Below are 57,671 nucleotides of genomic sequence, written 5' to 3'. Positions count from 1 at the left end.
GGCGCGTCCAGTGCCGGGCCATGCGCGCGATGGTATCGGCCTCGAACAGGTCGCTGGCGTAGGTCAGCGCGGCGTGCAGCTTGCCGCCCTTCTCCCAGGTGTCGAGGGTCAGGTCGAACTGGGTGGTACGGCTTTGCCAGTCGATGCTGCCCAGCACCAGGCCGGACGCGGTGCTGACCGAGGCCATGTCGGCCACATGCGGCTGGTGGTTGTACATCACCTGGAACAGCGGCGTGTGGCTGAGGCTGCGCTCCAGTTTCAGCGCTTCGACCAAGCGCTCGAACGGCAGGTCCTGATGGGCCTGGGCGCCAAGGGCGGTTTCCTTGATGGCGCGCAGCAGGTCGTCGACCCGGGTCTGGCCGTCCAGTTGGGTACGCAGCACCTGGGTGTTGACGAAGAAGCCGATCAAGCCTTCGATTTCCGCGCGGTTGCGGTTGGCGATGGGCACGCCGACGCGGATGTCGGTTTGCCCGGTGTAGCGATGCAGTAAAGTGTTGAAAGCGCCGAGCAACAGCATGAACAGGGTGATGTTGTGCTTCTGTGCGGTGCTGCGCAGTTGCTCGGCCAGTTGCGCCTGGACCGCGAATTCGTAGCGGGTACCGCGATAGCTCGGCATCGCCGGGCGCGAATGATCCAGCGGCAGTTCCAGCACAGGATGTTCATCGCCCAATTGCGTCTGCCAGTACGCCAGTTGCCGCGCCTGCTCGCCCGCCTCCAGCCAGCGGCGCTGCCACAGGGCGTAGTCGCTGTACTGGATAGGCAGCGGCGTCAGCTGCGGTTGCGTGCCGGCATCGAAGGCGTCGTAGCAGCGGATGAATTCGTCGATCAGCACGTTCATCGACCAGCCGTCGGAGACGATGTGGTGCAGGGTCAGCAACAGCACGTGCTCAAGCCCTGCGAGCTTGAGCAAGGTGACCCGCAGCAGCGGACCGGTCGACAGATCGAACGGCAGTACCGATTGCTGTTCGGCGGTTTCAGCCACGGCACGCTCGCGCTCCTCGGCGGGCAGTGCGCTGAAATCCACCTGCTCGATGACCAGCGGCGCGGTGGCCGGGACTTGCAACAGGCTGTCATCGGCCTGACGAGCGAACACCGTGCGCAGGGTTTCATGCCGCGCCACCAGGCTGGCGAACGCCTGCTCCAGCGCCGACAGGTTCAGGCAACCGGTCAGCCGCACCGCGCCCGGCAGGTTGTAGGCACCGCTGAGGGGATCCAGTTGCCAGAGAAACCACATGCGTTGCTGGGCGTACGACAGCGCGTGGCGATCCTCAGCCTCGATGCTGGCCGGAATCGGAAAACGGGCGAAATCCACGCCCTCCTTGTGCAAGGCCGCAAGGAACATTTGACGCTTTTCCAGGGGCAACCCGATAAACCGGCGAGCGAGTTTCAAGGAGTCTTCAGCATTCATCTATCGGCATCCGCATCAGTAGGCAGCAGGCGCAAGGGCGCGTCGTCCCTATAAAACGAATGCAGGCGGGAAAAATTAGCGGATGGGAACAAGTATCAGGAGGGAGTGAAACGCGAAATTCTGGGCCGCTGAAAATCAAAAATGTGGGAGCGAGCTTGCTCGCGATAGCTGTGTGTCAGGCACCATTATTGCCGGCTGACACGACGCCATCGCGAGCAAGCTTGCTCCCACAGGGATCGGGTAGAATTTTGGAGTGGTGTTAACCCACGGCAGCCATGGAAAGCCGCCGATGATGCACCTCAAGCTGATCCTTGATCACCCGCAGCACCTTCGCTTCCTGCTCATGGATGAAGAAGTGCCCGCCAGCCAGCATGTCCACCGAAAAACTGCCACGGGTTTCCTGGCTCCAGCCGATCAACTGTTCGGTGGTGGCGCGGTCGGCCTTGCCGCCGAGCACGTGCACCGGGCACCTGAGCAACGGGCGCTGCACCGGCTCGAAACGCCCGCACAGCAGGAAGTCCGCGCGCAACACCGGCAGGGTCAGGCTCATCAACTCTTCATTGGCCAGGATCTCTTCGCTGGTGCCGTTGAGGGTGCGCAATTGCTCGATCAGTTCGGCGTCGGTTTTCGGCTCGGCATACTGACGGTCGTAATCGGCGCGCAGCGTCGGTGCGGCGGTGCCCGAGGCGAACAGCGCCACCGGTTCCGGGCAACCCAGCGAGCGAAACGCATGGGCCATCTCGCAGGCCAGCAGCGCCCCCATGCTGTGGCCGAACAACGCGTACGGCGCCTTGAGCGTGGCTTTTTGTTCCTGGGCCAATTGCAGCGCCAGGCGGCGCATGTCGGTGTGCAAGGGCTCACCGTAGCGCGCGCCCCGCCCCGGAAGCTCCACCGGTTGCAGCTTGAGCCACTCCGGCAGTTTTCGCCGCCAACGGCTATAGACCATGGCACTCGCGCCCGAATAGGGCAGGCACAGCAATGTCAGCGGGGTCACCGGGCTTTCCTCGAAAGTTATCTGTAAAGAGAACGGATGAGGTGCCCAAAGAATTAGCCATGTGAGTAACCCTGTGGGAGCGAGCTTGCTCGCGATAGCGGAGTGTCAGTCGACATCATGAGTGCCTGACACACCGTCATCGCGAGCAAGCTCGCTCCCACAGGAGGCTGTTTCCAGCATTGAATCTTTATTTCAGATGGCGATAGCTCGGGATTGCCGAACCGAGCACCACTGCCCCCGCCGCAATCGCCAGCCAGAACCCGCTGCGCGCGCCGAAGGCGTCCACCAGCCAGCCGGAGCCGGCGGCGCCGATCGCCACGCCGATGCTCAAGCCGGTGACCAGCCAGGTCAGGCCTTCGGTGAGTTTGGCCGGCGGTACGATCTGCTCCACCAGAGCCATGGCGACAATCAGCGTCGGCGCGAAAAACAGGCCGGCGACAAACACCGCCAGTGACAAACCGAAAATGTTCGTCGCCAGCAGCAACGGCAAGGTGGTCACCGCCGTCGCCACCCCGCCGTACAGGAACAGGCGCGCCAGCGGCACTTTCGAGCGCAGTGCGCCGAACGCCAACCCGGCCAGGCACGAGCCGATGGCGTACACCGACAGCACGATGCTCGCCGCCGCCGGTTGGCCCTGATGCTGGGCGAAGGCGACGCTGACCACATCCACCACGCCGACAATGGTGCCCATGGCGACCATCAACAGCATCAGCAACTGAATGTCGCGGGAACGGATGATTGAACCCTGGTGATGCTCTTCATGGGGATGCACCGGCGGCTCCGTGCTGCGCTGCAGGACGAACGCGGTGACACCGATGGCCAGCGCCAGCAAGGCCGCCAGCGGCCCGGCCTCGGGGAATGCCACCACGCACAACCCCACCGACAGTGGTGGCCCGACAATGAAGCAGACTTCGTCCAGCACCGACTCCAGGGCGTAGGCGGTTTGCAACTCGGGGCGGCCGCGATACACCTCAGTCCAGCGTGCCCGCACCATCGCCGACATGCTCGGCATGCAACCGGCCAGCGCGGCGAAGAAAAACAGCGTCCAGTGCGGCGCCTGCAACCGCGTGCACAGCAACAACAGCAACAGTGCCCCACCGCCCAGCAACGCCGATACCGGCAGAATCCGCCCCTGGCCAAATCGATCCACCAGCCGCGACACCTGCGGCGCACAAAACGCCGTGGCCAGGGCGAACGTCGCCGCCACCGCGCCGGCCATTGCATAGCCACCCTGCAACTGCGAGAGCATGGTGATCAGGCCGATGCCGGTCATGGAAATCGGCATGCGCGCGATCATTCCGGCCAGCACGAATGCGCGGCTGCCGGGGGCTTTGAATAACTCTCGATAGGGGTTTGCCATGGGACGGGTCTCATCAGGGGACTGCACGTTGCCATAAGGGCTGATTGCGGGGGAAGCGTGGAATTGTTGGTTGAATGTGAAGGCCCCATCGCGAGCAAGCTCGCTCCCACAATGGCCGGCGTACACCAATCAACTGTGGGAGCGAGCTTGCTCGCGATGGGGCCAGAACAGACAACTCACCTCCCTTCGCCAAATGAACTCTCACCGACCCCGACCAGTCAGTTGAATAGGCCCCAGGTTCCCGGAGTTTCGCGACAATGGCTGATCACCCCGAACGCCAAAGCCCCATCGACGCCCACGGCATCATCGGCGATATGCGCAGCGCGGCGCTGGTCAATGACAAGGGCAGCGTGGACTTTTTCTGCTGGCCGGAATTCGACAGTCCGTCGATCTTCTGCTCGCTGCTGGACACCCCCGAGGCGGGGATTTTCCAGTTGTCGCCGGATTTGCCCGACGCCCGTCGCGAACAAATCTACCTGCCCGACACCAATGTGCTACTGACCCGCTGGCTCAGTGATCGCGCCGTGGTCGAGGTCACCGACCTGCTGCCCGTCGGTGACACCGAGGATGACCTGCCGCTGCTGATACGGCGGATCCGTGTGGTCAGCGGCCGCGCCACCTTCCAGATGCGCTGCGCCGTGCGTCATGACTACGCTCGCGCCAAAACCCGCGCCCGCATGGATGAAAAAGACGTCACCTTCGACGCGGTCGATCAGCCGTCCCTGCGCCTGTCTTCGGATCAGGTTTTGCATATCGACGGCAATGCGGCGATGGCCGAATTCACCCTCGAACAAGACCAGACCAGTCAATTCCTGCTCGGTGCCCTCGACGATCCGCGCTTAAAGGAAGGCGCTGCGCAACTGTGCCTGGAGCGCACCCTGAAATTCTGGCGCGACTGGATCGGCCAGTCCAACTACCGCGGCCGCTGGCGCGAAATGGTCAACCGCTCGGCCCTGGCGATGAAGCTGCTGACCTCGCGCAAGCACGGCGCCATTCTCGCCGCCGCCACCTTCGGCCTGCCGGAAAGCCCTGGTGGCTCGCGCAACTGGGACTATCGCTTCACCTGGATCCGCGACGCCTCGTTCACCGTCTATGCATTCATGCGCCTGGGCTTCGTCGAAGAGGCCAACGCCTACATGCGCTGGTTACGGGGGCGGGTCAGCGACTGTCAGGGCAAGCCGATGAAACTCAACATCCTGTATGCCATCGACGGTCGCCAGGAATTACCGTAGATCGAGCTGACGCACCTGTCCGGCCATGGTGGCGCACAACCGGTGCGCATCGGCAATCAGGCCTATGAACAGGTCCAGCTCGATATCTTCGGCGAGCTGATGGACGCGATTTACCTGGTCAACAAATACGGCGAAGCCATCTCCCATGAAGGCTGGAAACACACGGTGGAGGTGGTCGATCAGGTCTGTGAAACCTGGGAACAGAAAGATGTCGGCATCTGGGAAATGCGCGGCGAGCAATACCATTTCCTGCATTCACGGCTGATGTGCTGGGTCGCCCTGGACCGCGCCATCCGCCTCGCTTCAAAGCGCTCGCTGCCGGCACCTTTCGCGCGCTGGGACCAGACCCGCCAGGCGATCTACACCGACATCTGGGAGAACTTCTGGTGCGAGGAACGCGGGCACTTCGTCCAGCACATCGGCGGCACCGGCCTGGACGGTTCGATGCTGCTGATGCCGCTGGTGCGTTTCGTCAGCGCCCGCGACCCGCGCTGGCTGGCGACCCTGCAAGCCATCGAAAGAAGCCTGGTACGCGACGGCATGATCTACCGCTACCGCAACGACGACAGCCAGATCGACGGCCTGCCCGGCAGCGAAGGCGCCTTTGCCGCGTGCTCGTTCTGGTACGTCGAATGCCTGGCCCGCGCCGGCCAGCTCGACAAGGCCCACCTGGAGTTCGAACAACTGCTCAGGTACGCCAACCCGCTGGGGTTGTATGCCGAAGAGTTCGACAGCCATGGGCGGCACATGGGCAACACGCCGCAGGCATTGACGCATCTGGCATTGATCAGTGCGGCTTGCTTTCTGGATCGGAGGTTGAGTGGGGAGAAGAGGTTTTGGCAGCCGTGAATACGGGTTAAACAATGTTCGAACTCAGGCAAAAGGTGGCTCAGGACACCAGTGGATCTGCGCCGGCACTGACCGAAAACCGCTCCCGATAAGCCTGTGGCGTCACGCCCATGGCCCGCAGGAAACTGCGGCGCAGGGTTTCTTCGCTGCCGAAGCCGCATTGCACCGCTACTCGTTTGATCGGCACGCCGGTATCGCTGAGCAAACGCCGTGCGGTTTCGACGCGGATCAGTTCGATGGCCCGGGCCGGGGTCTGGCCGGTGTCGGCGCGGTAGTGGCGCACGAAGCTGCGTTCGCTCATGCCGGCCTGCAAAGCCAGAGTCGGGATGCCAAGGTCGTGGGCCAGGTTTTCGCTGATCCAGGCGTGAAGTTCGTCGAATCGGTTGCCTTCGTGTTGCAGTGACAGGGTCACGCTGAATTGCGACTGACCACCCGGACGTTTGAGAAACACCACCAGTTGCCTCGCGACTTCGAGGGCCATGGTGCGCCCCAGGTCTTCTTCGACCATGGCCAACGCCAGGTCGATGCCGGCGGTCACCCCGGCCGAGGTCCAGACCGGGCCGTCGTTGATGAAGATCGGGTTGGGCTCGACGTGCAGTTGCGGATGCTGCTGCGCCAGTTGCTCGCAACGGGTCCAGTGGGTGACCACGCGCCGGCCGTCGAGCCAGCCGCTGGCCGCCAGCAGGAACGCACCGGTGCATACCGAGGAAACCCGCCGGCAGCCACGAGCATGTTCGCGCACCCAGGCAACCAACGGCGCATCTTGCGCCGCTGCGTAAACACCCCAGCCACCGGCGATGATCAGGGTATCAGTGCCCTCATCCGGCAACGGTTCGGCCAACAGCGCCAACCCCGCCGACGACATCACCGCCCCGCCGCCACTGGTAATCACCGTCGGCGCATAGGGTGGCGGCAGGCCTTGCTGGCGGGCTATGTCGTTGGCCGAAGCGAAAACCTGCAACGGCCCGGTGACGTCGAGCAATTGCACGTTGGCGAAAGCGAGTACATGGATGGTTTTCGACATTTGGCGTAATTCGTGGGGATATTGGCGTATGCGCCAAAGCCTACGAGCCTAGAGTCAAACCGTCCACCCACTTCACGAGAAAAAACACCATGACGTTGCAGATCGGTTTTCTGTTGTTTCCGCAGGTTCAGCAACTGGACCTGACCGGCCCATACGACGTGCTGGCCTCGCTGCCGGATGTGAAAGTGCATCTGATCTGGAAAGACCTGATGCCGGTCACCGCCAGCACCGGCCTGCTGTTGAAACCGACCACCACCTTCGATGATTGCCCGGCACTGGACGTGATCTGCGTGCCCGGTGGCAGTGGTGTCGGACCCTTGATGGAAGATGACCAGATTCTGGACTTTCTCAAGGCCCAGGCCGCCAACGCGCGGTACATCACGTCGGTGTGCACCGGCTCGCTGGTGCTGGGTGCGGCGGGATTGCTCAAGGGCAAACGCGCCACCACTCACTGGGCATATCACGAATTACTCAAGCCGCTGGGCGCAATCGCGGTGCAAGACCGGGTGGTTCGTGACGGTAATCTGTTGACCGGTGGTGGCATCACCGCCGGTATCGACTTCGCTCTGACCCTGGCCGCCGAACTGTTCGACCAGGCCACCGCCGAGTTGGTGCAATTGCAACTGGAATACGCCCCGGCCCCGCCGTTTACCGCGGGCAGCCCCGAGACGGCCCCGGCCAGCGTGTTGGGAGAGGCACGCCAGCGGGCTGCCGGCTCGTTGAAACTGCGGGCGCAGATCACCGAGCGCGCGGCGGCGAAACTCGATCGACAGTGAAAAAATGGCGGCGGGAACCCGGTTCCTGCCGCCACGACTTTTCATGCGCGCAAAAAAAAACCCGCCGAAGCGGGTTTTTCCAAGACCATGACGACTCCTTGTCGTAGCGTTCCTTGCATATGGTCGATCATCCATGATCCTGAGCACATCCTGTGCTTCAGTGGGTGAGACCAGATTACGCTTCGGATCCAATTTGTAACAGGCGATATCGCTACCATCGCGTGTAAGACATTCGCTATAAACCACCCTCCGAAAACCCTTAGACGCCTCAGGTTTCGAGCCGACTTCAGCCACTCTGTTGCTCGTGGGCCTTGGCATTGTCGATCAAAAACTGCTCGATATTGTTCATTTGCTCTTCCCAGCCACGACTGTCCATGCGGAAAGCCCTTTCGCGACGGGCCTGGGGAATGTGATCGAAACCGGACTCGGAGACCTTGAGCAACGTGCCGTTGTCCATGTCTTCGAGCTCGAATTTCACCAGGGTGGTGGGTTCCTGGGAGTAATCGACTTCAGGGTTCACGGCATACGGGTGCCAGCGAAACGAAAGCAGCCGCTCCGGCTCGACCCGCTCTACCAGTACATTCCAGCGCAAATGTTCATAACCGGGATAGGTAACCTGCCCCTGGGTCCATTCGCCTGCCACAAAACGCTTGCCTTCCAGCGCCACGCCAAACCACTGTCCGAACACTTCGGCATTGGCCAGCACACGCCAGACCTGTGAACGCTTGGCCTTGAGCAGGATTTTCCTTTCGATGCGATCAGATGCTGGGTTCATAAGTCACCTCCTGTACTTGAACAGTAGGCCAGTAAGACCACAAGACCAACCCTAAAGTTGTACCAATCGGGATGTGCAATCAACCATACCTGAGATATTCGGTTGCATTTGCGTGGATAAGTTCTGGGCAATCGCAAAGTCAGTGGGTCGAAACGGCTAACGTTCTCCCTCGAAACAGCATGGAAAAGTATAGCGACATGAAAAATCTGCGCGGCAGTTGCCTGTGCCCCTCGGCGCTACACTGCACCTCTCTTTCGGTCACAGCGAGCACTCCAGCATGAACCCACGCTTACTCTTGGCGCTGACACCCCTGTTGTTCACCTCCATGGCGTTCGCCGTGGACTGCGACAACGCCAGCGATCAGGCGACGATGAACCAGTGCGCGGCGCAGCAGAACGCGGCCGCCGACAAGGAATTGAATGCGCTGTACCAGCAGATCACTTCGCGACTCAAGAGCAACCCGGACAGCAAGAAGCAGTTGGTGGGTGCGCAGCGGGCGTGGGTTGCGTTCCGCGATGCCGAGTGCAAGTTTTCGGCATCCGGGGTGGAAGGCGGGAGTGTGTATCCGCTGATTTACAGCAACTGCACCACGGAACTGACCAAGGCACGGGTTCAGACGTTCAAGAACTACCTGAAGTGCCAGGAGGGGGATATGAGTTGCCCGGTGCCGGGGGTTTGATTTTTGCTGTTTTTGCGGTGTTTTTGAGGGCCCCATCGCGAGCAAGCTCGCTCCCACAGGGGATTAGGATGTACTCGCAATGCCGGCGTCACCACAAAAACTGTGGGAGCGAGCTTGCTCGCGATGAGGTCGGCACATTCAACATTGATGTTGCCTGACATGCCGCTATTGCGAGCAGGCTCGCTCCCACAGGGTTCAGTGGTGTTCACACAATAGTGATCACACTGCGAGTCCACTGTGGGAGCGGGCTTGCCCGCGAAGGCGTCAGTTCAGGCTCCGCAATTACCGGACAAAAATCTGCGCCGTGGTAATCGCCATGTCTCCGCCCGGCAACTTGATGCTGCCCGTCTGCTTCAGGCTGTCGGCATCAAAGATCGCCACGTCGTTGAACGTCCCCGCCAGGTAGATCTTGCTGCCGTCCTTGTTGAAGGAAATGCAGTAGTACGAGTGATCGAGCGCGGCGGACTGGAGCATTTTCTTCTGCTTGATGTCGTACTTGGCCAGGCGGTTGAGTACGCCAAACATCAGGTTCGGGTCCTTGGGCGAGCGCATACCGCTGAAGTAGATCTCCGTCAAAGGGCCGAAGTCGGTGGTTTCGGTATTGCCGGTCTTCAGGTCGACGCTGAACAGGCCGTACAGGTATTCGGCGGTGGCCGGGTCCTGTTTCTTGTCCTTGAATTTCGCCGCGGTGTACAGCAGCGAGAAGTCATGCCGGTAGGTCTGCTGGTTCCACACGTAGAGCACGTCCGGTGCGCTGTAGTTCGGGCGTTTCCAGTGACGGCTGGGGATCAGTACGTCGAACTTGCCGGTTTGCACATTGACCTTGTAAACGTCCGCCCCGGCCACGTACAGCGTGCCGTCGTCACCGCTCTGCATGATGGTCAGTTGGCGCGGCGCCGGGAAACTGCGCAGCGGCTTGGCGTCCATGCCGGCATCGGTCGAATACACGTCGAGCCGTGGCTGCTGCACTTCGTAGCGATCGTTCATCATCAGCGTCGGGTTGGCGACGGTGTACAGTTCCTTGCCGTCGTGGCTGACCGTGAAGGCGAACATGGACCTGGCCTTCTCACCCGGCTTCTGGGTGATGCTGGCGTGGAACACCTGCTTGCAGTTGTCCAGTTCGACACCGTAGACATCCGCATAGTGATTGTTCAGCACGTAGGCGGTCTTGCGGTCCGGCGACAACTGCACGGAGCCGGGACCGAAGGCATCGGGCATCTTGCAGGTCTTGAACAGCGTATCGGTGGCCAGGTCGATCACGTGCAGGTTGTTCGGGTAGTTGGTGGTCACCATGTATTCGTGACCGACTTGCAGCGCGGTATTTTCATCGGCCAGAACACTGACAGAACAGCTGCTCAGGACGGCGAACGCGGCCAGGCCGCAGGCTTTGATGTTACGCATGCTGGAATCCTTCTTCTGTGATCACTTGTCTTTGGGGAAGACAGTGCCGAGGTTGCGCCAGTTGTCGTTGGACGCCTGGGCATCCTTGTTCCAGTCCGGGTAGGTGCTCATCATGTCGGGCACCTGGGCCGGCCACCAGCAAGGGTCGGAGCACCCGTAGAGGTCGGCCTCCATCGGCTGGCACAACGACGACACACCGCCAAACGCATCGATTTCCCAGCCCGGGTCGGTGGTCGAGGCACAGCCCGCCACGGAACTCATGGCCACCACTTCTTCTATGCGGTTTTCATCCGCGGCCTGATCCAGCTTCAACGCTTTGTTATTGATTGCCTTGAGATGTTTCATATCAGTGAGCCTTGCGCGGAGTGATGTAACTGCTGATGAACGCAGGGTTATTGGCCATGATCCGGGTGTAGACCTCGATGCCGAAGTCGACCCAGTCACGCATCAGTTCGCAGTAGTGATAGGTTGGGTGGGTCGGATCGCCATAGCGGGCGTAGCTCTCGTGGTAGCAGCCGCCGGAACACAGGTTGCGGATCTGACAGTCTTCGCAGCCAGTGTTGGTACGGTCCAGGCGCTGGGACAGGAAGTCGTTCAACTCCACCTGTTTCACGCCGCTATGGACGTTGCCGAAGGTCGGCAGGCTCGAACCGGTAAAACGGTGGCACAGGTTCAGCTCGCCCTTGTGATCCACCGCCAGCATCTTCAGGCCCGCGCCGCACGGCAGGGCTTTCTTGTGGCCTTCGTGGATGTCGGTGATGAGCTGGTGCAGGTTGGAGAAACCGATGTTGCGGTGCTCCAGCGCCGCTTCCAGGTATCGACGACCCAGCGCCTTCATGTTGGCGAACACCTGCACCAGTTCATCGCTGGTGAGATTGAAGCTGCTGATGTCGCCGGAGGTCACCGGGGCAAAGCCGACTTCGGCAAAACCCAGTTCGTTGAACAGGTGATCCCAGATGGTTTCGACGTCGGTCACGCCGGTGGTGAGCGTTACGCGAGCTCCGACCGGACGGCTGTTGTAGCGCGACAACAGCATCTCGGCCTTGCGCCGCACCACGTCATAGGTGCCCTGCCCGCCCACGGTGATGCGGTTGCGGTCGTGCACGGTCTTCGGCCCGTCGATGCTCACCGACAGCCCGAAACGATGGGCATTGAGGTAATCCACCGTTTCTTCGGTGAGCAACGTGGCGTTGGTGGTCATGACGAATTCGACGAACTTGCCCGCCTCGTGAAAACGCTTCTCACAATAGTCGACCATGTACTCGATCAGCTTGCGGTTGCTCAGCGGTTCGCCGCCGAAGAACACCACGGTGAAACGCTCTTCGTCCGGGGATTCGCGCAGCAGCATTTCCACCGAGGCGATCGCCGTTTCGACGTCCATTTTCTTGCCCGCCGACGGCTTGTCGAGGTCTTCCTTGTAGCAATACGTGCAGCTCAGGTTGCAGCCGGTGTTGACGTTGAGCACCACGGTATTGATCGCCGTGCGCTCGACCCGCTTGGTCGCGATGTCGGGGGTCAGCGGCGAGCCGTCGCTGACCAGTTCCAGGGCCATCAGCTCGCGCAGGGTCTCGGTGATTTCCTCGCCGTTGAAACGCGCGGCCAGGCGCTGGATCAGGTCGTCCGAGGAACAACCTGGCCCGCGCAAGGTGTCGATGATGGTGCCCGTCAGTTCATCGCTGGCGAACAGCGAACTGCTGGGGATGTGAAACAGCATGCGGTCAGCATCGACCTGCACTTCGTGCAGGTTGCGTTCGACCAGATTCAAGATAGCGCCCATGGCAAACCTCCTGTGCAGGCCCCGCTTGGCGGGGCTTGCGGTCATTCCGAAAAGTGTCTGAAGCCTGTGCCGTCAGCCAACTCACGGAATGGGTGGATTGTTCCAGCGTTGCACGGTCACGATCAGGTGGCCTTCGCCGGTCAGGGATTTCCCTGCGTCGTCGACGGCGGCGATCACCTTGAGGTTGCCGGCATTGTTGGTGGACATCTTGCGTGCCGGGTTCGGCCCGGCATCGCCCGGAGTGAACACGCCGGTGTCGGCCTGCATGGTGCCGGCGAACTTGACGTCTTCGTCTTCCCTGGCGCGGTCGTCGAAGGCCTCGACTTTCCACTGCGCCGGGAACACACCGATGCGGTACGGCTTGCCATCAGCGCCCTTGCCCCAGGCTTCCGCGTCGAAACGGCCCTGGACTTTCGGCGTCGAACCACCGCCCTCGCCGATCCGTGCCACCGAGAATTCCGGCACAACCTTGACCGAGGCGATCTTGCTGTACACCGACAGGCTCGGGCCCTTTAGCGTGCCGACGCTGACCGCGCGCAAACCTGGCTGGGCATTGGCGGCCGCCTTGAGCTTGACCTTGATCCGCTCAGGGCTCTGCTCGACCACTTCGAGCACTTCCACGCCTTTGCCGAAGTCCGGCTTGCCGGTCAGGCCGCTGCCGATCAGGGTCACTTCGGTTTCGCTGCCGGCCTTCAGATAACCCGGCTGCACCGCCAGCAAACGGTTGGAGCCTTGCTTGGCGGCGACGAAGTCCAGACCACGCTCGTCGTGCTCGGCCTCGAACATCCGGCCCTGCATCGCATTGCCCTGGGCGGCGAACACCTGGCGCATGGTCACGCCGTCGATGGTCACGTTGCCGCGCCATTCGTAGCCGGTGTAGAGGATTGCACTGCCGTCGCCGTTGAACGGCGTGCCGTCGGCGTACTGGCCTTTGACGCTGACCTTGAAGGTGTCGCTGCCATCGGCACTCACGGTCATTACACCCGCCAGCTCACCCTTGCCCGGCAAGTGGCCGCTGAAGCTCCAGTCGCCCACCAGGGCATCGGCTTTCGGCGCCGCGCTCTGCCATTTTTTCCAGGCCGGGTTGTCCAGCGGATAACGCTTGGCCAGCAGCGGCACCATCTCTTTGCGGGCCATATCGAACCAGTCGCGGTCCCGGGACAGCGCCTGGTACTCCAGGGACGGCCACTGACCGAGGTGGAAATTCACCAGGCGTTCCCACTCCTGGGCCGGACGCCGTTGCAGGGCAACCCGCGCACCGGAGTGGCAGCGGCCGCACATCTGGCTGGTCTGGTCGTCGAACTGCTCGACGGTATTGAGCCGGCGCTCCAGTGCATAGCGCACGCCGTCGGTTTCGCTCGGCGCCAGGCCCTGGGTGTCGGCCAGGTATTTGACCAGCGTGCGACGGTCCTCATCGCTGATCTGCAAACCGTGCATGGTCTGCATCCGGGCAATGCTCATCAGCCAGCCTTCCGGCGTTTTGCGCTGGTGGCTGATGCGGCTGAGGGCGTTATCGGCTTCGGGGGTGTGACAGCCCTGACAGGTTTCCTTGAGGATGGTCTGGGCGTCGCGGGCTGCCAGGCTATGAGGCGAATGCAGCGCTACACAAGCGGCTACGGCCAGCAGGCTGGCGCTCATGCCTGATCGGAGTTTTCTCTTCATCAACGTCGAACCTCGCACGGTGCGTTCTTATTGTTGTGGCTTATCGTTTTTATGGTTTCTGCCGCCGGCGTTGATCCGCTGACGGAGGCAAGAGAAACGTCTGCGATGAGCAATACACGGAGCGTGCCAGCTTATGAATATTTCAATGAATCAATGACTTGTGACTAATAACCGTTTTTTTTCGGGAGACGTCATGGGCGTTGCACGTTTAATTTCGCGACAACTGTTTCACTCTGAGACAAGCATAGTTTTCTGTAGGAGCGAGCCTGCTCGCGATGGTCGTTAACGATATCGCGTGCTTACAGGCTAAACGTGGTGCTCTTTCGTCCATCGCGAGCAGGCTCGCTCCTACAAGGTGTTGTGTTCGGGGCGTCTCACATCGTCGCAATTTGCGACGTTTATCGATCTCAGGGTGACCCCGGAAATATCTGTCACCCCACTGGATCGGGCCTTCGGGCCGAAAAAACACAACTGGCACAGGCATTGCGAAAGCCCTGTTCTCACGAACAACAAGAGGCCTCGCCAATGTCGCTCCCAAACCTGCTTCCCGCCACTTCGGCATTCATCCAGCGCACCCCGCGCATGCTTATCGGCGGTGACTGGGTCGAGGCCGCCGACGGCCAGACCATGCCCCTGCACAACCCGGCCACCGGTGAGGTGCTGTGCGTGGTGCCACGGGCAACACCGGAAGATGTCGACCGTGCGGTGCTCGCCGCCCGCCAGGCGTTCGACGATTCGGCCTGGACCCGCACCCGTCCCCGGGAGCGGCAGAACCTGCTGTGGAAACTCGCCGACCTGATGCAGCGCGACGCCGAGCTGCTGGCGCAACTGGAATGCCTGAACAACGGTAAAAGCGCAGCGGTGGCCCAGGTGATGGACGTGCAACTGGCCATCGACTTCCTGCGCTACATGGCCGGTTGGGCGACCAAAATCGAAGGTTCTACGGTTGACGTGTCGGCACCGCTGATGCCCAACGACCAGTTCCACAGCTTCATCCGCCGTGAAGCGGTGGGCGTGGTCGGTGCCATCGTCGCCTGGAACTTCCCGCTGTTGCTGGCCTGCTGGAAACTCGGCCCGGCCTTGGCCACCGGCTGCACCGTGGTGCTAAAGCCGGCCGACGAAACCCCGCTGACCGCACTTAAACTTGCCGAACTGGTGCTGGAAGCCGGTTATCCCGAAGGCGTATTCAACGTGGTCACCGGCACCGGCATCACCGCAGGTTCTGCCTTGACCCACAACCCGCTGGTGGACAAGCTGACCTTCACCGGCTCCACCGCCGTCGGCAAGCAGATCGGCAAGATCGCCATGGATTCCATGACCCGGGTCACCCTGGAGCTAGGCGGTAAATCACCGACCATCGTCATGGCCGACGCCGACCTGAAAACCGCCGCGGCCGGGGCTGCCAGTGCGATCTTCTTCAACCAGGGCCAGGTCTGCTGCGCAGGCTCGCGGCTGTATGTGCAGCGCAAGCACTTCGACAATGTGGTGGCGGACATCAGCGACATTGCCAACGCCATGAAACTCGGCAACGGCCTGGACCCGAGCGTCGACATGGGGCCCTTGATCTCGGCGCGCCAGCAGGAGCGCGTCTACGGGTACATCGAAAAGGGCCGGGAAAGCGGCGCGACCATCGCCTGCGGTGGCGAGCAGTTCGGGCCTGGGTTCTTCGTCAAGCCAACGGTAATTGTCGACGTCGATCAGAAGCACTCACTGGTGCAGGAAGAAATCTTCGGCCCGGTGCTGGTGGCCATCCCGTTCGATGACGAAGCCGATGCCCTGCGCATGGCCAATGACAGTCCGTATGGATTGGGCGCGAGCATCTGGTCCAATGACCTGGCGGCGGTGCACCGGATGATTCCGCGCATCAAGTCAGGATCGGTGTGGGTCAACTGCCACAGCGCCCTGGACCCGGCGCTGCCGTTCGGAGGCTACAAGATGTCCGGGGTCGGGCGTGAGATGGGGTATGCGGCGATCGAGCATTACACCGAGTTGAAGTCGGTGCTGATCAAGTTGTGATTCGTAGCGTCCTTCAGGCCGCCTTCGCGAGCAAGCCCGTTCCCACATTGGAATGCGTTCCCCTGTGGGAGCGGGCTTGCCCGCGAAGGCGCCCCCCAGCCACTACGCCGCTGTTTCGCGGTCCAGTGGGCGACCCACCCCATATTTTGCGCCGGCCCGAAGCGCGTGACGAAGCTTCAGGGCCGGCCGTTCGACGCAGTAGTACGAAACGCCGCTGAGCAGCAACGACAAGGCCAGCACTGTTGCAACAACGGCCCCATCGTAGGCAACCGACCAGACAGCGTGCAGGAAGTACATCACCACATAGTGATTCAGGAACACGCCATAGCTGATATTGCCGAGGAATTCGTCAATCCGGTGAAACCTGAGCTTTGTCAGCAGGTACACGGCGGGCACGCCCAGCGCTATGCCAGCGGTCACTTCGGCATTGAACGGCCGGCGCTCTATCCATCCCGCCATGATGGCCGCAAACATCAGGGCCGCCACCACGGCGGTGCCGGCAGCGATCGCCAAATCCTTCGGCTGCGCTTTGTACAGGTAGCTGCCGCACAGGAACATGAACAGCACACCCGGCAATAGACGGTAGCCGTACAGGTCGGTGTTGATGAAACCCAGGCACGCGGCCATGAAGACGACGACGGATAGAGCAAACGCAACGCCCCGCGCCCTATAGATGATCAGGAAAGGGATCATCAGGTAGAAGCACATCTCAAGCCCCAAAGACCAGGCCGGCGGCAAGATCCACGATCCCGCCGCGCCGAACATGTAGAAGCCGAGTGGCACGATAGCCAGGCTTGCGGCGATGTTGCGCAGCGTCAGCTCGGCGGCTTGAGGCGTGCCGGGCAGCAGGAAATAGATCACCGCACAGGAAACCACGAAGTAGAACAGGAATTGAGGATAGAGCCGCAGGGCGCGGTCCAGGTAGAACAGGCCGACTTTCTCCGGCGCCTTGTAATTGCGTTCGATCAGCGAGGTCATCACGAAGCCGCTGATGATCAGGAAGGAAATCACGGCAATCACGCCGGGGTTTAGCCCCATGAACGTTTTGCCCATATGAGAAACGGCCACCAGAACGGCCAATAGCAGACGATAAGCTCCCACTTACACCCCAAAATTCCTTGTCGTTATGGCGCGTAAATTACGATGCTTTGCGCTGGGAGAACAGGCTTTTTCGCCGTATCCGGAGGTTCTTCATTCAGGGTTTGAAACCCTGGCCCAGCAACCAGCTGCGAACCATCCGCCCCTGCTCCACCGTCAGCCCGGCCAACACCTGATCCGCCGGCTCTCCCTGCTTTAACCTCTGCACCAACGCCGCCACCTCAACCCCATGCACATGCCAGATACCCAGCGGTTGATCCGCCGTGATCACCACCTCGGCTTCATCGACCAGCCCATCACGCAACACCGGCGCCCGTTCAATCCTCAGCGCATTGAAATCCGCCTCGGCATGGGCCACTTCGGCATCCGGCCAGCTCCGTCGTGCCTGCCAGAACGGCTGGTCCGGCCAGCGCTGCTCATCGGCATAAAAATCCCGGCCGATTCGCGCAAACCGCAAAAACAACTGCCCCACCCGCTGCTGGTGGAAACGCTGGGCCAGAGCCGTTCGTTCGGGTTTGCACAGCAGCGTGTTGATCACCGCGGGCGCCTGCAACGCCGAAGACAAGGACTGAAAGATCCCGTTGCCCGACAATGGGTCCACCGCCATTGCCGCATCGCCGACCCGAATCCAGTTTTCGCCACACACCTGCGGGCTCAGAATCGCCGTGCTGCTGCGGGCGTGCAGTTGTAGATCGCTTTGCGCTTCGCCAGCAAAAAAAGCGGCGGCCAACTTAGAACCCTGGCGCCGCTGTCGACAGTAATCGAGCAACATAGCCTTGCCCGGCAACCCGGCACTGGCCACATCCACCGTCCATTGCCAGTAACACTGGCCGTCGGCGCGCCGCGCCATCCATGCCCAGCCGTCCTCAAGGCTTTCCACGGCGCTGGCGGTGCTGCCCGGCGAACCCTGCCAGCGATTGAGCAAGCTGACAGTCTCGGGGCCACGCAAGCCTTTGCCGATAGCGGGGGCCTGACGTCCACGGGCCTCTACGAGAAACGGCGCCAGCAGTGGTTCGCGGCCGTCGATTTCGATTCGGTGGCCATTGGTCGATGATTGAACCGTCAGCACCCGGCCTTCGATCAACTCGACCCCCGCCAGGCGCAAATCCTCACGCAGGCCTCGGTCAAACAGCGGACGGTCGAGCAAGTATTCGATGTTCTGCGCATGCTGCTGGCCATTCCAGTTCACCTGGCGTTGAGAAGGCAGCGCTGCTTGCGCCAACGCCTGATGCAGACCCACGCCGCGCAAAGCCTCAAGAACCCGCACGGACACGCCTTCGAGCGCCGCGAACCGGCGCCATTCGCTGATCAGCGTGACGCTATGGCCCAGCCGCTTCAAACCCAGCGCGACCGCAGCCCCCGCCGGGCCGGCACCCAGAATGACGATGTCGGTCATGGCCCGAAGCGCCGTTCAGGGCCACGGTAACGGGCATGCTCGCGCAACCACTCGATGACTTGCTCATTGCTGGCACCAGGTTGTTCGACGAGGAACCCGGCGATGTGCCCGCTCAACGCGGCACAACCGAGGCTCGCCCCGGATTGCCCCGGGTAGGTGCCATGCACACACGCGGCGAAATCCGCCTGGGCGCTGTTGAGCCACGACCATTCCTGCTCGGCGCACCGCGCATCGCCGGTCACCCGCAATACCTGCGGATAGTTCGCCGGAAACACCCCTTCCCCCTGGGCCGGGCTCGACGCACACAGCAGCACGCCCTGCGCCACCGCCGCCGCGCAGGCCGCGCGCAACAGGCTGCGATCCTGGCGCAGGCCAAGGCTCAAATTGATCAGTCGAACGTCCTGCGTCAGCAGCCAGTCAATCGCCGTGGCGATCTGCAAGGCGCTGGTGACACCCCGCTGGTCGAACACCTGAGCCACGCAAAACAGCGCCGAGGGTGCACGCCGGCCGATGGCCTCGATCACCGCACTGCCATGCCCCAGCGGGTCTTCGCGCAAGTCGCCCTCGGCCAGGCCGTCTTCGAGCAATGAAAAGCGTCGACCGGCGATCACTTGCACCCGTTGTGCCGCCGAGTGACCGCTGTCCACCACACCAATGCGCAACTCAGGTTTCATGCAGCACCGTTTTCGAGGTCAGTACGCCGTCGAGCAATTCGAAGCGCAGGTCGGCGTCGGCCAGGGTTGAAGGGCGATGGCTGATCAGGATGCGCGTACGTCCGGCAAACAGGCGGTCGATGGCGTCGATGACCTCGCGTTCGGTGGCTTCATCCACTGCGGACGTGGCTTCATCGAGCACCAGGATCAGTGGGTCCTGCAACAGTGCCCGGGCAATCGCGATGCGTTGTTTCTGCCCGCCGGACAACTGCTGGCCCCGCTCGCCCAAGGGACTGTCGAGACCTTCGGGCAAGGACTCGATCAGGCTGTCGAGTTGCGCCAGTCGCGCCACGTCGGCAATCGCCTCGCGGCTGGCGTCCGGTGCCGCGTAGGCCAGGTTGTCGGCGAGGCTGCCGCGAAACAGCACGATGTCCTGGCTGACGATGGCGATGCGCCGACGCAACTGGAACAGATCCAGCTCGCGCAGATCGACGTCGCCCAGCAGTACCCGGCCCGATTGCGGATCGTGATGACGCTGCAGCAGGTCGATCAGGGTGGACTTGCCCACGCCCGAGCCGCCGCTGAGGGCCACTTTCATACCGTAGGGAATCCGCGCCTCGATGCCGCGCAGGGTCGATTGGCGGCCGGGATGGGCGAAGTGCACGTTGTCGAACCAGAGATCGCCGCCAGTGGGCATTGCCCTTGGCGTGGCGGGCGTCAACACCGTCGGTTGTTCGCCGCGCAATTCCATGACCCGGCCGAGGCTGACAGTCATCCGCTGGATCGCGACGTAGAGCCCGAGCAGGCTTTGCACCGGCCCCACGGCCATGCCCAGGTAGGTGGAAAAGGCAATCAGGGCGCCGAGCTGCCAGGTGCCCTGCACCACCCAGTAACCGCCGATCAGAAATGCGCAGGCCCGGGACAGCGAGGTCAGGGTGCCGGGTACGGCCTGGGTGAAAAATTCGGTGACTTGCAGGCGCAGCAACTGGCTCATGTAGCCCTGCCCCAGCGTCTCGAGGCGTCGCGCTTCACGCTGTTGCTGGCCAGCGGACTGGATGAATTTCATCACCGGCAATGTCTCGACCATGAACGACGACATGTCCGCCGAACGCTCGCGCAACTGCCGCACATCGCGCTCCACCTTGCGCCGCATCCAGCGTAGCCAGAGTACATCGAGGGGAATCAGCACCAGCGCCAACAGCGACAGTTTCCAGGACAAGGTCAACAGCATCGCTACCGCGACCACCAGGCCGATCACGCTGGACACGGCCGAGAACAGCGAGTCCACAGCGAACCGCTGGATTTCCGCGACATCGCCATCGAGGCGCGACATCAGGTCGCCGATGCGCCGCTGGCCGTAAAAGCTCGGCGACAGGGTTTGCAAATGCCGGTACAGGTCATCGCGCAGGGCAAACAGCATGCGCCCGGACAGTCGCGTGTGCAGGTAGCGGTTGATGCCCGAAAGCGCCGTGCCCAGCAACCCGGCAACGATCATCAGCCCGGCGATCATGACCAGCATCGGGAAATTGCGCGCCAACAGGCCATCGTCGATCAGCAGTTTGGTCAGCCACGGCTGCACCAGCACCAGCGCCGAGGCGCAGACCGACAAACCCAGCAGCCCGGCAATCGCCAGGCGATGGGGTCGCACGAAGCTGTACAGCCAACGCAATGCCGCTTGCAGAGCCTCGGGGTTCTGGCTGTCGATCAGCCGAACGATCAAGCGCTGCATCACGAACGCAACTGTTTGAGCTTGCGATAAAGCGTCGCGCGGCTGATGCCCAGGGCGTCGGCGGCGGCCGAGACATTGCCCTGGTGCGTGTCCAGGGACTGACGGATCAGCTCCAGTTCGTTTTCCCGGATGCTGCCGGCCTGGGGCCGTTCGCTGGTGGTCAACTCGTCGAGCATGCTGTCGGGCAAGTGGTCGAGGGTCAGCACGGTGTCGCCCGGTTCGCGCATGGCCAGCGCGGTGCGCAGGACCATCTCCAGCTGGCGGATGTTACCCGGCCACTGATAACCGTTGAGCAAGCGATCGAGATCATCGTGCAGGACCACGGCGGGTGCGCCCAATGTCGTCAGCATGCGAGTGACGAGCGCGCCGAAATCTTCGCGTTCGCGCAGGGCCGGAAGCATCACGCTGATGCCATTGACCCGGTAGAACAGGTCCTCGCGAAAGTGTTTTTCTTCCACCAGACGCTTGAGGTCGCGGTGGGTGGCGCAGATCAGCGCGACGTCGATGTCCTGCTCTTCGCCTGCACCCAGGGGCGCGACTTTGCGATCCTGCAACACCCGCAACAACCGGGCCTGCAAAGCCAAAGGCATGTCGCCGATTTCATCGAGGAACAAGGTGCCGCCATGGGCCTGCTGCAAACGCCCGACCATGCCGCCCCGGCGTGAACCGGTGAACGCGCCTTCACGATAGCCGAACAGTTCGGACTCGATCAGGCCTTCGGGAATGGCCGCGCAGTTCACCGCCACGAAGGGTTTGTCGCAGCGCGCTCCGGCCATGTGCAGGGCACGGGCGATCACCTCTTTACCAGTGCCGGTTTCGCCCAGTAACAGGACCGGCAGTTCATTGGCCAGGCCTTGGCGGGCCATGCGCAAGGCACGGGCGTAGCGCGTATTGCTGCCGGCGAGCGCTTCCAGGTCCGGTTGCGCCTTGGGCGGTTTCGCGACGGTGCGCGGCGGGCTGCTGACGTTGATCGAGCGTTGCGGCGCGCGCAGGGTTTTGTAGAAGAATTCACCCTTGGCGGTTTGCAGGCTGCCGGCTCCACCCTGATGCAGACGCGCCAACAATTGCAGGCCGTCGACTCCGAGAAACTCTTCGCAGCGCCGACCGATCAGGGCCGAGCGCTCGGCGTGGAGCAACTGGCAGGCCTGGGCGCTGACCGCCAGGATCTGCCCGCCGAGGCTCACGGCCAGCAGGCCTTGCCACGGGGATTCCAGATATTGCCGACGGCTGTGGAAGGCCAGGACGATTTCGTCCGGATAACTGGCGTTGAACACCCGGCTTTCGATCTGGCTAACCGCCATGGCCAGCAGCGCAGTGCTGTCGTGGGCACGGCCGAGGGGGCCTTCGCGGGTCAGGTCGAGAACGCCGAGAATGTCGCCCTGGGGGCAATGGATCGGCACCGAAGTGCAGGAAAAATCACTGAGGCGATCCAGATAATGTTCGCCGCAATCGATCAGGGTCGGCCGGGCTTCCACCAGTGCCGTGCCCAGGGCGTTGGTACCGCGAACCGCTTCGCTCCAGCAGGTGCCGAGGGTGATGTCCTGCAGGCCGCTGCCCTTGAGACGGTCGGCGCGGCCTTCGACGGCGAGGATGGTGGCGTCGGAGTTGGCGAGGATGATCAGCCCTTCCTTGCCCTGACGCTCGGCCAGGTAATCGATGGCCGGCAACGCAGCGTCGATCAACAAGCGGTTGCTGGACAGCAACACGTCGAGGCTGGCACTCGATTCCAGCGCCAGCTCATGCTTGGCATTGAAATGCACGCCATGGCTGAGACTGCGTCGCCACGAGGCATCGATTTCCGCACGCAGGACGCCATCCGGCACTTCGCCTTCCAGGTGCAACTTTTCCCGAGCCAGCCGGGCTTCGCGATGCAGTTTGGGGGAGTTTGTTTTTATTGGCGTCATCAAGCGCTCCGGGTCATCCACCCTGCGCCTTCATACGTCGGCGCCCTGGAGCAATCTTTACGTTAACGTCAGGGCTATGGCAAGTGCCGTAGGGCGCTTGTGTTCCGTCAGGAGGACCCCGTTATCGTTCATCGCGAGCATGCTCGCTCCCACACTTGACCGAGGTGAACCGCATATTTGTGTTCAACACTGACCAGTGTGGGAGCGAGCTTGCTCGCGATAGCGATCTACCAGGCAGCAAAGATCTCAGAGCTGCCAAACCTCAGGGTCCACAAAAAACGCCTGGGCATTATCCTCCAGGCTCTCCAGGTGATACCCGCCCTCCTGCACGATCAGACACGGCAACCCGAGGCTGCGAATGCGCTTACCGAGCACGGCAAACCCTTCGCGGGTCACCGCCACTTTGCTCTGCGGGTCCAGCTCGAAAATATCGAAGCCCAGGGACAGCACCAGCACCTCGGCGCCGAAGTCCTTCAGCGCCTTCAGCGCTACTTCCAATTGCCCGAGAAAAACCGCCTCGCTGGCGCCATGGGCCATCGGCAGGTTGAGGTTGAAACCCTCGCCCGCACCGACACCACGCTCTTCGGCAAAACCTGCGACGCCCGGATAGAAGTTGGTCGGATCGCCGTGCACCGACACGTAGAGCACGTCATCGCGGTCGTAGAAAATCTCCTGAATACCCTGACCATGGTGCATGTCGGTATCCAGCACCGCTACCCGCGAAAAACCGGCGCGCAATACCTGCGCCGCCACCGCCGCGTTGTTCACATAACAGAAACCACCCGCCGCTTCGGCCCGGGCGTGGTGACCCGGTGGCCGGCACAGGGCATAGGCTGCCGGCTCGCCATCGAGCAACGCCCGGGCACCGGCGATGGCGCTTTGCGCCGACCAGTAGGCCGAACGCCAGGTCTGCTCGCCCACCGGGCAACTGCCATCGGCCAGATAGCGCGCCGCTTGCGCGAGAATTCCGCGCAGGGCATTGGGTTCGCGGACAAAGATGTTCGACATCACCTCGTCGCCCCAATCCTCGGGAATCTCTTTCCAGCGCTGATGGGCTTCCTGCAAAAACCTCAGATACGGTGCGCCGTGCACCGCCAGCAGCGGATCGAGCCCGGCATCGGCCGGTTGCTCAACGGCAAAACCCAAAGCGTGAGACGCCTGCACCAGGCGCTGCGCACGCTCCGGCACTTCCTGCGGCGTACGCATCTGGCCACGGGAATAGTAGCTGCGTGGATGGTGGAGCAATTGTTCGGGATGGAAAAAACTGCGCATGGAGTGAATACCTGTCAGTTAACGTAGATCTTGAAACCAGCCGCATTCCACTGTGGGAGCGAGCTTGCTCGCGATGAGGCAGTGTCAGTTGACGTCAATGTTGTCTGACCCACCGCTATCGCGAGCAAGCTCGCTCCCACAGAGATAGCGCTCAGTCGATTTTTACGGCGCGCGACAGAACCGCGTTGAGCAACACATCGGTGCCCTGGCGCACATCCTCGGGCAGCACATCTTCCGCTTCGTTATGGCTCAGGCCGCCCACGCACGGGATGAACACCATCGCTGTCGGGCAGTACCGCGCCAGGTGGATCGCATCATGTCCGGCGCCGCTGACAATCGATTGTTGAGCGTAGCCCAGGGCGTCCACGGCCTGTTGCACCGCCGCCACGCAGTCCACGTCGAACGGCGTCGCCGGGCTGATCCAGTGCGGGGTGATCGCCAGTTTCAAACCGCGAGCGTCGGCAATCGCCTGAAGCCGCGCACGGACCTGTTGTTCCATGGTCTCGATGGTTTCATCACGGTGATGACGCAGGTCGACGGTGAAGTTCACCAGCCCCGGAATGGTATTGCGCGACGATTTGTTGATGCTCAATTCACCGACCGTGGTCAGGCCTTCGGGAGCGAAGTCCGCCGCCAGGCCTTCGATGGCCTGGATCATCTGCGCCACGCCGTACAAGGCGTCCTTGCGCAGCGGCATAGGCGTGGTGCCGGCGTGGGCCGCCATGCCTTCGACCCGTACGTCGAGCCAGCGAATCGCCTGGCCGCCACTGACGACGCCGATGCTCTTGGCGTTGTCTTCGAGGATCGGCCCTTGCTCGATGTGGGCTTCAAAGTACGCATCCACCGCGCCGCCGAGCGGGCGCTCGCCGGCATAACCGGTACGTTGCAGCGCCTCGGCGACGCTGATCCCATCGATATCGCGCACCGCCAGCGCAACGTCCAGATCCATGATCCCGGTGAACACCGCCGAGCCGAACATGGCCGGGGTGAAGCGTGCGCCTTCTTCGTTGGTCCACACCGCCACTTCCAGCGGCTTGCGAGTCTGAATGCCCAGATCGTTCAGGCAGCGCACCACTTCCAGACCGGCGAGCACGCCGTACACGCCGTCGAAACGCCCGCCTTCGGGCTGGGTGTCGAGGTGGCTGCCCATCATCACCGGCGCTGCATCAGGATCGGTGCCGGCGCGGCGGGCAAACAGGTTGCCGATGGCATCCACGCTCAGGGTCATGCCGGCTTCGCGGCACCAGTGGGCAAAGAGTTCCCGACCGGCCTTGTCCTCGTCGCTCAGGGCCAGGCGGCAGCTGCCGCCACGGGCGGTGGCGCCGATTTCGGCCATCGCCATCAGACTCGCCCAGAGGCGTTCGCCATTGATCTTCAACATGTGTTTCTCCAGGAAAATTCGGGGGTCAGGCCTTGGCCAGTTCCAGGCGTTCAGCGCTGGCATGGCGACGGGCAAGGGACAGCACACACAGCAGCGAAGTCGCGGCGATCAGGCTGTAGAACACCGCCATCGGCCACCACTGGCCGACGAACCTGTGTGCCAGCAGCGTGCCGATCAGTGGCGTCAGGCCACCGGCCACAGCGCCGCAAATCTGGTACGCCAGAGAGATCGCGGTGTAGCGCACACGGGTCTCGAACATGCCGCTGACGTAGCCGGCGATCACCGCGTAGAACGACGCCATGCACACCACCGCCAACGCAATGCCGAGGATGATCAGCGGCGCCTGGGCCGAACTGACCAGCACGAACATCGGGTACGGCGAAGCCATCGCCAGCAGCGACACCAGGCACAGGAAGCGGGTGGCGCCAATCTTCTCGGCGACCCAGGCCGCCAGCGGTTGAATGCAGAACTGGATGATCGCGACGACAAACAGACACTCAAGGATCAGCGAGCGCGGCAGTTCCAGTTGCTGAGTGGTGTAGGCGATCATGAAGGTGTTGGTGAAATACACCCCGGCGATCCCCAGGGTGTTGGCGCCGATGCACAGCAACAATGGACGCCACGCGGTGCGCAGCACTTCCATGACCGGCGCCTGCTCCTTGCGTTTGTTTTTGCTCGCCAATTCGCGGCTGGCGAGAAACTCCGGCGACTCATTGACCCCCAGGCGAATCGCCAGGCCCACCAGCAGCAACAGCGAACTGGCGAGGAACGGCAGGCGCCAGCCCCAGCTCATCAGGTCTTCTTCCGGCAGACGGGTGACGGCGCTGAAGGCCAGCAGCGACAGGATCAAACCCGCCGGGCTGCCCAGTTGCGCAAACGAGGCGAAGAAATTGCGCCGGCCTTTCGGCGCATGCTCGCCGGCCATCAACACCGCCCCGCCCCACTCGCCACCCACGGCAATGCCCTGGACGATGCGCAACAGAATCAGCAGCACCGGGGCAGCGGCGCCGATTTGCGCGTAAGTCGGCAGCAAGCCGATGCACACCGTGACCACGCCCATCATCAACAAGGTGATGATCAGCGACTTCTTGCGGCCGATGCGGTCACCGATATGACCGAAGACAATCCCGCCCAACGGCCGCGCAAAGAAACCCACGGCGAAGGTGCCGAAAGCGGCCATGGTGCTGAACAGCTTATCGTCCGAGGGAAAGAACAGCGCACCGAACACCAGCGCGGCGGCGGTGGCGTAGATGTAAAAGTCGTACCACTCGATCATGGTGCCAATGAAGGCAGCGGCGGCCGCACGGCGCGGCTGGGACGAAGCTTGAGGCTTCATGGGTCGGGCTCCTTTGGTTATTTTTCTGGCAGGAGAGAAACGGCAAATCCGCAGCGCTCTGGCGGCGCCGGTCTGGGGATGATTTTTCGTTCCGGGACCATGATTAGTCAATTTTCTATTTATTATTCGAAGTATTACTTAAGCTTATAATTGAGAGCGACAGTCGAACGCGGTGTGCAACGCACAGGCGTTGAGCAGAATGTAAACGTGGGTCTGCAATGTCAGTTACAGGTCGCGGCTCTTCTCGACAGGCAGCAATCGATCAAAAGCGAACCCTCATCGGCCCGGGGTCGCTTGGGACTCTTCAAAATGATGCCGCAACAATGGCATCTCTCGCTAATAGCCAACGTAGACAGGTTCTCGCCCAGAAAACCCCTTCCGGCCAGCGCTATAAGTAGCAAGCTATTTGTTAATGAAAGTCTGAAGTATTCATTTGAACTTTCAGATTCTTTCAGTGCGCGGCCTGTGCCTAACATCGACTCCACAGCGAACCAGCCTCTTGGCAGTCTGGCGCCGTCGAAGTGCATTTGCAGTAGGCCTTGGGATTTTTGAGGATCACCGATGAAGCTGGAAATTTTTCGCACGCTGTGGGGTTACACCGCCAGCAAGGCTCAGGCACTCGAGGAGTTGCTGCAAGCGGGCTTTGATGGCATGGAAGCACGCCTGCCACTGGACGCCCGTGAACGGACCGAGTTTGGCGCCTTTCTCCAGGCCAATCGCCTGGGCTATATCAGCACAGTCTTCACCGCGTATGACGTGCTGCCGGACCAGTCGGCGTCCCCCGCCATTCACCTCAATGACCTCGACCAGAAACTCGCCTGGGCCGCTGAACTCGGCCCACGCTTCGTCAACGTGCTGGCGGGCAATGACCGATGGTCCTTGCCACAGCAAGTGGAGTTTTTCGGCCAGGCGCTGGATCTGGCGCGCAAACACGGCCAGGTCTGCAGTTTCGAAACCCACCGTTCGCGTTCGCTGTTCAACCCCTGGGTGACTCTGGAGTTGATCCGGCAATTGCCCGATCTGTTGTTCACCAGTGACATCAGCCACTGGGTCGTGACCTGCGAGCGCCTGTTGAATGACCCGGCCGATGACCTGAGCGCTTTCATCGAGCGGGTTCACCATATCCAGGCCCGGGTCGGTTACGACCAGGGCCCGCAGGTTCCGCACCCGGCGGCTCCCGAATATGCAAGGGAACTGGCCTTCCACCAGCAGCACTGGGAAAGCATCTGGCGCTCGCAGCAAACCCGCGGTTACCAGGTCAGCACCCTGACCCCGGAATTCGGCGCCGACGGCTACCTGCATCATTTGCCCTTCACCAATGTCCCGGTTGCCGACCTGTGGTCGTTGAACGTGTGGATGGGCCAGACCGAGCGCGAACACTTCAACCGTTTCAGCCACTCAAGCCATCCTTAGGGAGCCGATGCGTCATGCCTGACAATAAAAACAACAGCGCCAGCACTGACACACACAAAGCCAACTTCAACAGCATCCCGGTGGTCAATATCGCCGGTCTGTTCAGCGTTGAACTGGAACACCGCCTGGCCGTGGCCGAACAATTGGGGCGCGCCGCCAGCGAGGTCGGGTTCCTCTACATCACCCATCACGGTATCGACCCGCAACTGATCGCCAACCTGCGCCAGGCTGCCAAGGACTTTTTCGACCAGCCCTTCGACACCAAGATGCAGCACTACATCGGCACCTCCCAAACCCACAAGGGATTTGTGCCCGAAGGCGAAGAGGTCTATTCCAAGGGCAAGCCGGACCACAAGGAAGCCTTTGACGTCGGCTTCGAAGTCCCGGCCGATGACCCGCTGGTGCTGACCAACACGCCATTGCTGGGGCCCAATGACTGGCCGCAGCTGCAAGGTTTCAAGGCGTCGGTGCAGGCCTACTATGAAGCCATCTTCGCCTTGGGCCGGCGCCTGTTCGGTGGCTTCGCCCTGACCCTGGGCCTGGAAGAAAACTACTTCGACAGCCTGGTCACCCGTCCGCCGTCCAAGCTGCGCCTCATCCACTACCCCTTCGACGGTGCCGCCCATGACGCACCGGGTCTTGGAGCCCATACTGATTACGAGTGTTTCACCATCCTTTTGGCCGATAAACCAGGCCTTGAGGTGATGAACAACCTTGGCCAATGGATCGATGCACCACCGATTGCCGATGCCTTTGTGGTCAACATCGGCGACATGCTGGAAGTGATGACCGCAGGCGCATTCGTAGCCACCGCGCACCGGGTGCGCAGCGTGAAGGAGGAACGTTATTCCTTTCCGCTGTTTTATGCCTGCGACTATCACACCCAGATCAAACCACTGCCCGGGTTCGCACAGGCAGGCAACGACTACGAAGAAATCACCATCGGCGAACACATGTATGGCCAGGCGCTGCAGACCTATCAGTATCTGCGCCAAAGGGTGGCCAACGGGGAAGTTCAACTGCCAGGCAAGGCACGCAAGCCCGCCAGTTTCGGACATTTGAAAAATCAGGCTCAACCGTCCTGATTGAAGTTTTCAGCTAACCCCCTACCTACGCCGGAGTCAGTAAATCATGAAAAACAATAAGAAGAACCTTTTGAGCCTGGCTGTTTTGGCAGCCGGTATGTTCGGTGCCTCGGTGAGCATGGCCGCGGCTGACACGTTCAAGGTCGGCATGGAGATCACCTACCCTCCCTTTGAGTCCTATGACAAGGACAAAAACGTGGTGGGTTCGGACCCCGAACTGGCAACGGCACTGGCCAAACACATGAACGCCAAGGTGGAGTTCGTCGACACCAAGTTCCCAAGCCTGATCCTGGGCTTGAACTCCGGCAAGTACGACGCAGTCATTTCCGGCATGTACATCACGCCTGAGCGCCAGACTCAGGCCCAGACCATCGCCTACGCCAACACCGGTGCCGCGGTCATGGTGCCCAAGGGCAGCGAGATCAATGCGAAGAAGCCTGAAGACCTGTGCGGCCTGAAACTGGGCCTGGAACAGGGCACCACCTGGGTCAAGGAATTCAAGAAGCTCTCCGACGACTACTGCGTGCCGAACAACAAAGGCGCCATCACCGTCAGCGAGTACCCTTCGGCCCCCGAAGTGACCCAGGCCTTGTTGTCCAGGAACATTCAGGCCCAGGTTGAAATCGCCGGCGCGGCAAAAATGATCGCGGAAAAGACCAACGGCCGGGTAGTGATCACCACCGAGCATCCGATTTATCAGCAAACCCTGGGCATCTTCGTCAAGAAAGGTAACGACGAAACCTTCCAGGCCGTGCAAAAGGCCTTCGAGGAGAGCAAAAAGAGCGGTGAATACGCCGCAATTCTCCAGAAATATGGCTTGGAAGAACCGACTGCCAATTAAGAACCTGTCCTTGTAGTCTGGTCATCTGCCTCCCCTGCACCGGGGCGGCAGATCGAGGTGCCCCATGCAATTCGATTGGTCATATTTCCTGTCCCTGTTCTCCCTGCCGGACTTCTGGAAGGCCTGCGTAACGGTGGTCCAGCTCAGCGCCCTGGCCTGGTTCATCGGCATGCTGCTGGGTTTTGTCCTGGCCACGGCCAAGCTGTCCCACACGCCCTTGCTGCGCATTCCCGCAGCGGTCTACATCTGGTTCTTCCGCAGCATTCCGTTGCTGGTGCTGGTGGTCTTCGTCTACAACCTGCCGCAACTGTTTCCCGGTAGCGGACCGATTCTGTCCAACCCCTTCTACTCGGGCCTGCTGGCCCTGGTGGTCACTGAAGCGGCGTACATGGCGGAAATCCATCGTGGTGGCCTGATCTCCGTGGCCAAAGGCCAGAAGGAAGCCGGGCGCGCGCTGGGTGTCGGCCTGTTCGGCATGCAACGCTTGATCGTGATCCCCCAGGCATTCCGTATTTCGCTGCCCACGCTGATCAATGAATACATCACGGTGGTCAAGCTGACATCGCTGGTCTCGGTCATCTCCCTGACCGAAATCCTCACGGTCGGCCAACGCCTCTATGCCACCAACTTTCTGGTCATGGAAACCCTGGCGGCGGTAGGCGTCTATTACGTGTTGATCGTCACCGTGTTCGGTTTTTTCCTGCAGCGCCTGGAGCGCTACCTGGACCTGAACTTCCGCAAGCCTCACACACTCGACGCGGCCGCCATAGCCAACTTCAGGGCCAGCGCCGAAGCGTTGCCCGACACTGCGCGCAAAGCGGCAGGCAACAATGCGACGCCCATCCTGCAACTGAAGAACATCCAGAAAAGCTATGGCACCCACCAGGTGCTGATGGGCATCGACCTGAATGTCGAGTACGGCCAGGTGGTCTCGATCATCGGGCCATCCGGCTCCGGCAAGACGTCGCTGATCCGCACCGTCAACGGCCTGGAAACCATCGATACCGGCGACATTCTGTTGTTCGGCGAAAAATTCATCGAAGCGTCGGACAAACCCAACAGCACCCGCCTGCGCAAAGGCGTGCGGCACATCGGCATGGTGTTCCAGAACTTCAACCTGTTCCCGCACCGCACCATTCTCGACAACGTCACCCTGGCGCCCCGTTACCATGGCCAGCCGGGCGAGCTGAGTGAACATCGTGCTTATGCGCTACTGGACAAGGTCGGCCTGCTGGCCCATGCCCACAAGTACCCGCACCAGCTCTCCGGTGGGCAGCAACAGCGTGTGGCGATCGCTCGAGCCCTGGCGATGGAACCGCAGATCATGCTGTTCGACGAGCCGACCTCGGCCCTCGACCCGGAACTGGTCAACGACGTGCTGAACGTGATCCGCGACCTGGCCAAAGAGGGCATGACCATGCTGATCGTGACCCACGAAATGGACTTTGCCATGTCGATATCCGACCGGGTCGTATTCATGGAGAACGGTAATATCCAACTGGATGCCGCACCTGAAACCATACGATGCGATGCCGAAGGAGAACGAGTGCGGCGCTTCATGGGCATCAGTGCTCGATCGCCAAGCCGGTCTGCAACGGTGGATCATGCATGAATAGGCAACCACTTTCTTTGAGCATTCTTATTTCAGGAAAACGCACATGAATCTGGGAATAGCTGGACGCTGGGCGCTGGTATGCGCCGCCAGCAAAGGTCTGGGCAAAGCCTGCGCACAGGCACTCGTCCATGAAGGCGTGAACGTGGTGATCACCGCACGCGGCGAGCACACGCTCAATGAAACAGCCCGTGAGCTCAGAGCGCTAAATCCTGAAGTGACGGTCATCGCCGTAGCCGGAGACATTTCGACGGCCGAGGGTCGGGCGGCAGCGCTCATGGCCCATGAGCATTTCGATATCTTGATCAACAACGCTGGAGGCCCTCCCCCCGGGGATTTTCGCGAATGGAATCGCGACGCCTGGCTCAAGGCGCTGGATGCCAACATGCTGACGCCTATCGAGTTGATCAAGGCAACGGTAGACGGTATGGCGGCACGTGGATTCGGTCGAATCATCAACATCACGTCGAGTGCCGTGAAGTCCCCTATCAAAAGCCTGGGCCTGTCCAACGGCGCGCGCAGTGGTCTGACGGGTTTTATCGCAGGGCTTGCCCGGCAAGAAAACATCGCCAGTCGCAATGTGACGATCAACAACCTGCAACCAGGCTCATTCGACACCGATCGACTGCGTGACAACCTGGTCGCTGCTGCCCAGGAGTCGGGGCAGGACAGCGAGGAGTTCCTTGGCCAATGCCGTAGCGAAATTCCTGCCAAACGCTTCGGCTCACCCGAAGAGTTCGGTGCGCTGTGTGCCTTCGTTTGCAGCAACCATGCGGGCTACCTGACCGGGCAGAACCTGTTGATTGATGGAGGGGCCGTTCGCTCCAGCCAATAATGGGCAAGGGCTATGCAGGTGTACCCGGGCAATCAGGCTTGAGTTCGCGGCCTCGCCCGGGCGAGCATTGCTGATCAGGGTTTACGCGCAATGATCACTTGGCTCTTGGCTACCACGGCATCCAGCGCCTGCTTGATCTGTGCGCCCCGTGGCGAAGCCAGGATCGCCTGCCAGGTATCCGCCCAGTGGTTGAGCAACGGATGGTCCGGGTTGCTGAAATCGACCTTAGCTTCCCAGAACAACAGCATCCACATCGACCAGTAGAACCCGTACTGGCTGTGGCTGATCACTTCCAGGCCGGCATCGCTGACCATGGCCTTGAACTGCTCTTCGCTGATGATGCGGATGTGGTTGGGCTTCTGGAAATACTCGGCCGCCGCGATATCTTTTTGCAGGTCTTCGGAGCTGGGATGCGGGACGCTCAGCAGGTACAGCGCGCCCGGTTTACCGACGCGTACCAGTTCAGCGAGGAACTGCGCCGGATCGTCCACGTGTTCGATAACCTCGGTCGACACCACCCGCGTGGCGGTCGCATCGGCAATCGGCAGCGGGTTGCAGTCGGTGACATGGCATTCGACGTCGCGGGCCGGTGTATCGCTCAGGCGCAGGCGGGTCGCTTCGACCTTGGCCGCGTCGATATCGGCGATGATGATCTTCGCCCCGCGCATCCCGCAGAAATGCACGTTGCCGCCGTCGCCGCAGCCAACATCCAGCAGTGTGTCCTCGGGGGTCACCGGGAATCCGCTGAACAGTTCTCCGGTCTGCTGATTGAACCAGCCGCTGAGCATCGCATCGTGCAAGCCGAGCATATAAGGGTCGACTTTCTCCGCCACTGGCGCCGCGGGCGGGGTCTCTGGCTGCACAGGCGCGGGCGTGCCCGCCGTGAGTTTCTTCAAAAGGCTCAGCATGAGGTGGCTCCAGAGGATGTGACGGCTGTTCGGGAAGTGCCCAGGCGCTTGACCAGCGAGGCGCCGCGGTTGCGCATGGGCATTTCGATGACGCGATAGTTGAGTTCGCTCAGCAGCACGATCAGGCCGCCAGCCATCAGCAACATCAAGATCGGATGGCCAGCCGGACTGGGCAGCCCGGCAGCCTGCAAACGGAAAATGAATTCACGAACCAGCAAGTAGGCCGGGATATGGATCAAGTAAATCCCGTAGGAACGGCTGCCGACCCACGTCATCAGGTTTTTGAACACGCCGCGCGGCAACAGGTAATCGCGGTTGTAAGAAGCGATCCAGACCAGCAGCGCGCACAGCACCGCAATCACGCCGATCCGGTAAGAGGTGAAGGTGAAACGATCCGTTGCCAGGAAGCTGAGCAGCAACGACAGCGCGATCAATGCGGCAACGCCCGCCCATGGACGACGCAAGAATTTTGGCTCCCAGCGCAGGTACGACGGTTGCGTACTCCACATCGCCAACAGCACGCCAAGGGCCAGCGCATCGGTGCGCACTACCATCAGGATCGGCGTGCGCAAGGTGAACAATTGCACCGCAACCAGCGCCAGCAACGCCCACACCAGGTGCTTGCGAAACAGCACGATCATCAGCGGAAACAGCAGGTAGAACTGCTCTTCCAGCGACAGGCTCCAGTACACGAAACTGGTGCCGTACTCGTAGTGATAAAAACTGTCGGCAAAGCGGAAATTGGCGTATTGGGCGATGCCGGCCAGGGTCGCCTGAATGTTCGCGTGCAGGGTGCCGAACGCGCCGGAGCGGTTGAGAAAAAGGCACGCCAGCAACATCAGCGCCAGCCATAACCAGGCTGAAGGGAGCAATCGAAAGGCCCGTCTCAACCAGAAATTACGCGTCTGTTGCCAATATTCCTGACGCGTTGTGCAACGGCGCAAGGCCGGGATCAGGCTGCGGGCAATGACGAAGCCCGAGATCGCGAAAAACAGATCCACGCCCCACCACGGCTGACCGTACAGCGTGATGGCTTGCAACAACGGCACGGCCGCCGCGAACAGGCTGTCCTGCAGGTGATGAAACAGCACGCCGAGCACCGCAATGCCGCGCAGCAACTCGATGTCCATGATCCGTTTTTCGTTGCTCATGCGCCCTCCTGGACATGAGGTTTGCGAGCAATGATCACCTGGCTCTTGGGCATGAACTGATCCAGCATCTGCTTGATCGCCAACCCGTCGGGCTGGGCCAGCAAGTCCTGCCAGGTTTTCGCCCAGCTCTCCATCAGCGGCGGATACGGCGCCTGAATCCGGTCGCGAACCGCGCCACCCAATTCACGCCCGGCAGCCCGCTCGCTGGCCCAGAAAAAAATCATGCCCATGACCCAGAAAAAACCGGACGCCTGGCGATGCTCGATGACCAGGCCCGCGTCTTCCACCAGCGCGGCGAATCGCTCGGGGCTGAAAATCTGTACGTGATTGGGCGATTGGAAATAGCTGGCCGGAGCGATGCCCTTCTGCAAATGTTCGCCCACCGGGGACGGTACGCTCAGCAGGTACAGCGCGCCGGGGCGACCCATGCGCACCAGTTCGGCCATGAAGGGTTCTGGCTGATCGATGTGTTCCAGTACTTCCATGCACACGACTTTGCTGGCGCAGCCCTCGGCCAATGGCAGAGGCAAACTGTTGCTGACCAGCCCCAGGCTCGGCTTGTCTGATTGCGCCGCCACTTGTCGGGCAAGCTCGCGGACCTTGTCGTGTTCACTGTCGGTGAAAATCACCGACGCGCCCTGGCGGACCGCGAACAAAGTCGCCACGCCTTCACCGCAGCCGACATCCAGCAAGGTGTCGTCGGCGGTGATGGCAAACCCCTTGAGCAATTCACCGCTGTCGCCGAGAAACCAGCCGTCGAGCAGGGCATCGTACAACCCGATGTCCCTGGGCGAGACCCGCGTTTCTGGTGGGGCGACCGCTACCGGTGCGGGCCGCAACTTCGCAAGCAGGCGCCGAATCATGTGCCCGACGCTTGTGCGCAGTTTGCTTCACGCCGTTGCAGCAACTGCTCGAACACCGCCTTCAGGCGCTGTTCGGCAACGGCCTGGCTGCAGAATTCCTGCAGGCTGCCCACGGCATGGGCCGACATTCGCTGATAGCGCTCGACGTCCTGTCTGGCGACGTCATGGCTGGCGGAAAATGCCGTACACAGTGAGTCCCAATCCGTGACGTAACGCAGGGTACGATACGCTGCGCGAGGATCGTGGGGCCAGGAGGTCAGTTCGTCGGTGCCTTCGACGATGAACGCGTTGTCACGGTCGATGTAGTCGGCCATGGCGGTGTTCAGCGGCGCAATGGCCGGCTTGCCGCAGGACATGAACTCCATCAACGGCAGGCATTGCCCTTCGCCGTAGGAGCAGTTGACGACGTAACTGGTGGCCTCGACCAGGCGCTCGTAGTCGATGTCGGACAGAAAGCCGTGGATCAGCACAATGCGGCACTGGTAGGACTGATTCTTGTAGACGTGGTGCAGCATGTCGTTCAAAGCATTGGCGATGTCATGGTGCGTGAGCTTGAGCACCAGGGTCGCATCGGGCGTGTCGCGAAAGGCAGTGCAGAACGCACTGATCATGTCCTTCCAGTTCTTGCGTCCGTCGTAGGGATTGAATACCGAGGTGTAGACCACGCCCTCGAGCACCAGCTCACAATCGCGCGGCGGTTGGTCGAAGGCGATCGGCGTGCCTTCGCGCAAACGTTCGGGGCCGTAGGGGCGCAAGTCCGTGGTACGACTGTCGATCAATAGCCCGCGCAGGTTCAGGCGCGTGGGGCCCACGACCGGACGCTTGTCCAGAAGCTCGCCACGGGCGGCAAAACGGTCCCAGACAGGTGCTGCGATAGCACTGATCGGGTAATCGGGGCCCATCACATCGCGTACGGCATTCACGGTAAAACTGGAGTGGGTGATCGCAGTCCCGCTGGAGCCCAACACCGTCCGCCAGTCATGCCGTGGTTCGCCCTGCCAGCTCTCGGTGGGAATGGTGCTGAACTCCCAGGCGAACACCGGAATCGTCGGGCACGCGTAGTGGACCGGCGTGCGATGCGGCGGGGAGAAGGACAGGAACACGCAGTCTTCGCCCCGGCTCAGGCAATCGAAATACAGCCGATCGACCAACTCGTCCGGGTTGCTGACCTCGATCACCCGCCCCAGCCGTTCGAGCACCGGGCGGAATTCCTTGAGGACGAAGTAATAGCTGTACTCGGGCCGCCCAAGATTCTGCTGGATGTTGCTCTTGTTGGTTTCCGAATGAATGATGATCAGCACGATGCAGCCCCCGTTTCGGCAACCACCGGCACGACGTCACGGGCAGGTTCCTGTTTGAAGAACAGCGCCAGCCGCTGCTGCACCGGCGCGAAGCTGCAGTACTGGCGCATGCGTTCGCTGGCCGCGTCCGCCATGGCCTGCCAGGCGTCCGGCTGATTCTTTGCCATCGCGTAGCTGTTCTCATAAGCCGTTTTCAACGAGCCCCAGTCCGGACGGTGGCGCAATGTGCGGTACAGGATGCGCGCGTCTTCCGGCCAGATCGTCGGCTCCTGGCTGGACTTGACGACGAAAGCCACACGCTTGTCGATGTAGTCGCGCATCGCCGTGTGGTTCGGGGCGATGACAGGCCGGGCGCAGGACATGAACTCCATCAGCGGCAGGCACAAGCCTTCGCAACGTGAAGCGTTGACGTAGTAACTCGCCGCACCATAAAGCCGGGCGAACTGCTCGTCCTGCAGATAACCGTGCATGACCACCACGCGACAGGCGAAGGGCGAGAGCTGGGACAGCAAGGTCATGAGCTCGACGTAATAGGTCGACAGGTCGTTCTGGGTCATCTTCAACACGAGCGTGGCGTCTTGCACATCACGCAGCGCCCAGCAGAACGCCGTGATCAGGTGATGCCAGTTCTTGCGCCCGTCATCGGGGTTGAACACGCTCACGTAGATGACGCCATCGACCTCGATTTCCACCGTTTCGCTGGTGTCGGGGAAAGCCGCTTGTGGATGTTCGTCCTGCACGGGGGGTTCGCTGATTGCCGGCTCATCCGGTGCGGGCGCCTCGCCGACTGCGTGTTCAACCGGCAACGCTTGAGGCGTGCGAAACCTGGCCAGCCATGGGCGAACCGCATCCGGCACCAGATCGCGTACGGCTTCGCGATACCACAACAGCAGGTAATGTCTGGTAATGAAGAGGCGTCGACGCAGGGTCAACGGCGGCACCGGAGGTTCAGGTTCCGGCTCGGGCTCGGCGATTTCCTGCGGCGGTTGCTCGGTGATCGGCGCGATCAAACCATCGGCGGACAACCCCATCGAGCGGCTGTCCAGGATGCAACCCTTGATCTGCAACGTGGCACCCGCGTTCACCGGCGTACCGGGATATTGCTGGCGGATGCCGGCGAAGCGTTCCCACAAAGGCGTCGGCAGCACCAGCACCGGGAAGTCGTCGCCCAGGGTCCGGCGGATGGCTTCGGCGGTGTGGGTGGACAAGGTGATCACTCGCCCCAGGCGCGCCAGTGTCTGGCTCCAGTCCTGACGCGGATCGTTGTCCCAGTGCTCGGCGGGAATGCTGTCGAACTCCCAGGCGACCACGCACACCATCGGGCATTGCAAGTCGGTGGGGGTCTTGTGCGGTGGCGCGAACGAAATGAACAGGCAGTCCTGGCCGGCCTGCTGCAACTGCCGATACAGCGGGTCGACCTCGGCGGCCGATGACACCACATGCACCGGCCCGAGGCTTTCGAACAACGGTCGGTACGCCTTGAGCACGAAGTAGTAACTGTATTCTGGACGGCCGAGACTCTGGCTGATGGAGCTGTCGTTGACGTCGGAGTAAAGAATAAAATTCATGGCATCCCACGGTGACGCCGCCATCCCGGCAGCCTCACGCTATGACGGGGAGGATACGGTTCGAGTCCGTGTTTACTGGCGCTCGTCCATCGTCTTCCTGCCCGTCTTCGTTCTTGTTTTAGTGGTCAGTTTCTCGCAGTTTCGAAGCGACGCTGCCGAACCCTGGGTAATCGTGACGAGGGGCATTCTAACCACATCCGTTGAGGATTCGTGAACCGCCCGACGAGAATAAATCAGGCTACGCAGACGAGAACTGATCAGTCACGGTTGGACCTGTTGAAATTGCCGAGCAAATGGCACAGATTGGCTACCAAACAACTACAACAAAACATTTCATCTGTCTTACGAGCGATCCTGTTGATTCGTGAGACCCTTCCATTAAGCCAGTAGGAAATGGATGAAATGTATGACCGGGGGTCGCTGTTGAAAAAACGTCTGTTTGTCACGGGTCTGACTGGATTCGTAGGACAACACATCCAATCGCGTTTGCAGGCTGACGCCTCGGAATGGGAGCTGCTGCCTGTTCCCGGCCGCTACGATCTTGCCGCGCCGGACAGCCTCGAAGGCTTGTGGCCGGTCATGCCCGATGCGGTGATCCACCTGGCCGGCCAGACGTTCGTCCCGGAGGCTTTTCGTGATCCGGCCGGTACCCTGAATATCAATCTGCTGGGCACCCTGAACCTGCTGCAAGCCCTCAAGGCACGCGGCTTCAGCGGCACGTTTCTGTACGTCAGCTCCGGCGATGTCTATGGCCAGGTCGCTGAAGAGCATCTGCCCATCACTGAATTGCAACCACCCTGCCCGCGCAATCCCTATGCCGTGAGCAAACTGTCTGCCGAGTTCCTGAGCTTGCAATGGGGCCTGAGCGAGGACTGGCCCGTACTGGTCGCCCGCCCGTTCAACCACATCGGCACAGGGCAGAAAGACAGCTTCGTCATCGCCAGCGCCGCCCGTCAGATCTGCCGGATCAAACAAGGCCTGCAAGGGCCACAACTGGAGGTCGGGGACATCGACGTCACGCGCGATTTCCTCGATGTCGGGGACGTGGTCTCGGCCTACCTGGCATTGCTGGAAAAAGGTACGCCGGGGCAGGTCTACAACATTTGCTCGGGGCGCGAGCAGAGCATTCGCAGTTTGATCGAACAACTGGCAGATCTTGCCCAGGTCGACCTGCAATTGGTTCAGGACCCTGCGCGACTTCGCCGCGCGGATCAGCGACGTGTGAGTGGCAGCCCTGCCAGGCTGACCCAAACCACCGATTGGAAGCCTGAAATCACAACACAACAATCCCTGCGGGCGATCCTGTCCGACTGGGAGAAGCGAGTACGACAAGAATGACTAAAAGTGCATTGATCACAGGTATCACCGGCCAGGATGGCGCTTATCTGGCGAAACTGTTGCTCGACAAGGGCTACAAAGTCCACGGTCTGGTGGCGCGTCGCAGCAGCGACTCGCGCTGGCGCCTGCGCGAGATGGGGGTCGAGGCGGACATCGTCTACCTGGACGGCGACATGGCCGATGCCTGTTCAGTGCAGCGTGCGGTGATCAAATCGGCGCCGGACGAGATCTACAACCTTGCCGCACAAAGCTTTGTCGCGGCTTCCTGGGATCAACCGGTGACCACCGGCATCGTCGACGGCCTGGGCGTTACCCACCTGCTCGAAGCGATCCGTCAGTTCAGCCCGCACACGCGCTTCTACCAGGCGTCCACCAGCGAAATGTTCGGCCTGATCCAGGCCGAACAGCAAGACGAGAACACACCGTTCTATCCGCGCAGCCCTTATGGCGTGGCCAAGCTGTACGGCCACTGGATCACCGTGAACTACCGCGAAAGCTTCAACCTGCACGCCAGCAGCGGCATTCTGTTCAACCATGAATCACCGCTGCGCGGCATCGAGTTCGTGACGCGCAAAGTCACCGACGCCGCCGCCCGCATCAAGCAGGGCAAGCAGCAGGAACTGTGCCTGGGCAACATCGACGCCAAGCGCGACTGGGGCTTTGCCGGGGACTACGTCGAAGCCATGTGGCTGATGCTGCAACAGGACAAGCCCGATGACTTCGTAGTGGCCACCGGCGTGACCACCACCGTGCGCGAGATGTGCCGGATCGCCTTCGATCACGTGGACCTGAACTACCGCGACTTCGTGAAGATCGACCCGGCGTTCTTCCGCCCGGCCGAAGTCGAAGTGCTGCTCGGCAACCCGGCCAAGGCCCAGCGTGTGCTGGGCTGGAAACCAAAAACCGACCTGGATACCTTGATCCGCATGATGATGGATGCGGACATGAAACGCGTCGCCAAGGAGTAGGCCATGCTGATTCCCGTGATTCTCTCCGGCGGTGCCGGGACAAGGTTGTGGCCGGTGTCGCGTGAAGGCCATCCCAAACCGTTCATGGAATTGCCCGACGGCCAGTCGCTGCTGGGCAAGACCTATCGGCGTGCCGCGGACCTGCTCGACGGCTGGGGCGATATCGTCACGGTGACCAACCGCGAGTACTACTTCCAGAGCAAGGATCACTTTCGGGACGCGCACCTTGGCCGCCATCGCGGACACTTCCTGCTGGAGCCGACCGGGCGCAACACGGCGCCGGCCATTGCCGCCGCCGCCCTCTCCCTCCAGGCCCTGCATGGCGACGACGCGATCATGCTGGTCATGCCCGCCGACCACCTGATCGTCAATGTCGACGCACTAAAGGATGCGGTCGAGCATGCCGTGGCATTGGCCAGGCGCGGTCACCTGGTGACCTTCGGTGTCGTGCCGACCGCTCCGGAAACCGGTTTCGGCTACATTGAAGCTGGCACATCGCTGGACGATAAAGGTGCTGCCAGCGTGCGGCGCTTCGTCGAAAAACCCGACCTGCAAACCGCGACGCATTACGTGGAAAGCGGCAACTTCCTGTGGAACTCCGGGATGTTCTGCTTCTCGGTCGCCAGCCTGCTGGCCGAACTGCAAACCCATGCTCCCGACTTGCTGGAGCAGGCGCAGACCTGCATGGCCGCCAGCGCCGCGGTGGAAAACGCCGGAAGCCTGCAACAGGAACTGTCACCGGTCCTGTTTGGCGAAATCATGGATATTTCCATCGATTACGCGTTGATGGAGCGCTCCGACAAAGTGGTCGTGGTGCCGGCCCGTTTCGACTGGAGCGACATCGGCTCCTGGGGGGCGGTGGCCGCGCTGGTTCCAGCGGATGCACAGAACAACCGCACCGTCGGCGAATCGATTTTCATCGACAGCCACAACAACTTCGTCCAGAGCGAAAACCGTCTGGTAGCGACCGTGGGCGTGGATAACCTGATCATCGTCGACACCGCCGACGCGGTGTTGGTGGCCCACGCCGACCGTGCCCAGGATGTGCGCCGGGTGGCCAGGCAACTCAAGGATAAAGAGCACGAAGCCTATCGCCTGCACCGTACGGTCAGCCGGCCATGGGGCACCTACACCGTGCTCGAGGAAGGTCCGCGCTTCAAGATCAAACGCATCGTGGTCAAGCCCGGCGCCAAGTTGTCGTTGCAGATGCACCACCATCGCAATGAACACTGGGTGGTGGTCGAAGGCATGGCCAAGGTCACCAACAATGGCACCGGCACGCACCTGGTGGCCAAGAACGAATCGACCTTCATTGCCGCCGGTCACAAGCATCGCCTGGAAAATCCCGGCGTGATCGACCTTGTGATCATCGAAGTGCAAAGCGGCGAATACCTGGGAGAGGACGACATCGTCCGCTTCGAAGATCAATACGGCAGGACGGTTTGAATGCTGCGTAATCTTTACCAATCGCTGTGGAGTTACCGGGGATTCATCCTCGGCAGCGTCAAACGGGAGTTTCAGGCGCGTTATCGCAACTCGCTGTTCGGTGCCTTGTGGACCGTGCTCAATCCGCTGTCGATGATCCTGGTCTACACGGTGATCTTCTCCACCATCATGCGCGCCCGCTTGCCGGGTGTGGATGACGGGTTGGCCTACAGCGTCTACCTGTGCGCCGGCCTGCTGACCTGGGGCCTGTTCGCCGAGATCACGACGCGCAGCCAGAGCATGTTCTTGGAAAACGCCAACCTGCTGAAGAAAATCAGCTTCCCGCGCATCTGCCTGCCGGTCATCGTGCTGCTCAATGCCGGGATCAATTTCGCGATCATCCTGGGGTTGTTCCTCGGCTTCCTGCTGATCAGCGGACGGCTGCCCGGCATGGCGCTGCTGGCGCTGGTACCGTTGCTGGTCCTGCAGGTGATCTTCGCTGCGGGGCTGGGGATGATTCTGGGCGTGCTCAACGTGTTCTTTCGCGACGTCGGGCAGTTTTTCGGCATCTGCCTGCAATTCTGGTTTTGGCTGACGCCAATCGTTTATCCGCTGTCGATCCTGCCGCCGGGCATCCAGCGCTTTATCGAGCTGAACCCGATGACTGCACTGATGAACAGCTACCAGAACCTGTTTCTCTACAACCAATGGCCAGACTGGAGCTCGCTGGTCCCGTTGCTGGTGATCGGCCTGTTGTTCTGTGGGATGGCGCTGCGGCTGTTCCGCCAGCGTGTCGGTGAAATGGTGGACGAGCTCTGATGGGACATATACGTGTCAGTGGCCTGGGCAAGGCCTACAAGCAGTACCCGAATCGCTGGAGCCGGCTGTTCGAATGGCTGGTGCCGTTTTCCCGCACCCGGCATCACCTGCACTGGGTGCTGCAAGGGGTCGATTTCGAGATTCAGCCGGGTGAAGCCGTGGGCATCGTCGGGGTCAACGGTGCCGGCAAAAGCACGCTGCTGAAGATGATCACCGGTACTACCCAGCCCACCTGCGGCGACATCCAGCTGCAAGGTCGCGTAGCGGCGCTGCTGGAGCTGGGCATGGGTTTCCATCCGGACTTCACCGGTCGGCAGAACACCTTCATGGCGGGCCAGTTGCTCGGCATGCAGGTCGAAGAAATCGAAGCGCTGATGCCAGAGATCGAGAGCTTCGCCGAAATCGGCGAGGCCATCGACCATCCGGTTCGCACCTATTCCAGCGGCATGCAGATGCGCCTGGCGTTCAGCGTGGCCACCGCGCGACGGCCGGACATCCTGATCGTCGATGAAGCGCTGTCCGTGGGTGATGCCTACTTCCAGCACAAAAGCTTTGATCGCATCCGCAACTTCCGCAAGGCAGGTACCACGTTGCTGATCGTGTCCCATGACCGTTCGGCGATCCAGTCGATCTGCGACACCGCCATCCTCCTGGAGAACGGGCGCATGGCCATGCGCGGCAAACCTGAAGAAGTGATGGACTACTACAACGCCATGCTCGCCCAGCGCGAGGGCCAGACGGTGCGTCAGGAAATGCTCGCCAACGGGCAGGTGCAAACCATTTCCGGGACAGGCGAAGCGGGCATTCTCAGCGTCCGCCTGCTTGACCCCAAGGGGCGTTCGGTGGAGGTGGCTGAAGTCGGCCAGGCGATGGTCCTGGAAGTGCAGGTCGAGGTGCGCCAGGACATCGAGCGACTGATTCTCGGCTTCATGATCAAGGATCGCCTTGGCCAGCCCATGTACGGCATCAATACCCACCGGGTGGACAAAGCCCTCACCGACCTGAGTGCCGGCGAGCGCGTCACCTACCGTTTTGCCTTCGACATGCGCCTGGGCAAGGGCAATTATTCGGTGGCCTTGAGCTTGTCGCGACTGGATTCGCACCTGGATCGCAATTTCGAATGGCGTGACTACGGGCTGGTTTTCCACGTGATCAACAATCGCCAGGAAGATTTCGTGGGTTGCTCCTGGCTCGAAGCGCAGACCAGCGTGACCCGTTCCAGCGAAAACCGGGTGGAATCCATTGGGGAAACACGATGACCAGACTGTTGGTGGAATGTACCTACGTCTTCGAACACCCGGATGCCAACTCGGGCATCCAGCGGGTCGTTCGCAATGTGATTCAGCAATTGCCGGCCGCGAACGCCCAGCGCGAATGCGTTCCGGTGGTGATGATCAATGGCGCGTTGTTCGAGGTGAAAAGCCTGGCGCCCCTGCCGACCGTCAAAGTGGATCTGGTGAGCCTGCGGGTGAAGCTCGAACAGTTCGCCAATCAGTTCTGGCTGCGCCACCGCGCGCTGGAACGTCGCCGTCCTTTCAGCCAATCGAAGTTCGCCCGCCGGGTGCTTTACGTCGGTTGCCGTCTGACTGCGTTCGCCTGCCTGAGCCTGCCGATGCGCCTGCTCGATCGGGCACTCAAGGGCCAGAAGGTTCCCGAGCGTTGCGTGCCGTTGCAGCATCGAGCCGGCGACCAATTGGTGCTGCTGGACTCGTCCTGGCACGCCAACTTCTTCCCCCTGGCCGAACAACTCAAGCGTGACGGGGTCGGCATCGTTTCGGTGATCTATGACCTGATTCCCCTGACCCACCCGCAGTTTTGCGACGCAGGATTGGTGAAGGTCTTCAACGAATGGTTCGACTGGATCGCCCGCACCGCCGATGGCTACGTGGCGATATCGACCACCATCCGCGACCAGGTCCGCCAGGAGATGACCCGCAGGATCGGTACCGCGCAGGTTCAGCAACGCTGGTTCGACTATTTTCACCTCGGTTCCGAACTCGACCTGACCGATGCCCGGTCTACCGTCGACCCGGGGCTGCTGCAGATGTTCAAGACACCGGACCCTGTGTTCCTGATGGTCAGCACCATCGAGCCGCGCAAGAACCATGCGTATCTGCTGGACGCGTTCGAGCGCGCCTGGGCGGCCGGGTCCAAAGCCCGGTTGTGCATCGTCGGCAAGATTGGCTGGAAATGCGAGGCGCTGATCGAGCGTATACGCCAGCATCCGCAATTGAACTTGCGTTTGTTCATGTTCAACAACCTTTCGGACAAGAGCCTGGAACACGCCTATTCCCACGCGACATCGCTGGTGTTCCCGTCCTACGTCGAAGGGTTCGGTTTGCCGCTGGTGGAAGCCATGCAGCGAGGCCTGCCGGCCATGGCCAGCGACATCCCGGTGTTCCGCGAAATCGGTGGCGAGTACATGGCGTATTTCGACCTCTCCGACCCGCAGAACCTGGCCGATCTGGTCATCGACATGGAAAGCGGCGGCGCATTTCCCGCGCCCCTCAACCTGGATAACTGGCGTTGGCTGAGCTGGCGCGAGGCGAGTGCGCAACTGGTCGAACGCATCCAGCGCAATCTGCACAGCGATACGAAGGTGCCTGAGAGTCAGCATGCGAATTGCCCTTAACGCCCGCATCCTCCAGGCACCGCGCACGGGCATCGGTCAGTACGTCGCCGAACTGGCGACGGCCCTGGCCCGCGAATCGGACGTCGAGTTGTCGTTGTTCCACGGCTGGGGCTGGAGTTCGACCCTGCCTGAGGCGGCGATGCCCGGTTACTCGCGTCTGACGCCGTTGCTGCGACAGATTCCGGGGGCCTATCAGGCTCGGCGCTGGCTGGAGCAGAAGCGTTTCGACCAGCGCCCCGCCCAGGCCATTGATCTGTATCACGAGCCAAGCCTGTGGCCGCTGTCGTTCAACGGCCCGACCATCATCACACTGCATGACCTCACGCACCTGCACTATCCCGACACCCAACCACCGGCACGCCTGCGCGAAATCGAGCGGCGACTGGCCGACGGCGTACAGCGGGCGCGGCTGATTCTGACGGACTCGCAGTACATCGCCGAGCAAGCGCAGGCCTGGTTCGCACTGCCGGCCGAGCGCTTCGTGGTGGCACCGCTGGGTGTGGCCGCGCGCTTCCACCCCCGTGAACCCGAGGCCATCGATCAGGTCCTCAAGGCCCACGGCGTCGAGGCGCGGGAGTATTTCCTTTGCGTCGGTACCCTGGAGCCACGCAAGAATCTGACCCTAGCCCTGCGCGCCCATGCCCGGCTGCCGGAAACCGTGCGCCAGCGTTTTCCGTTGCTGATCGCCGGCATGGCCGGCTGGCAGCGTCAGCAGTTCAACGACGAATTACGTTCGGCCCTCGCGTCAGGTCATGTGTGCCTTCTGGGGTACTTGTCGGACGACGATCTGGCGCAGCTACTGGCCGGAGCCCGGGCGCTGGTCTTCCCTTCGTTGTACGAGGGATTCGGCCTGCCGGTGCTGGAAGCCATGGCCAGTGGCACTCCGGTGATTCTGACGGGTGAGTCGGCGATGCCGGAGGTCGCTGGCGATGCCGGCAACTACATCGAGACGCACGACCCCGACTCCTTGCGCGATGCCTTGCTGCGGTTGATCGACGACCCGGCGCATTGGCAGGTCTGTCGCGAGGCAGGCTTGCAGCGAGCGAAGCTATTTTCCTGGGAGCGTTGCGCGACGGTGACCGCCCGCGCCTACCGCCAGGCAATGGAGAACTGATATGCGCGTTCTGCACTTTTATAAAACCTACTTGCCCGACTCCATGGGTGGCATCGAACAAGTCATTTTCCAGATGAGCGAAAGTGGCGCGCGCCATGGTGTCGACAGCACTGTGCTGACCCTGAGCAATAATCCGGCACCGGGCGTGTTGCAGATCCGCGAGCACCAGGTGCATCAGGCCAGGATGGATTTTCAACTCGCCTCCACCGGTTTTTCCTACAGCGTGTTCAAGCAGTTTCGAGAGCTCGCGGCTGAAGCCGACGTGGTCAACTATCACTTCCCCTGGCCCTTCATGGACCTGGTGCATTTTGTCAGCGACATCAAAAAGCCCAGCGTGGTGAGTTACCACTCCGACATCATTCGCCAACGCCATCTGCTCAAACTGTACCGTCCGTTGATGCGTCGGTTCCTGGACAACGCGGATCGAATCGCCGTGGCGTCCCCGAACTACTTTCACACCAGCGACGTGCTCAAGGACTACCACGATAAGACCCGTGTCATCACCTATGGCCTGGACAAGTCGGGTTATCCGACGCAAGACGCGGCGCGGACCGAGCGCTGGCGCCAGAAGCTGGGGGACAAGTTCTTCCTGTTCGTCGGGGTCATGCGCTACTACAAGGGGCTGCACATCCTGCTCGACGCGATGCAGGGGCTGAACTATCCCGTGGTGATCGTGGGCGCCGGCCCGCTGGAAGCGGAGCTGCATGCCCAGGCCAGGGCGCTGGGCCTGCGGAACCTGCACTTTCTCGGGTTCCTGGGCGACGAAGACAAGGTCGCCTTGCTCGAGTTGAGTTATGCGGTGGTGTTCCCGTCGCACCTGCGCTCCGAAGCCTTTGGCATTTCGCTGCTGGAAGGCGCGATGTATGGCAAACCGATGATCTCCAGTGAAATTGGCACTGGCACCAGTTACATCAACATCCATAACGAGACCGGGCTGGTGGTGCCACCGAGCAATCCATCGGCGTTTCGCGAGGCGATGCGCACGCTTTGGGAAAACCCGGTGCTGGCGGCGCAAATGGGCGAGAAGGCGCAGGCCCGTTATCAAAATCTGTTTACCGCGGACGAAATGGGTCGCAAATGGGCCGCGCTGTATGAGGAGCTGCTGGAAGAAAAAGCCCTCGCCTACGCATGAGGTTTTTTTGCAGATCCGAGTTGTCTCTGCTGCTGCGCTCTAACAGTGTTACGATCCCGCGACTGTAGATTTTCCATGGCTTGCGCAGGATGTGTGCAAGCCGTCGACTCTCCCTATTAGCCCCCCCGACTTTCTGCTGACCGCCTATGCAACGTCTGCTCAATGACCGCCTGGACTGGAACCTGCTGCGCACCTTTCGGGTGATTGGCCAGGAGCAGAGCATCAGCCGCGCTGCCGCCCGCCTGCACCTGACGCAACCGGCAGTGAGTCAGGCGCTCAAGCGCCTGGAGGAACAACTGGGCCGCCAATTGATTGCCCGTCGCGGGCCACGTTTTGCCCTGACTGAAGTCGGCGAGCAGATCTTCGCCCTGGCCGGGGAAATCTACGGGCAAATGTCCCAGGTCAGTAGCGTGCTGGAACAACCGGCCGACGAAGTGATCGGCAAAGTGCGGTTGCTGATCATCAGCCGGATCTTCTCCGAGCGCTTTGATGACTTTCTCGCCGACTTCCATCGTCAATACCCGCGAGTGGACCTGGAAGTCGATGTGATGCGCAGTTCCGACATCGTCAGCGCCCTCCAGGAAAAAACCGCGACCCTCGGCCTGAGCCTCAATCGGCGCCCGCAGCCACGCCTGGAGCAGCGCTTGTTCCTGCGTCAACGCTATGCTTTTTTCTGCGGCAAGCACCATGGGATGTTCGGCCAGCAGGACGTCGCCGAAGGGGATTTGCAACGGGAGAACTTCGTCAGTTTCACCAGTGACCAGATCGGCGGCATGCTCTCGCCGCTGACGATTTTCCGCGATCAGCAGGGTTTCAGTGGTCGCATCGTCGCGTCCTCACCGAGCCTGGAAGAAGTCCGGCGACTGGTGATCGCCGGCTTCGGTATCGGCTGTCTGCCCGAACACGTGGTGGCGGCCGACGTCGACGCCGGATTGCTCTGGCGCCTGCCGCCCCACGAGGGGATTGCCGATGTGGACATTCATTTGCTGTGGAACCGCGAACAGCGCATGAGCCGTGCCGAGACGATCTTTCTCGAAAGCCTGCAACAACGACTGACGGACTAAACGCGCAAGACTTGCGTCACCGGTTCACCGGCCTGCAAGCGTTCGAGCAAGCGCGGCTCGCTGCGATCCGAAGCCAGCGCCTGATCGATGACTGCCACCGCCGATGCCGTGTCGAGAAACAACACGCCGTTGTCGTCCGCCAGCACCCAATCCCCCGGCTGCACCGTCACGCCGGCACAGTGGATGGGCTGATTGATGACGCTGTCGCCACGACCGTGCAGCTTGGTGGTCAACAGGCTGGTGCCTCGGGCGAACACCGGCAACCCGGCTTCACGCAGCTCCAGCAGATCGGTCACTGCACCGTCCACCACAATACCCACAGCGCCGGCAAAGCGTGCTGCGCAACTGGTCACCGCACCGACCGGCGCGTGCCGATGATCGCCACCGGTGTCGATCACCAGCACGTCGCCCGGCCTGATTTGCGCCAGGGCCCGGTTGACGGCAATGGCATCGGCGCCCACCAGTTTCAGGGTCAACGCACGGCCAACGACTTTCACATTGGGCACCATGGCCCGCAGTTGCGGATCGGCAAAACCCTCTTCGAGAAAGTGCCCGAGGGTCGGAAAGCTCACGGCCTTGAGCTGTTCGATCAGTTGCGACTCATCCATGCTGCGGCTCCCCGGCAATCAGTTCGGCAACACAGTCGATCTCCAGCGATACGCCCCACAATGCCACGCACACCGTGGTGCGCGCCGGTGGCGCATGGCCGAGGAACTCGCGGTACACGGCGTTGAACGGCTCCAGTTGCGCGGGGTCGGTCAGGTAGGCATTGACCTTGATCACATGGCTGAAACCGGAGCCCGCCTCGATCAGGATCGCTTCGAGGTTGCGCAAGGTTTGCCGTACCTGCTCGGGGAAATCAGCAGGCTGTTCGTCGAGGCTGCCGTGGGCCGGAATCTGCCCGGCGGTGAACACCAGGTGGCCGCTGACCACGGCCTGGGAGTAAGGCCCGACCGGGTCGATGTAGCCCGGGGCCGATTGAATTCTGCGCATGTTGTAGAACTCCAGATGTCAGGCCGTAGCCGATTTGAAGGGTTTACCGGGGGCCAGATCGTCTGTGGGGACGACGCTGGGGATCTCGCTGATGTCCTTCTTGAAGGTCTCGGTCAACAGCAACAGTGCCACCAGGGAAATCAATGCCGCACCGATCATGTACCAGGCCACCGACGAACCTTTGCCCGTCGCGGCCAGCAATGCCGTGGTGACGATAGGCGTCGCCGCGCTGCCGAGCAGGCCGGACAACATGTAGCTGATGGACAAACCGGAATAACGCACCCGGGTGCCGAACAGCTCGGCGAGGAAGGTCGCGATCGGCCCGTAGTTGGCGGCGAACGCGGTCATCAACAACAGATAACCGAACACCACCATCGACAGCTCCTTGGTGTCCATCAGCCAGAACATCGGGAACGCCACCAGCGCTTCGGCGATGATGCCGCCGACAATGATCGGTTTGCGTCCGAAGCGGTCCGAAAGCGCACCGAACACCGGCAACATGACAATGCACCAGGCGCAGGACAGCAGCACCACACCGAGCATCACGCTGCGGCTGAAGCCGAGGTTCTGTGTGCCATAGGTCAAGCCGAACGCCACGATAATGTTGAACGAAGCGCCCGTGGACATGGTGGCAATACCCCCCAGCAGCACTTGCTTCCAGTATTTGCGGAATACTTCCGCCAACGGCATTTTCACTTGCACTTCGGCTTCCTTGACCTTGTTGAAAGCCGGGGTTTCCGAGATGTTCAGGCGGATATACAAACCGACGGCGATCAGCAACACGCTGGCCAGGAACGGAATACGCCACCCCCAGGCCAACAGATCCTCCGGGGACAGCCACGCCGCGATCAACAGGAATGCCAGGTTGGCAATCATGGTCCCGGCCGGCACACCGATCTGCACCCAGGAGCCGTACAAGCCACGCTTGTTGGCCGGCGCATGCTCCACCGCCATCAGCACCGCCCCGCCCCATTCGCCCCCCAATGCCAGGCCTTGCACGACCCGCAGCAGCAACAACAGGATCGGCGCCCAGATACCGATGGTTGCAAAGTCAGGCAACAAGCCGATGGCGAAGGTGGCCGCGCCCATGGTCAGCAACGAGATCAACAGCATCGACTTGCGCCCCAGGCGATCACCGAAATGCCCGAACAACGCCGCGCCGACAATCCGTGCCAGATACGCCGAAGCGAAGGTGCCGAAAGCCAGCAGCGTTCCGATCAGCGGCACGAAATCCGGGAAGAACACTTTGTTGAACACCAGCGCTGAAGCCGTGGCAAACACGAACAAGTCGTACCACTCCACGGTGGTGCCAATCACACTGGCCACCGCGACTTTTTTCATGCTGATTGCAACTTCCGGTGGTGCGCCGGACTTTTCTGCGGACGATAGATCGCTCATCACTGTCTCCAGGAATTTATTTAATTGTTTTGAACTGGCAGTAAAACGGTTGAGGCGACGGTTGTTGTTATGGCTTACGGGAAGCTGGTTCCTGTAGGAGCGAGCCTGCTCGCGATGAACTCAAGAACACCGCGTTTAACCGACAAACACGCGAAATCGTTAACGACCATCGCGAGCGGGCTCGTTCCTACAGGGGGTGTGTTAGTTCAATATCCCAATACTCGGTCGGCGCAGTTGAGTAACGGCTCGCCGGCATTCAATCGACGGAAGTTCTCCGCTACTTGTTCGGCAATACAGTCATGGGACGCCGCCGAAGCCATATGCGGGGTGATGGTGACACCGGGCATTGTCCAGAGCCGGTGATCGACCGGCAGCGGTTCCTGCTCGAACACATCCAGCAAGGCGCCGCGCAAATGTCTGCTCGCCAGGGCCTGTTCGAGATCGTCGATGTTCAAATGACCGCCCCGGCCACAGTTGATCAGTGCCGCGCCGCTGGCAAGCTGTTCGAAAGTGGCTCGTCCGAGAATCCCGCGGGTTTCGCTGGTGAGTGGCAACAGGTTGATCAGCAACTCGATGCCGTCGAGAAAAGGATGCAACGCATCACCCCCGGCGAAGGTGCGCACACCGGGCAAGTCCTTGCTGCGCCGCGCCCAGCCGCGCACGTCGTAACCGGCTGCGACCAGATCCAGAGCAATCGCGCTGCCCAGCGATCCGAGCCCCATCACACCGACCTTGAACTGCCCCGCCGCCCGTTGCAGCGGGCGCTCCCAGCGTTCCTCCCGCTGGTGCGACAACACCTGATCGAAACCGCGGTGATAGTGGATCACCGCCCAGCGCACGTACTCGGTCATCCCCTGGCGATGGCCCGGGTCGACCACACGGCAAACCGGCAGGTCCGGGCAGGACGGATCGTGATCGAGGTGATCGATACCGGCGGCCACCGAGTGAATCACCTGCAGGTTCGGCAATGCGCCGAGACTGCCCGGCAAGGGAAACCAGCACGCCGCCATCTGTGCATTGGCGGCCCGGGAATCGTCGGCCAGCACGGCGGTGAGCTGCGGCGCACTGCGGGCAAACGCCACCTGCAATTGCTTGAGCAGCAAGGTATCGCGGGACAGCAGAACCACAGTGTTGATGACGGCGTTCATGACAAATATGACTCGCGCTGGGATTCGATCAACGTCAGGGCGGCCTCCCAGGCCAGGTCGATGATGTTGTCCTGCTCATCACGGTCGAACTGCTCGGCGGTGTGCGCGCAGACTTCCGGCGACGGGTAATGCAGTGCCGAACCACCGGCCAGCGCCTGCACCTGGGCCTGACAGGCCCGCTCCAGGAAGTGGATTTCCTGGAACGCCTGGGCCACGCCCGATCCACCCACCAGTAAACCGTGGTTGCGCAGGATCATCGCCCGGTGCGGACCGAGGTCGGCAATCAAGCGCTCGCGCTCATCCAGCGACAGCGCGATGCCCTCATAGGTGTGATAGGCCAGCTTGCCGTAGAACTTCAGCGCATGCTGACTGATCGGCAGCAGGCCTTGCTTCTGCGCCGCGACCGCCATGCCGGCCGCCGTGTGGGTATGGATCACACAGTTCAGGTCCGGACGCGCCATGTGGATCGCCGAGTGAATCACGAAGCCGGCAGCGTTGACCCGATGGCCCGCGTACTCCGGGTCGACCACCCGCCCTTCCTGATCGATGCGCACCAGGTCCGAGGCGCGCATGCGGTCGAAGATCACCCCGTAGCGGTTGATCAGGAAGTGATGCTCAGGCCCCGGAATCCGCAGGGTGATATGGGTGTCGATCAGGTCGGTCATGCGAAAGTGCGCGACCAGTCGATACAGCGCAGCCAGTTCGCAACGGGCTTGCCATTCAACCGGGTCGATGTGTGCAGGTTTACTCACGAATACACCTCTTTAGCAGCGTGGGTGACGACCGGGTTGGCGCGCAGGCGGGCCAGGCCGCAAACACCGATCAGGGACAGGGCCGAGAGCAAGGTGAAGAACACCGCCAGCGGCAACCATTGTCCGGAAAACTTGCTGGCCAGCAGGGTGCCGATCAGCGGCGTGGTACCGCCGGCCACGGCGCAAGCCAATTGGTACGCGATGGAAATGCCCGAGTAGCGCAGGTGCACCGGGAAGGCCTGGGTCATGTAGCCGGCGATCACCGCGTAAAGTGCCGAGAGAATCACCACCGCCAGGGCAATACCGGCAGTCATGAACACAATGTTCTGCGTGCCTACCAGCAGGAACATCGGGTATGGCGTGACCATGCAAAGCAACGCGACCCATTTGAGAAAACGACCTTCGCCGATACGTTCGGCGATCAGCGCCGAGAGCGGTTGTGAGAGCAACTGGATGACGGTCACCAGAAACAGGCAATCGAGAATCGTCGATCGGGCAATGCCCTGATACTGGGTGACATAAGTGATCATGAAGGTGTTGGTGAAGAAGAACCCGGCCGAGCCGATGGTCACGGCAGCGGCGGCGAACAGGATCTGCCGCCAGCAGGTACGGATCACGTCCATCACCGGGTATTTGGCGGTCTCGTTGTTGTCCTTGGCCTTGGCGAATTCCGGCGACTCGTGAACGCCGGAACGGATCAACAGCCCGACCATCATCAACACGCCGCTGGCGAGGAACGGCAAGCGCCAACCCCAGGCGAGGAAATCCTCTGGTTCAAGGGACGTCACCAGACGGAAAGCGATCAGTGCCAGCAACAAACCGGCGGGACTGCCGAGCTGGGCGAACGATGCGTAGAACGTCTTGCGCTTGGCCGGCGCATGTTCGCTCGCCATCAACACCGCCCCACCCCACTCACCACCGACCGAAATGCCCTGAATGACACGCAGCACGATCAGACCAATGGGTGCCCAGATGCCGGCACTGGCGTAGCTCGGCAACAGGCCAATACCCGCCGTGGCGACGCCCATCAAGGCCATGGTCACCAACAGCATTTTCTTGCGCCCGAGACGATCGCCCAGATGACCGAACACCATCCCGGCCATGGGACGGGCAATGAAGCCGACCGCGAAACTGCCGAACGCCGCCAGGGTACTCATGACCGGGTCGCTGCTGGGGAAGAACACTTGCCCAAGGACCAGCGCCGCCGCGGTGGCGTAGATGTAAAAGTCGTAGAACTCGATGGTCGTGCCAATGAAGGCAGCGGCCGCGGCTCGGCGCGGTTGGGGAGTAGTGTGCATGCAAGGACCCTGTGTACTTATAGTTTTTGGGCAGGTGTTAAGGCTGATGACGGTTGCGCTCTGTGGCACTTGTGGGCTTTATCGCTTCCATGCCAGGATTAGTCAATTTTCAATTCCTTATCTTTACTATTAGCACCGCTACTGCATGAGGTTTTATGCCTTCCAATTCCAACCCGTGGGTCGGGCGTCGCTTTCTCAATGACCGCCTCGACTGGAACCTGCTGCGCACCTATCTGGTCATCGGCCAGGAAGGCAGCATGAGCCGCGCCGCCGCGCGACTGCACATCACCCAGTCGGCCGTCAGCCAGGCGCTGAAACGACTGGAAGAACAACTGGAATGCGTGTTGATTGCCCGCAGCGGACGACGCTTTGATCTGACGGAAACCGGGGAAGAAGTCCTGCGCATAGCGGCGGATATCTACGGAGATATTTCACGCCTGGGGACGGTGGTGGAGAGTCGTCACGACGACGTGGTGGGCAAGATCCGCATCCTCACCGTCAGCGGTGTGCAGGCTCGGCATTACGATGACTTTCTCGCTGATTTCCATGAAACCCATCCGAAAATCGAGCTGGAAGTCGAGGTCATGGGCAGTTCGAACATCATCAGTTCGCTGCTGCAAAAAACTGCGACAGTCGGCGTTGGCCTGTGCCGCTTGCCACAGCCACGACTGGAACAACGGGTACTGTTTCGCGAGACCTATGCTTACTTTTGTGGCCAACGTCACCGGCTGTTCGGGCAACAGAATCTGACCCTGGAACAACTGGCGGCGGAAAACTTCGTCAGCTTCACCAGCGATCAACTCGGCGGCAATCTTTCACCCCTGACGCTGTTCCGCGACCAGCAAGGCTTCACCGGCAAGATCGTCGCCTCCTCCACCAGTTTCGAAGAAATTTACCGCTTGATCTGCGCGGGTTACGGCATCGGCGCCTTGCCCACCCATCTGGTGCGCCGGGATGTCGAGCAAGGTCTGCTCTGGCGCTTGCCGCCGGAAGACGGGGTGGTGGATTTCGATATTCAGTTGTTGTGGAATCGCGAACAGAAGATGAGCCAGGCCGAAACGGTGTTCCTCGAGAGCTTCCAGCACATGCTCAGCATCCGTGAGCCTGTGCTGTGAAGCCATGAAGGTTCAGACGTGAGGTTCGCCCGGTGCCTTGCTCGGCGCTGCGTACTGCGGCTTGAGGTGCCCGTCCTGATCAAGTAGCCAGGCGTCCATGATCTCCCGCACGACCGGTCCGGCGACGCGACCACCGGCCTCGCCGTTTTCGATCATCACCGAAATGACGATTTTCGGGTGCTCGGCCGGGGCAAAACCGACGAACAAGGCGTTGTCGCGGTTACGCTCGCGGGTTTTCTCCCGGTTGTAACGCTCACCCTGCTTGATCGCCACCACTTGCGCGGTGCCACTCTTGCCGGCGATACGGTACTGCGCGCCCGCGGCTGCGGCCCGGGCAATCCCGCGGGCATCGTGCATCACCATCTGCATGCCATGGTTGACCTGCTCCCAGTCGCGAGGATCCTTGAGCAGAATGTTCGGCATCGGATGCTCATCCACCGGCGCGACACCGTCCACGGTTTTGGCCAGGTGCGGGCGATTCCACACGCCTTTGTTGGCAATCAGCGCCGTCGCCTGGGCCAACTGCAGTGGCGTGACCTGCATGTAGCCCTGGCCGATACCGAGAATCACCGTCTCGCCCGGAAACCAGGCCTGACGACGGGTGGCGCGTTTCCAGGCCTGGGATGGCATCAGGCCAGGGGACTCTTCATTCATGTCCAGGGAGACTTTCTCACCCAGTCCGAACATGGCCATGTAGTCGTGCAGACGATCGATACCGAGCTTGTGTGCCAGGTCATAGAAGTAGGTGTCGTTGGAACGCATGATCGCCGCATCCATGTCCACCCAACCGTCGCCGCTGTGGTTCCAGTTGCGGTATTTGTGATCGAAATCCGGCAGTTGGTAATAACCGGGGTCGAACACACGGGTCTGTGGCGTGACGACACCGGCATCGAGGCCAGCGATTGCCATTTCCGGCTTGATGGTCGAACCCGGCGCATAGAGACCGCGCAGCACACGGTTGAACAGCGGTCGGTCGATGGAGTCCCGTAGCGTGGAGTACTCCTTGGAACTGATACCGGTGACGAACAGATTCGGATCGAAACTCGGGTTGCTGACCATGGCCAACACTTCACCGGTCGAGGGATCCAGTGCGACCACCGAGCCACGGCGATCGCCCAAGGCTTGCTCGGCGGCTTCCTGAAGCTTGACGTCGAGGCTCAGGACAATGTTTTCGCCTGGCACCGGGTCAGTGTGCTTGAGCACTCGCAGGACGCGGCCCTGGGCATTGGTTTCGACTTCCTCATAACCGACATGGCCGTGCAGTTGCTTCTCGTAGAATTTTTCAATCCCGGTCTTGCCGATGGATTGGGTGCCTCGGTACTCGACGGTATCCAGAGCCTTTGACTCTTTCTCGTTGATACGTCCGACGTAGCCGACCGAATGGGCGAAGTGCTCGCCCAATGGATAATGCCGAACGAACTGCGGCTCGACATCGAGGCCCGGCAAGCGGAACTCGTTGACAGCGAGTACGGCAATTTGCTCTTCGCTCAGTTCATAGAACAACGTCACAGGTACGAAGGGGTGACGTGCCTGCTTCATCGCCTTGTCGAACTGCGAGCGGTCTTCAGCGGGCAAATGCAGGAGATTGACTACCTCGTCCAGCTCTTCGTTTACATCGGTAGCACGTTCGCGGGTGATGGTCAGGTTGTAGCTGGGACGGTTATCCGCGAGGAGTACGCCGTTGCGGTCGTAGATCAACCCGCGAGTCGGTGTAATTGGCAGGACATGTACGCGATTGTTTTCGGAGATGGTCGAGTGATAGTCGAACTCGACTACCTGCAGGACATACAGGCGCACTACCAGCGCACAGGTGACAGCGGCAACGAACAAGCCGCAGGCCATCAGCCTTTTATTGACCAGGCGTGTCTCTTTCTCGTGGTCCTTGATGGGTATCGGTTCGGGCATTTCTACAGCAACTCTTTGAAAAGAATGCCGATCCCTGGGCGCAAACTCAGTCCATTAAAAATGAGCTGCACCTTAGCAAAAGCGCGGAGTCAGGTTTATGTGATTTTTTTTACAATGACCTTGTAGGAGCGAGCTCGCTCGCGATGGACGCCAACGATGACGCGGGAAACCTGACACCCCGCAGCTCTCTCGGGTTTTTCGCGAGCGAGCTCGCGCCTACAGGGACGCCAAAAACAAAACCCCTACCTGCATACGCAGATAGGGGTTTCGG

47 protein-coding genes and 1 pseudogene (1 of these 48 running past the window's edge) are annotated in these 57,671 nt (G+C 61.3%); 19 read left to right on the top strand and 29 right to left on the bottom strand.

Translation table 11 applies throughout. From position 1 onward, the window contains the following. From AC1RS8_RS22735 to AC1RS8_RS22725, 3 genes are all read right to left on the bottom strand, one after another. Positions 1-1,408, bottom strand: partial view of an amino acid adenylation domain-containing protein gene (locus tag AC1RS8_RS22735; RefSeq protein ID WP_493163642.1) — the 5' portion only. Its footprint begins 7,829 nt before the window's first position; 1,408 of the gene's 9,237 nt are visible here — the first part of the coding sequence; it begins with the start codon at positions 1,406-1,408; the stop codon falls past the left edge of the window. A gap of 259 nt (positions 1,409-1,667) precedes the next feature. Next, positions 1,668-2,402: a thioesterase II family protein gene (locus tag AC1RS8_RS22730; RefSeq protein ID WP_057713933.1), complete on the bottom strand. Its 735-nt coding sequence runs from the start codon at positions 2,400-2,402 to the stop codon at positions 1,668-1,670. A gap of 187 nt (positions 2,403-2,589) precedes the next feature. Then, the gene (locus AC1RS8_RS22725; RefSeq protein ID WP_057713932.1) at positions 2,590-3,762 is read right to left on the bottom strand and encodes an MFS transporter; all 1,173 of its coding nucleotides are present in this window, start codon (positions 3,760-3,762) and stop codon (positions 2,590-2,592) included. A 257-nt stretch (positions 3,763-4,019) separates the two neighbouring features. On the opposite strand from AC1RS8_RS22725, the pseudogene AC1RS8_RS22720 reads away from it, so the two are divergent. After that, positions 4,020-5,843, top strand: a pseudogene (locus AC1RS8_RS22720) (glycoside hydrolase family 15 protein). A 40-nt stretch (positions 5,844-5,883) separates the two neighbouring features. Here AC1RS8_RS22720 and AC1RS8_RS22715 read toward each other — a convergent pair. Beyond that, entirely contained in the window at positions 5,884-6,867 is a 984-nt protein-coding gene (locus AC1RS8_RS22715) for a GlxA family transcriptional regulator (RefSeq protein WP_489338980.1), read from the bottom strand. 89 nt (positions 6,868-6,956) lie between these two features. On the opposite strand from AC1RS8_RS22715, the gene inhA reads away from it, so the two are divergent. Then, on the top strand, positions 6,957-7,643 hold the full coding sequence (gene inhA, locus AC1RS8_RS22710) for an isonitrile hydratase (RefSeq protein ID WP_489338981.1): 687 nt from the start codon (positions 6,957-6,959) through the stop codon (positions 7,641-7,643). A 286-nt stretch (positions 7,644-7,929) separates the two neighbouring features. Here inhA and AC1RS8_RS22705 read toward each other — a convergent pair whose 3' ends face one another. After that, entirely contained in the window at positions 7,930-8,418 is a 489-nt protein-coding gene (locus AC1RS8_RS22705) for an SRPBCC family protein (RefSeq protein ID WP_057713927.1), read from the bottom strand. Positions 8,419-8,695: 277 nt separating this feature from the next. Between AC1RS8_RS22705 and AC1RS8_RS22700 the strand changes: the two genes are divergently transcribed. Then, positions 8,696-9,097: a lysozyme inhibitor LprI family protein gene (locus AC1RS8_RS22700; RefSeq protein WP_057716582.1), complete on the top strand. Its 402-nt coding sequence runs from the start codon at positions 8,696-8,698 to the stop codon at positions 9,095-9,097. Between the two features lie 282 nt (positions 9,098-9,379). Here the strand turns inward: AC1RS8_RS22700 and peaD are convergent, their stop codons facing one another. From peaD to peaA, 4 genes are all read right to left on the bottom strand, one after another. Beyond that, on the bottom strand, positions 9,380-10,498 hold the full coding sequence (gene peaD, locus AC1RS8_RS22695; protein WP_489338982.1) for a quinohemoprotein amine dehydrogenase subunit beta: 1,119 nt from the start codon (positions 10,496-10,498) through the stop codon (positions 9,380-9,382). Positions 10,499-10,519: 21 nt separating this feature from the next. After that, positions 10,520-10,843, bottom strand: coding sequence for a quinohemoprotein amine dehydrogenase subunit gamma (gene qhpC, locus AC1RS8_RS22690; RefSeq protein WP_008016081.1), 324 nt, complete (start codon positions 10,841-10,843; stop codon positions 10,520-10,522). A 1-nt stretch (position 10,844) separates the two neighbouring features. Beyond that, on the bottom strand, positions 10,845-12,275 hold the full coding sequence (peaB, locus tag AC1RS8_RS22685) for a quinohemoprotein amine dehydrogenase maturation protein (protein WP_349735350.1): 1,431 nt from the start codon (positions 12,273-12,275) through the stop codon (positions 10,845-10,847). Between the two features lie 81 nt (positions 12,276-12,356). Further along, complete coding sequence (peaA, locus tag AC1RS8_RS22680) at positions 12,357-13,937, bottom strand: quinohemoprotein amine dehydrogenase subunit alpha (RefSeq protein WP_090456935.1); 1,581 nt, start codon at positions 13,935-13,937, stop codon at positions 12,357-12,359. Between the two features lie 525 nt (positions 13,938-14,462). Between peaA and AC1RS8_RS22675 the strand changes: the two genes are divergently transcribed. Beyond that, the gene (locus AC1RS8_RS22675; RefSeq protein WP_489338983.1) at positions 14,463-15,953 is read left to right on the top strand and encodes an aldehyde dehydrogenase family protein; all 1,491 of its coding nucleotides are present in this window, start codon (positions 14,463-14,465) and stop codon (positions 15,951-15,953) included. A gap of 102 nt (positions 15,954-16,055) precedes the next feature. On the opposite strand, the gene AC1RS8_RS22670 is transcribed toward AC1RS8_RS22675, so the two are convergent. The 8 genes from AC1RS8_RS22670 to AC1RS8_RS22635 form a co-directional block, all read right to left on the bottom strand. Beyond that, a complete protein-coding gene (locus AC1RS8_RS22670) occupies positions 16,056-17,054 on the bottom strand; it encodes an acyltransferase family protein (protein WP_090456939.1) in 999 nt (332 codons plus the stop codon). Between the two features lie 94 nt (positions 17,055-17,148). Continuing rightward, on the bottom strand, positions 17,149-18,447 hold the full coding sequence (gene qhpG / locus AC1RS8_RS22665; RefSeq protein WP_489338984.1) for a flavin-dependent monooxygenase QhpG: 1,299 nt from the start codon (positions 18,445-18,447) through the stop codon (positions 17,149-17,151). Further along, positions 18,444-19,121 carry a subtilisin-like serine protease QhpE gene (gene qhpE, locus AC1RS8_RS22660; protein WP_154861497.1) on the bottom strand — a complete coding sequence of 226 codons (678 nt, stop codon included), beginning with the start codon at positions 19,119-19,121 and terminating at the stop codon, positions 18,444-18,446. Before qhpE ends, qhpG begins: the two co-directional genes overlap by 4 nt. Then, positions 19,111-20,829, bottom strand: coding sequence for an ABC transporter ATP-binding protein (locus tag AC1RS8_RS22655; protein ID WP_057713918.1), 1,719 nt, complete (start codon positions 20,827-20,829; stop codon positions 19,111-19,113). Before AC1RS8_RS22655 ends, qhpE begins: the two co-directional genes overlap by 11 nt. Then, positions 20,829-22,733: a sigma-54-dependent Fis family transcriptional regulator gene (locus tag AC1RS8_RS22650; protein ID WP_489338985.1), complete on the bottom strand. Its 1,905-nt coding sequence runs from the start codon at positions 22,731-22,733 to the stop codon at positions 20,829-20,831. The genes AC1RS8_RS22655 and AC1RS8_RS22650 overlap by 1 nt, the downstream gene beginning before the upstream one ends. A gap of 246 nt (positions 22,734-22,979) precedes the next feature. Then, the gene (locus tag AC1RS8_RS22645; protein WP_489338986.1) at positions 22,980-24,005 is read right to left on the bottom strand and encodes a histone deacetylase family protein; all 1,026 of its coding nucleotides are present in this window, start codon (positions 24,003-24,005) and stop codon (positions 22,980-22,982) included. 151 nt (positions 24,006-24,156) lie between these two features. Next, positions 24,157-25,386, bottom strand: coding sequence for a Zn-dependent hydrolase (locus AC1RS8_RS22640; RefSeq protein WP_489338987.1), 1,230 nt, complete (start codon positions 25,384-25,386; stop codon positions 24,157-24,159). Positions 25,387-25,411: 25 nt separating this feature from the next. Further along, the gene (locus tag AC1RS8_RS22635) at positions 25,412-26,722 is read right to left on the bottom strand and encodes an MFS transporter (RefSeq protein WP_057713914.1); all 1,311 of its coding nucleotides are present in this window, start codon (positions 26,720-26,722) and stop codon (positions 25,412-25,414) included. Between the two features lie 561 nt (positions 26,723-27,283). On the opposite strand from AC1RS8_RS22635, the gene AC1RS8_RS22630 reads away from it, so the two are divergent. The 5 genes from AC1RS8_RS22630 to AC1RS8_RS22610 all read left to right on the top strand — a co-directional run bounded on the left by AC1RS8_RS22630 (position 27,284) and on the right by AC1RS8_RS22610 (position 32,508). Beyond that, positions 27,284-28,135: a sugar phosphate isomerase/epimerase family protein gene (locus AC1RS8_RS22630; protein ID WP_489338988.1), complete on the top strand. Its 852-nt coding sequence runs from the start codon at positions 27,284-27,286 to the stop codon at positions 28,133-28,135. Between the two features lie 14 nt (positions 28,136-28,149). After that, positions 28,150-29,220, top strand: coding sequence for an isopenicillin N synthase family dioxygenase (locus AC1RS8_RS22625; protein WP_154947765.1), 1,071 nt, complete (start codon positions 28,150-28,152; stop codon positions 29,218-29,220). Between the two features lie 46 nt (positions 29,221-29,266). Beyond that, complete coding sequence (locus AC1RS8_RS22620; protein WP_057713911.1) at positions 29,267-30,061, top strand: ABC transporter substrate-binding protein; 795 nt, start codon at positions 29,267-29,269, stop codon at positions 30,059-30,061. Between the two features lie 64 nt (positions 30,062-30,125). After that, positions 30,126-31,673, top strand: coding sequence for an amino acid ABC transporter permease/ATP-binding protein (locus AC1RS8_RS22615; protein ID WP_150814934.1), 1,548 nt, complete (start codon positions 30,126-30,128; stop codon positions 31,671-31,673). 46 nt (positions 31,674-31,719) lie between these two features. Then, the gene (locus tag AC1RS8_RS22610) at positions 31,720-32,508 is read left to right on the top strand and encodes an SDR family oxidoreductase (protein WP_489338989.1); all 789 of its coding nucleotides are present in this window, start codon (positions 31,720-31,722) and stop codon (positions 32,506-32,508) included. A gap of 74 nt (positions 32,509-32,582) precedes the next feature. Here AC1RS8_RS22610 and AC1RS8_RS22605 read toward each other — a convergent pair whose 3' ends face one another. From AC1RS8_RS22605 to AC1RS8_RS22585, 5 genes are read right to left on the bottom strand one after another with little or no spacing between them, the layout of a single operon-like run. Beyond that, a complete protein-coding gene (locus tag AC1RS8_RS22605; protein ID WP_057713908.1) occupies positions 32,583-33,416 on the bottom strand; it encodes a class I SAM-dependent methyltransferase in 834 nt (277 codons plus the stop codon). After that, entirely contained in the window at positions 33,410-34,567 is a 1,158-nt protein-coding gene (locus AC1RS8_RS22600; protein ID WP_489338990.1) for an acyltransferase family protein, read from the bottom strand. The genes AC1RS8_RS22605 and AC1RS8_RS22600 overlap by 7 nt, the downstream gene beginning before the upstream one ends. After that, the gene (locus tag AC1RS8_RS22595; RefSeq protein ID WP_150814931.1) at positions 34,564-35,430 is read right to left on the bottom strand and encodes a class I SAM-dependent methyltransferase; all 867 of its coding nucleotides are present in this window, start codon (positions 35,428-35,430) and stop codon (positions 34,564-34,566) included. The genes AC1RS8_RS22600 and AC1RS8_RS22595 overlap by 4 nt, the downstream gene beginning before the upstream one ends. After that, positions 35,427-36,731 (bottom strand): glycosyltransferase, encoded by a 1,305-nt coding sequence (locus AC1RS8_RS22590; protein ID WP_489338991.1) that lies wholly within the window; start codon positions 36,729-36,731, stop codon positions 35,427-35,429. Before AC1RS8_RS22590 ends, AC1RS8_RS22595 begins: the two co-directional genes overlap by 4 nt. Then, positions 36,725-38,299: a glycosyltransferase gene (locus AC1RS8_RS22585; protein ID WP_489338992.1), complete on the bottom strand. Its 1,575-nt coding sequence runs from the start codon at positions 38,297-38,299 to the stop codon at positions 36,725-36,727. Before AC1RS8_RS22585 ends, AC1RS8_RS22590 begins: the two co-directional genes overlap by 7 nt. A 423-nt stretch (positions 38,300-38,722) precedes the next feature. Between AC1RS8_RS22585 and AC1RS8_RS22580 the strand changes: the two genes are divergently transcribed. The 9 genes from AC1RS8_RS22580 to AC1RS8_RS22540 all read left to right on the top strand — a co-directional run bounded on the left by AC1RS8_RS22580 (position 38,723) and on the right by AC1RS8_RS22540 (position 48,791). Continuing rightward, entirely contained in the window at positions 38,723-39,637 is a 915-nt protein-coding gene (locus AC1RS8_RS22580; protein ID WP_223532710.1) for a GDP-mannose 4,6-dehydratase, read from the top strand. Next, a complete protein-coding gene (gene gmd, locus AC1RS8_RS22575; protein ID WP_489338993.1) occupies positions 39,634-40,605 on the top strand; it encodes a GDP-mannose 4,6-dehydratase in 972 nt (323 codons plus the stop codon). The genes AC1RS8_RS22580 and gmd overlap by 4 nt, the downstream gene beginning before the upstream one ends. 3 nt (positions 40,606-40,608) lie before the next feature. Continuing rightward, on the top strand, positions 40,609-42,051 hold the full coding sequence (locus AC1RS8_RS22570; RefSeq protein ID WP_489338994.1) for a mannose-1-phosphate guanylyltransferase/mannose-6-phosphate isomerase: 1,443 nt from the start codon (positions 40,609-40,611) through the stop codon (positions 42,049-42,051). Next, complete coding sequence (locus AC1RS8_RS22565; protein ID WP_154947769.1) at positions 42,052-42,849, top strand: ABC transporter permease; 798 nt, start codon at positions 42,052-42,054, stop codon at positions 42,847-42,849. Then, positions 42,849-44,108 carry an ABC transporter ATP-binding protein gene (locus tag AC1RS8_RS22560; RefSeq protein ID WP_057713899.1) on the top strand — a complete coding sequence of 420 codons (1,260 nt, stop codon included), beginning with the start codon at positions 42,849-42,851 and terminating at the stop codon, positions 44,106-44,108. The genes AC1RS8_RS22565 and AC1RS8_RS22560 overlap by 1 nt, the downstream gene beginning before the upstream one ends. Beyond that, on the top strand, positions 44,105-45,481 hold the full coding sequence (locus tag AC1RS8_RS22555; RefSeq protein ID WP_489338995.1) for a glycosyltransferase family 4 protein: 1,377 nt from the start codon (positions 44,105-44,107) through the stop codon (positions 45,479-45,481). Before AC1RS8_RS22560 ends, AC1RS8_RS22555 begins: the two co-directional genes overlap by 4 nt. Continuing rightward, positions 45,465-46,595: a glycosyltransferase family 4 protein gene (locus AC1RS8_RS22550; RefSeq protein ID WP_493163620.1), complete on the top strand. Its 1,131-nt coding sequence runs from the start codon at positions 45,465-45,467 to the stop codon at positions 46,593-46,595. The genes AC1RS8_RS22555 and AC1RS8_RS22550 overlap by 17 nt, the downstream gene beginning before the upstream one ends. Position 46,596: 1 nt before the next feature. After that, complete coding sequence (locus tag AC1RS8_RS22545; RefSeq protein ID WP_489338997.1) at positions 46,597-47,727, top strand: glycosyltransferase family 4 protein; 1,131 nt, start codon at positions 46,597-46,599, stop codon at positions 47,725-47,727. A 146-nt stretch (positions 47,728-47,873) separates the two neighbouring features. Beyond that, positions 47,874-48,791 (top strand): LysR family transcriptional regulator, encoded by a 918-nt coding sequence (locus AC1RS8_RS22540; RefSeq protein ID WP_046043224.1) that lies wholly within the window; start codon positions 47,874-47,876, stop codon positions 48,789-48,791. Here AC1RS8_RS22540 and AC1RS8_RS22535 read toward each other — a convergent pair. The 6 genes from AC1RS8_RS22535 to AC1RS8_RS22510 form a co-directional block, all read right to left on the bottom strand. Beyond that, positions 48,788-49,399, bottom strand: a complete 612-nt coding sequence (locus AC1RS8_RS22535; RefSeq protein ID WP_489338998.1) for an RraA family protein — start codon at positions 49,397-49,399, stop codon at positions 48,788-48,790. The genes AC1RS8_RS22540 and AC1RS8_RS22535 overlap by 4 nt on opposite strands. Further along, positions 49,392-49,784, bottom strand: a complete 393-nt coding sequence (locus AC1RS8_RS22530) for a RidA family protein (protein WP_057713893.1) — start codon at positions 49,782-49,784, stop codon at positions 49,392-49,394. Before AC1RS8_RS22530 ends, AC1RS8_RS22535 begins: the two co-directional genes overlap by 8 nt. A gap of 18 nt (positions 49,785-49,802) precedes the next feature. After that, positions 49,803-51,182, bottom strand: coding sequence for an MFS transporter (locus AC1RS8_RS22525; protein WP_150814919.1), 1,380 nt, complete (start codon positions 51,180-51,182; stop codon positions 49,803-49,805). A gap of 206 nt (positions 51,183-51,388) precedes the next feature. Then, entirely contained in the window at positions 51,389-52,330 is a 942-nt protein-coding gene (locus AC1RS8_RS22520) for a 2-hydroxyacid dehydrogenase (protein WP_489338999.1), read from the bottom strand. Continuing rightward, positions 52,327-53,082 (bottom strand): class II aldolase/adducin family protein, encoded by a 756-nt coding sequence (locus tag AC1RS8_RS22515; RefSeq protein ID WP_007988289.1) that lies wholly within the window; start codon positions 53,080-53,082, stop codon positions 52,327-52,329. Before AC1RS8_RS22515 ends, AC1RS8_RS22520 begins: the two co-directional genes overlap by 4 nt. Further along, positions 53,079-54,380 carry an MFS transporter gene (locus AC1RS8_RS22510; RefSeq protein ID WP_057713891.1) on the bottom strand — a complete coding sequence of 434 codons (1,302 nt, stop codon included), beginning with the start codon at positions 54,378-54,380 and terminating at the stop codon, positions 53,079-53,081. Before AC1RS8_RS22510 ends, AC1RS8_RS22515 begins: the two co-directional genes overlap by 4 nt. Before the next feature lie 155 nt (positions 54,381-54,535). Here AC1RS8_RS22510 and AC1RS8_RS22505 point away from each other — a divergent pair, with 155 nt between their 5' ends. Then, positions 54,536-55,495 carry a LysR family transcriptional regulator gene (locus AC1RS8_RS22505; protein WP_057713890.1) on the top strand — a complete coding sequence of 320 codons (960 nt, stop codon included), beginning with the start codon at positions 54,536-54,538 and terminating at the stop codon, positions 55,493-55,495. A gap of 12 nt (positions 55,496-55,507) precedes the next feature. Here AC1RS8_RS22505 and mrdA read toward each other — a convergent pair whose 3' ends face one another. After that, positions 55,508-57,400 carry a penicillin-binding protein 2 gene (mrdA, locus tag AC1RS8_RS22500; RefSeq protein WP_349735258.1) on the bottom strand — a complete coding sequence of 631 codons (1,893 nt, stop codon included), beginning with the start codon at positions 57,398-57,400 and terminating at the stop codon, positions 55,508-55,510. Positions 57,401-57,671 lie beyond the last annotated feature (271 nt).

It is taken from the genome of Pseudomonas sp. GW821-FHT12A04, assembly GCF_058807755.1.
Note: the sequence above shows the minus strand (reverse complement) of the source record. Positions and strands in the feature narration are given on the sequence as shown.

What these genes read in the sequence shown, in the direction of transcription:
- peaD (WP_489338982.1), bottom strand. Translation starts at nt 10,498, where the DNA reads ATGCGTAACATCAAAGCCTGCGGCCTGGCCGCGTTCGCCGTCCTGAGC.
- AC1RS8_RS22530 (WP_057713893.1), bottom strand. Translation starts at nt 49,784, where the DNA reads ATGCGCAGAATTCAATCGGCCCCGGGCTACATCGACCCGGTCGGGCCT.
- AC1RS8_RS22565 (WP_154947769.1), top strand. Translation starts at nt 42,052, where the DNA reads ATGCTGCGTAATCTTTACCAATCGCTGTGGAGTTACCGGGGATTCATC.
- AC1RS8_RS22510 (WP_057713891.1), bottom strand. Translation starts at nt 54,380, where the DNA reads ATGCACACTACTCCCCAACCGCGCCGAGCCGCGGCCGCTGCCTTCATT.
- AC1RS8_RS22600 (WP_489338990.1), bottom strand. Translation starts at nt 34,567, where the DNA reads ATGAGCAACGAAAAACGGATCATGGACATCGAGTTGCTGCGCGGCATT.
- AC1RS8_RS22605 (WP_057713908.1), bottom strand. Translation starts at nt 33,416, where the DNA reads ATGCTGAGCCTTTTGAAGAAACTCACGGCGGGCACGCCCGCGCCTGTG.
- AC1RS8_RS22630 (WP_489338988.1), top strand. Translation starts at nt 27,284, where the DNA reads ATGAAGCTGGAAATTTTTCGCACGCTGTGGGGTTACACCGCCAGCAAG.
- AC1RS8_RS22645 (WP_489338986.1), bottom strand. Translation starts at nt 24,005, where the DNA reads ATGCGCAGTTTTTTCCATCCCGAACAATTGCTCCACCATCCACGCAGC.
- AC1RS8_RS22675 (WP_489338983.1), top strand. Translation starts at nt 14,463, where the DNA reads ATGTCGCTCCCAAACCTGCTTCCCGCCACTTCGGCATTCATCCAGCGC.
- AC1RS8_RS22725 (WP_057713932.1), bottom strand. Translation starts at nt 3,762, where the DNA reads ATGGCAAACCCCTATCGAGAGTTATTCAAAGCCCCCGGCAGCCGCGCA.
- qhpE (WP_154861497.1), bottom strand. Translation starts at nt 19,121, where the DNA reads ATGAAACCTGAGTTGCGCATTGGTGTGGTGGACAGCGGTCACTCGGCG.
- qhpG (WP_489338984.1), bottom strand. Translation starts at nt 18,447, where the DNA reads ATGACCGACATCGTCATTCTGGGTGCCGGCCCGGCGGGGGCTGCGGTC.
- AC1RS8_RS22595 (WP_150814931.1), bottom strand. Translation starts at nt 35,430, where the DNA reads ATGATTCGGCGCCTGCTTGCGAAGTTGCGGCCCGCACCGGTAGCGGTC.
- AC1RS8_RS22535 (WP_489338998.1), bottom strand. Translation starts at nt 49,399, where the DNA reads ATGGATGAGTCGCAACTGATCGAACAGCTCAAGGCCGTGAGCTTTCCG.
- AC1RS8_RS22555 (WP_489338995.1), top strand. Translation starts at nt 44,105, where the DNA reads ATGACCAGACTGTTGGTGGAATGTACCTACGTCTTCGAACACCCGGAT.
- qhpC (WP_008016081.1), bottom strand. Translation starts at nt 10,843, where the DNA reads ATGAAACATCTCAAGGCAATCAATAACAAAGCGTTGAAGCTGGATCAG.
- gmd (WP_489338993.1), top strand. Translation starts at nt 39,634, where the DNA reads ATGACTAAAAGTGCATTGATCACAGGTATCACCGGCCAGGATGGCGCT.
- AC1RS8_RS22625 (WP_154947765.1), top strand. Translation starts at nt 28,150, where the DNA reads ATGCCTGACAATAAAAACAACAGCGCCAGCACTGACACACACAAAGCC.
- AC1RS8_RS22525 (WP_150814919.1), bottom strand. Translation starts at nt 51,182, where the DNA reads ATGAGCGATCTATCGTCCGCAGAAAAGTCCGGCGCACCACCGGAAGTT.
- AC1RS8_RS22550 (WP_493163620.1), top strand. Translation starts at nt 45,465, where the DNA reads ATGCGAATTGCCCTTAACGCCCGCATCCTCCAGGCACCGCGCACGGGC.
- AC1RS8_RS22640 (WP_489338987.1), bottom strand. Translation starts at nt 25,386, where the DNA reads ATGTTGAAGATCAATGGCGAACGCCTCTGGGCGAGTCTGATGGCGATG.
- AC1RS8_RS22570 (WP_489338994.1), top strand. Translation starts at nt 40,609, where the DNA reads ATGCTGATTCCCGTGATTCTCTCCGGCGGTGCCGGGACAAGGTTGTGG.
- mrdA (WP_349735258.1), bottom strand. Translation starts at nt 57,400, where the DNA reads ATGCCCGAACCGATACCCATCAAGGACCACGAGAAAGAGACACGCCTG.
- AC1RS8_RS22650 (WP_489338985.1), bottom strand. Translation starts at nt 22,733, where the DNA reads ATGACGCCAATAAAAACAAACTCCCCCAAACTGCATCGCGAAGCCCGG.
- AC1RS8_RS22505 (WP_057713890.1), top strand. Translation starts at nt 54,536, where the DNA reads ATGCCTTCCAATTCCAACCCGTGGGTCGGGCGTCGCTTTCTCAATGAC.
- AC1RS8_RS22545 (WP_489338997.1), top strand. Translation starts at nt 46,597, where the DNA reads ATGCGCGTTCTGCACTTTTATAAAACCTACTTGCCCGACTCCATGGGT.
- AC1RS8_RS22715 (WP_489338980.1), bottom strand. Translation starts at nt 6,867, where the DNA reads ATGTCGAAAACCATCCATGTACTCGCTTTCGCCAACGTGCAATTGCTC.
- AC1RS8_RS22655 (WP_057713918.1), bottom strand. Translation starts at nt 20,829, where the DNA reads ATGCAGCGCTTGATCGTTCGGCTGATCGACAGCCAGAACCCCGAGGCT.
- AC1RS8_RS22705 (WP_057713927.1), bottom strand. Translation starts at nt 8,418, where the DNA reads ATGAACCCAGCATCTGATCGCATCGAAAGGAAAATCCTGCTCAAGGCC.
- AC1RS8_RS22610 (WP_489338989.1), top strand. Translation starts at nt 31,720, where the DNA reads ATGAATCTGGGAATAGCTGGACGCTGGGCGCTGGTATGCGCCGCCAGC.
- AC1RS8_RS22585 (WP_489338992.1), bottom strand. Translation starts at nt 38,299, where the DNA reads ATGAATTTTATTCTTTACTCCGACGTCAACGACAGCTCCATCAGCCAG.
- peaA (WP_090456935.1), bottom strand. Translation starts at nt 13,937, where the DNA reads ATGAAGAGAAAACTCCGATCAGGCATGAGCGCCAGCCTGCTGGCCGTA.
- AC1RS8_RS22615 (WP_150814934.1), top strand. Translation starts at nt 30,126, where the DNA reads ATGCAATTCGATTGGTCATATTTCCTGTCCCTGTTCTCCCTGCCGGAC.
- AC1RS8_RS22560 (WP_057713899.1), top strand. Translation starts at nt 42,849, where the DNA reads ATGGGACATATACGTGTCAGTGGCCTGGGCAAGGCCTACAAGCAGTAC.
- AC1RS8_RS22520 (WP_489338999.1), bottom strand. Translation starts at nt 52,330, where the DNA reads ATGAACGCCGTCATCAACACTGTGGTTCTGCTGTCCCGCGATACCTTG.
- AC1RS8_RS22620 (WP_057713911.1), top strand. Translation starts at nt 29,267, where the DNA reads ATGAAAAACAATAAGAAGAACCTTTTGAGCCTGGCTGTTTTGGCAGCC.
- peaB (WP_349735350.1), bottom strand. Translation starts at nt 12,275, where the DNA reads ATGGGCGCTATCTTGAATCTGGTCGAACGCAACCTGCACGAAGTGCAG.
- AC1RS8_RS22540 (WP_046043224.1), top strand. Translation starts at nt 47,874, where the DNA reads ATGCAACGTCTGCTCAATGACCGCCTGGACTGGAACCTGCTGCGCACC.
- AC1RS8_RS22635 (WP_057713914.1), bottom strand. Translation starts at nt 26,722, where the DNA reads ATGAAGCCTCAAGCTTCGTCCCAGCCGCGCCGTGCGGCCGCCGCTGCC.
- AC1RS8_RS22700 (WP_057716582.1), top strand. Translation starts at nt 8,696, where the DNA reads ATGAACCCACGCTTACTCTTGGCGCTGACACCCCTGTTGTTCACCTCC.
- inhA (WP_489338981.1), top strand. Translation starts at nt 6,957, where the DNA reads ATGACGTTGCAGATCGGTTTTCTGTTGTTTCCGCAGGTTCAGCAACTG.